General features: G+C 57.9%; 53 protein-coding genes (1 of these 53 only partly in view). 25 read left to right on the forward strand and 28 right to left on the reverse strand.

The genetic code is table 11. From position 1 onward, the window contains the following. Positions 1-218: 218 nt before the first annotated feature. Together H4J77_RS13500 and znuA are read right to left on the reverse strand one after the other, a co-directional pair. On the reverse strand, positions 219-554 hold the full coding sequence (locus H4J77_RS13500) for a hypothetical protein (RefSeq protein ID WP_123888802.1): 336 nt from the start codon (positions 552-554) through the stop codon (positions 219-221). Between the two features lie 471 nt (positions 555-1,025). Further along, positions 1,026-1,973: a zinc ABC transporter substrate-binding protein ZnuA gene (znuA, locus tag H4J77_RS13505; RefSeq protein ID WP_182248861.1), complete on the reverse strand. Its 948-nt coding sequence runs from the start codon at positions 1,971-1,973 to the stop codon at positions 1,026-1,028. A gap of 98 nt (positions 1,974-2,071) precedes the next feature. On the opposite strand from znuA, the gene H4J77_RS13510 reads away from it, so the two are divergent. The 5 genes from H4J77_RS13510 (at position 2,072) to H4J77_RS13530 (ending at position 6,397) form a co-directional block, all read left to right on the forward strand. After that, the gene (locus tag H4J77_RS13510; RefSeq protein WP_182248863.1) at positions 2,072-2,566 is read left to right on the forward strand and encodes a Fur family transcriptional regulator; all 495 of its coding nucleotides are present in this window, start codon (positions 2,072-2,074) and stop codon (positions 2,564-2,566) included. Continuing rightward, a complete protein-coding gene (gene znuC, locus H4J77_RS13515; RefSeq protein WP_182248865.1) occupies positions 2,563-3,333 on the forward strand; it encodes a zinc ABC transporter ATP-binding protein ZnuC in 771 nt (256 codons plus the stop codon). The genes H4J77_RS13510 and znuC overlap by 4 nt, the downstream gene beginning before the upstream one ends. After that, positions 3,326-4,111 (forward strand): zinc ABC transporter permease subunit ZnuB, encoded by a 786-nt coding sequence (gene znuB, locus H4J77_RS13520; protein WP_182248867.1) that lies wholly within the window; start codon positions 3,326-3,328, stop codon positions 4,109-4,111. The genes znuC and znuB overlap by 8 nt, the downstream gene beginning before the upstream one ends. Before the next feature lie 199 nt (positions 4,112-4,310). Further along, positions 4,311-5,525 carry a putative DNA modification/repair radical SAM protein gene (locus H4J77_RS13525; RefSeq protein WP_123888798.1) on the forward strand — a complete coding sequence of 405 codons (1,215 nt, stop codon included), beginning with the start codon at positions 4,311-4,313 and terminating at the stop codon, positions 5,523-5,525. Positions 5,526-5,533: 8 nt separating this feature from the next. Continuing rightward, positions 5,534-6,397 (forward strand): TIGR03915 family putative DNA repair protein, encoded by an 864-nt coding sequence (locus H4J77_RS13530; protein WP_182248870.1) that lies wholly within the window; start codon positions 5,534-5,536, stop codon positions 6,395-6,397. A gap of 30 nt (positions 6,398-6,427) precedes the next feature. Here the strand turns inward: H4J77_RS13530 and H4J77_RS13535 are convergent, their stop codons facing one another. From H4J77_RS13535 to H4J77_RS13555, 5 genes are all read right to left on the reverse strand, one after another. Further along, positions 6,428-7,054 carry an SCO family protein gene (locus H4J77_RS13535; protein ID WP_182248935.1) on the reverse strand — a complete coding sequence of 209 codons (627 nt, stop codon included), beginning with the start codon at positions 7,052-7,054 and terminating at the stop codon, positions 6,428-6,430. Beyond that, positions 7,051-7,956: a heme o synthase gene (gene cyoE, locus H4J77_RS13540; protein ID WP_123888796.1), complete on the reverse strand. Its 906-nt coding sequence runs from the start codon at positions 7,954-7,956 to the stop codon at positions 7,051-7,053. The genes H4J77_RS13535 and cyoE overlap by 4 nt, the downstream gene beginning before the upstream one ends. Before the next feature lie 61 nt (positions 7,957-8,017). Then, positions 8,018-9,067, reverse strand: coding sequence for a heme A synthase (locus tag H4J77_RS13545; RefSeq protein WP_182248872.1), 1,050 nt, complete (start codon positions 9,065-9,067; stop codon positions 8,018-8,020). Between the two features lie 3 nt (positions 9,068-9,070). Further along, the gene (locus tag H4J77_RS13550) at positions 9,071-9,670 is read right to left on the reverse strand and encodes a hypothetical protein (protein ID WP_182248874.1); all 600 of its coding nucleotides are present in this window, start codon (positions 9,668-9,670) and stop codon (positions 9,071-9,073) included. Next, complete coding sequence (locus tag H4J77_RS13555; protein ID WP_182248876.1) at positions 9,651-10,409, reverse strand: SURF1 family protein; 759 nt, start codon at positions 10,407-10,409, stop codon at positions 9,651-9,653. Before H4J77_RS13555 ends, H4J77_RS13550 begins: the two co-directional genes overlap by 20 nt. On the opposite strand from H4J77_RS13555, the gene H4J77_RS13560 reads away from it, so the two are divergent. Continuing rightward, the gene (locus H4J77_RS13560; protein WP_372237854.1) at positions 10,408-10,689 is read left to right on the forward strand and encodes a twin transmembrane helix small protein; all 282 of its coding nucleotides are present in this window, start codon (positions 10,408-10,410) and stop codon (positions 10,687-10,689) included. The two genes, H4J77_RS13555 and H4J77_RS13560, sit on opposite strands and share 2 nt — an antisense overlap. Positions 10,690-10,720: 31 nt before the next feature. Here the strand turns inward: H4J77_RS13560 and H4J77_RS13565 are convergent, their stop codons facing one another. From H4J77_RS13565 to coxB, 4 genes are read right to left on the reverse strand one after another with little or no spacing between them, the layout of a single operon-like run. After that, a complete protein-coding gene (locus tag H4J77_RS13565) occupies positions 10,721-11,608 on the reverse strand; it encodes a cytochrome c oxidase subunit 3 (protein ID WP_123888792.1) in 888 nt (295 codons plus the stop codon). Positions 11,609-11,638: 30 nt separating this feature from the next. Then, on the reverse strand, positions 11,639-12,205 hold the full coding sequence (locus H4J77_RS13570; protein ID WP_182248878.1) for a cytochrome c oxidase assembly protein: 567 nt from the start codon (positions 12,203-12,205) through the stop codon (positions 11,639-11,641). 12 nt (positions 12,206-12,217) lie between these two features. Continuing rightward, the gene (gene ctaD, locus H4J77_RS13575) at positions 12,218-13,801 is read right to left on the reverse strand and encodes a cytochrome c oxidase subunit I (protein ID WP_182248880.1); all 1,584 of its coding nucleotides are present in this window, start codon (positions 13,799-13,801) and stop codon (positions 12,218-12,220) included. Between the two features lie 10 nt (positions 13,802-13,811). Then, complete coding sequence (gene coxB, locus H4J77_RS13580; protein WP_182248882.1) at positions 13,812-14,936, reverse strand: cytochrome c oxidase subunit II; 1,125 nt, start codon at positions 14,934-14,936, stop codon at positions 13,812-13,814. Positions 14,937-15,376: 440 nt separating this feature from the next. On the opposite strand from coxB, the gene H4J77_RS13585 reads away from it, so the two are divergent. Further along, entirely contained in the window at positions 15,377-16,018 is a 642-nt protein-coding gene (locus tag H4J77_RS13585; RefSeq protein WP_182248884.1) for a hypothetical protein, read from the forward strand. 16 nt (positions 16,019-16,034) lie between these two features. Here H4J77_RS13585 and H4J77_RS13590 read toward each other — a convergent pair whose 3' ends face one another. Continuing rightward, positions 16,035-16,301: a YheV family putative zinc ribbon protein gene (locus H4J77_RS13590; RefSeq protein WP_123888787.1), complete on the reverse strand. Its 267-nt coding sequence runs from the start codon at positions 16,299-16,301 to the stop codon at positions 16,035-16,037. After that, positions 16,298-18,343, reverse strand: a complete 2,046-nt coding sequence (prlC, locus tag H4J77_RS13595; protein ID WP_182248886.1) for an oligopeptidase A — start codon at positions 18,341-18,343, stop codon at positions 16,298-16,300. The genes H4J77_RS13590 and prlC overlap by 4 nt, the downstream gene beginning before the upstream one ends. Positions 18,344-18,517: 174 nt before the next feature. Between prlC and H4J77_RS13600 the strand changes: the two genes are divergently transcribed. The 4 genes from H4J77_RS13600 (at position 18,518) to amt (ending at position 25,044) form a co-directional block, all read left to right on the forward strand. Next, on the forward strand, positions 18,518-19,060 hold the full coding sequence (locus H4J77_RS13600) for a gamma carbonic anhydrase family protein (protein WP_123888785.1): 543 nt from the start codon (positions 18,518-18,520) through the stop codon (positions 19,058-19,060). 52 nt (positions 19,061-19,112) lie between these two features. Then, positions 19,113-20,198 (forward strand): GGDEF domain-containing protein, encoded by a 1,086-nt coding sequence (locus H4J77_RS13605; RefSeq protein WP_182248888.1) that lies wholly within the window; start codon positions 19,113-19,115, stop codon positions 20,196-20,198. A 142-nt stretch (positions 20,199-20,340) separates the two neighbouring features. Further along, a complete protein-coding gene (locus tag H4J77_RS13610) occupies positions 20,341-21,363 on the forward strand; it encodes an NADP-dependent oxidoreductase (RefSeq protein WP_123888783.1) in 1,023 nt (340 codons plus the stop codon). 291 nt (positions 21,364-21,654) lie between these two features. Then, positions 21,655-25,044, forward strand: a complete 3,390-nt coding sequence (gene amt, locus H4J77_RS13615; protein ID WP_182248890.1) for an ammonium transporter — start codon at positions 21,655-21,657, stop codon at positions 25,042-25,044. 361 nt (positions 25,045-25,405) lie between these two features. On the opposite strand, the gene H4J77_RS13620 is transcribed toward amt, so the two are convergent. From H4J77_RS13620 to H4J77_RS13630, 3 genes are all read right to left on the reverse strand, one after another. Next, on the reverse strand, positions 25,406-26,116 hold the full coding sequence (locus tag H4J77_RS13620; protein ID WP_182248892.1) for a sensor histidine kinase KdpD: 711 nt from the start codon (positions 26,114-26,116) through the stop codon (positions 25,406-25,408). Continuing rightward, the gene (locus H4J77_RS13625) at positions 26,113-27,717 is read right to left on the reverse strand and encodes a tetratricopeptide repeat-containing response regulator (RefSeq protein WP_182248894.1); all 1,605 of its coding nucleotides are present in this window, start codon (positions 27,715-27,717) and stop codon (positions 26,113-26,115) included. The genes H4J77_RS13620 and H4J77_RS13625 overlap by 4 nt, the downstream gene beginning before the upstream one ends. A 286-nt stretch (positions 27,718-28,003) precedes the next feature. Further along, positions 28,004-28,675 carry an NAD-dependent dehydratase gene (locus H4J77_RS13630; protein ID WP_123888779.1) on the reverse strand — a complete coding sequence of 224 codons (672 nt, stop codon included), beginning with the start codon at positions 28,673-28,675 and terminating at the stop codon, positions 28,004-28,006. A gap of 162 nt (positions 28,676-28,837) precedes the next feature. Between H4J77_RS13630 and H4J77_RS13635 the strand changes: the two genes are divergently transcribed. After that, positions 28,838-29,533: a tellurite resistance TerB family protein gene (locus tag H4J77_RS13635; protein WP_182248896.1), complete on the forward strand. Its 696-nt coding sequence runs from the start codon at positions 28,838-28,840 to the stop codon at positions 29,531-29,533. 2 nt (positions 29,534-29,535) lie between these two features. On the opposite strand, the gene cadR is transcribed toward H4J77_RS13635, so the two are convergent. After that, a complete protein-coding gene (cadR, locus tag H4J77_RS13640) occupies positions 29,536-29,982 on the reverse strand; it encodes a Cd(II)/Pb(II)-responsive transcriptional regulator (RefSeq protein ID WP_123888777.1) in 447 nt (148 codons plus the stop codon). A 392-nt stretch (positions 29,983-30,374) separates the two neighbouring features. Between cadR and H4J77_RS13645 the strand changes: the two genes are divergently transcribed. The 6 genes from H4J77_RS13645 to H4J77_RS13670 all read left to right on the forward strand — a co-directional run bounded on the left by H4J77_RS13645 (position 30,375) and on the right by H4J77_RS13670 (position 37,387). After that, positions 30,375-30,530 carry a hypothetical protein gene (locus tag H4J77_RS13645; RefSeq protein ID WP_158611243.1) on the forward strand — a complete coding sequence of 52 codons (156 nt, stop codon included), beginning with the start codon at positions 30,375-30,377 and terminating at the stop codon, positions 30,528-30,530. Between the two features lie 62 nt (positions 30,531-30,592). Further along, positions 30,593-31,405: an alpha/beta fold hydrolase gene (locus tag H4J77_RS13650; protein ID WP_182248898.1), complete on the forward strand. Its 813-nt coding sequence runs from the start codon at positions 30,593-30,595 to the stop codon at positions 31,403-31,405. A 94-nt stretch (positions 31,406-31,499) separates the two neighbouring features. Next, the gene (locus H4J77_RS13655; RefSeq protein ID WP_182248900.1) at positions 31,500-31,880 is read left to right on the forward strand and encodes a DUF2946 domain-containing protein; all 381 of its coding nucleotides are present in this window, start codon (positions 31,500-31,502) and stop codon (positions 31,878-31,880) included. Positions 31,881-31,979: 99 nt separating this feature from the next. Beyond that, a complete protein-coding gene (locus H4J77_RS13660) occupies positions 31,980-34,145 on the forward strand; it encodes a TonB-dependent siderophore receptor (RefSeq protein WP_182248902.1) in 2,166 nt (721 codons plus the stop codon). A gap of 51 nt (positions 34,146-34,196) precedes the next feature. Further along, the gene (locus H4J77_RS13665; RefSeq protein WP_182248904.1) at positions 34,197-35,681 is read left to right on the forward strand and encodes a PepSY domain-containing protein; all 1,485 of its coding nucleotides are present in this window, start codon (positions 34,197-34,199) and stop codon (positions 35,679-35,681) included. A 350-nt stretch (positions 35,682-36,031) separates the two neighbouring features. Beyond that, on the forward strand, positions 36,032-37,387 hold the full coding sequence (locus H4J77_RS13670; RefSeq protein WP_123888772.1) for a nucleobase:cation symporter-2 family protein: 1,356 nt from the start codon (positions 36,032-36,034) through the stop codon (positions 37,385-37,387). An 83-nt stretch (positions 37,388-37,470) separates the two neighbouring features. On the opposite strand, the gene H4J77_RS13675 is transcribed toward H4J77_RS13670, so the two are convergent. The 6 genes from H4J77_RS13675 to H4J77_RS13700 all read right to left on the reverse strand — a co-directional run bounded on the left by H4J77_RS13675 (position 37,471) and on the right by H4J77_RS13700 (position 43,505). Continuing rightward, positions 37,471-39,567 carry an LTA synthase family protein gene (locus H4J77_RS13675; RefSeq protein WP_182248906.1) on the reverse strand — a complete coding sequence of 699 codons (2,097 nt, stop codon included), beginning with the start codon at positions 39,565-39,567 and terminating at the stop codon, positions 37,471-37,473. A 45-nt stretch (positions 39,568-39,612) separates the two neighbouring features. Beyond that, positions 39,613-40,005 (reverse strand): diacylglycerol kinase, encoded by a 393-nt coding sequence (locus tag H4J77_RS13680; RefSeq protein ID WP_182248908.1) that lies wholly within the window; start codon positions 40,003-40,005, stop codon positions 39,613-39,615. Then, the gene (locus tag H4J77_RS13685; protein ID WP_182248910.1) at positions 39,995-40,717 is read right to left on the reverse strand and encodes a lipopolysaccharide kinase InaA family protein; all 723 of its coding nucleotides are present in this window, start codon (positions 40,715-40,717) and stop codon (positions 39,995-39,997) included. The genes H4J77_RS13680 and H4J77_RS13685 overlap by 11 nt, the downstream gene beginning before the upstream one ends. Then, entirely contained in the window at positions 40,714-41,406 is a 693-nt protein-coding gene (locus tag H4J77_RS13690) for a class I SAM-dependent methyltransferase (protein WP_123888768.1), read from the reverse strand. Before H4J77_RS13690 ends, H4J77_RS13685 begins: the two co-directional genes overlap by 4 nt. Positions 41,407-41,566: 160 nt before the next feature. Continuing rightward, positions 41,567-42,829: a HAMP domain-containing sensor histidine kinase gene (locus H4J77_RS13695; RefSeq protein ID WP_182248912.1), complete on the reverse strand. Its 1,263-nt coding sequence runs from the start codon at positions 42,827-42,829 to the stop codon at positions 41,567-41,569. Next, a complete protein-coding gene (locus H4J77_RS13700; protein ID WP_123888766.1) occupies positions 42,819-43,505 on the reverse strand; it encodes a response regulator transcription factor in 687 nt (228 codons plus the stop codon). Before H4J77_RS13700 ends, H4J77_RS13695 begins: the two co-directional genes overlap by 11 nt. A gap of 115 nt (positions 43,506-43,620) precedes the next feature. Here H4J77_RS13700 and H4J77_RS13705 point away from each other — a divergent pair, with 115 nt between their 5' ends. From H4J77_RS13705 to H4J77_RS13720, 4 genes are all read left to right on the forward strand, one after another. After that, positions 43,621-45,579: an LTA synthase family protein gene (locus tag H4J77_RS13705; protein ID WP_123888765.1), complete on the forward strand. Its 1,959-nt coding sequence runs from the start codon at positions 43,621-43,623 to the stop codon at positions 45,577-45,579. Beyond that, entirely contained in the window at positions 45,576-46,322 is a 747-nt protein-coding gene (locus tag H4J77_RS13710) for a phosphatase PAP2 family protein (RefSeq protein WP_182248914.1), read from the forward strand. Before H4J77_RS13705 ends, H4J77_RS13710 begins: the two co-directional genes overlap by 4 nt. Further along, positions 46,309-47,025: a dual specificity protein phosphatase family protein gene (locus H4J77_RS13715; RefSeq protein WP_182248916.1), complete on the forward strand. Its 717-nt coding sequence runs from the start codon at positions 46,309-46,311 to the stop codon at positions 47,023-47,025. Before H4J77_RS13710 ends, H4J77_RS13715 begins: the two co-directional genes overlap by 14 nt. 299 nt (positions 47,026-47,324) lie before the next feature. Then, complete coding sequence (locus H4J77_RS13720) at positions 47,325-48,092, forward strand: EAL domain-containing protein (RefSeq protein WP_123888762.1); 768 nt, start codon at positions 47,325-47,327, stop codon at positions 48,090-48,092. A gap of 37 nt (positions 48,093-48,129) precedes the next feature. On the opposite strand, the gene H4J77_RS13725 is transcribed toward H4J77_RS13720, so the two are convergent. Beyond that, positions 48,130-49,308: an MFS transporter gene (locus tag H4J77_RS13725; RefSeq protein ID WP_182248918.1), complete on the reverse strand. Its 1,179-nt coding sequence runs from the start codon at positions 49,306-49,308 to the stop codon at positions 48,130-48,132. Positions 49,309-49,493: 185 nt separating this feature from the next. After that, entirely contained in the window at positions 49,494-50,426 is a 933-nt protein-coding gene (locus tag H4J77_RS13730; protein WP_182248920.1) for a LysR family transcriptional regulator, read from the reverse strand. Positions 50,427-50,510: 84 nt separating this feature from the next. Here H4J77_RS13730 and H4J77_RS13735 point away from each other — a divergent pair, with 84 nt between their 5' ends. Both H4J77_RS13735 and H4J77_RS13740 read left to right on the forward strand, forming a co-directional pair. Next, positions 50,511-50,939 carry a DMT family transporter gene (locus H4J77_RS13735; protein ID WP_182248922.1) on the forward strand — a complete coding sequence of 143 codons (429 nt, stop codon included), beginning with the start codon at positions 50,511-50,513 and terminating at the stop codon, positions 50,937-50,939. Positions 50,940-50,954: 15 nt separating this feature from the next. Beyond that, positions 50,955-51,428, forward strand: coding sequence for a DMT family transporter (locus H4J77_RS13740; protein WP_182248924.1), 474 nt, complete (start codon positions 50,955-50,957; stop codon positions 51,426-51,428). 52 nt (positions 51,429-51,480) lie between these two features. Here H4J77_RS13740 and H4J77_RS13745 read toward each other — a convergent pair whose 3' ends face one another. The 3 genes from H4J77_RS13745 to H4J77_RS13755 all read right to left on the reverse strand — a co-directional run bounded on the left by H4J77_RS13745 (position 51,481) and on the right by H4J77_RS13755 (position 55,196). Further along, complete coding sequence (locus H4J77_RS13745) at positions 51,481-52,290, reverse strand: alpha/beta fold hydrolase (protein WP_182248926.1); 810 nt, start codon at positions 52,288-52,290, stop codon at positions 51,481-51,483. 184 nt (positions 52,291-52,474) lie between these two features. Next, on the reverse strand, positions 52,475-53,797 hold the full coding sequence (locus H4J77_RS13750; RefSeq protein WP_220469365.1) for a substrate-binding domain-containing protein: 1,323 nt from the start codon (positions 53,795-53,797) through the stop codon (positions 52,475-52,477). A 505-nt stretch (positions 53,798-54,302) separates the two neighbouring features. Beyond that, positions 54,303-55,196, reverse strand: a complete 894-nt coding sequence (locus H4J77_RS13755) for a LysR family transcriptional regulator (RefSeq protein WP_182248928.1) — start codon at positions 55,194-55,196, stop codon at positions 54,303-54,305. A gap of 268 nt (positions 55,197-55,464) precedes the next feature. Between H4J77_RS13755 and H4J77_RS13760 the strand changes: the two genes are divergently transcribed. Then, a protein-coding gene (locus tag H4J77_RS13760) for an MFS transporter (protein WP_220469367.1) crosses the window boundary here: on the forward strand, positions 55,465-56,325 show its 5' portion. It continues 270 nt past the right edge of the window; the window shows 861 of its 1,131 coding nt (coding positions 1-861); the start codon lies at positions 55,465-55,467; the stop codon falls past the right edge of the window.

Raw genomic sequence — 56,325 nt, forward strand, 5'->3', positions numbered from 1 at the left:
CTCGGCCACGACAGACTTTAGGCTGGAAATTCCCGGTGGAGGTGCTTGTTGAATACCTTCAGCTCTCGCAGAGCAATAACCTTCAGACCATCAACTGAGTGTTGCACTTAGACCCTGAGACCGCCGAGTGTTGGTGTGGATTGAGTCATCTTTAGCTTCCTTTTACTTCTGATCAGTATTGTCGCTGTTACCGCGACGGTGTTGGAATGAGCCAGGCTCTAGCGGGTGGCTGCCCAGCCTGCTTCGGTTTGCGTCAGGGTCATGCTCGAACGTGTTGTGGTGCGTCCGGCCATGGGCATTGAGAGATCCACTTCAACATCGCAGCGGTATGTGGCATCACGAATCTCGTCGCAGCCATGGAGCGTGACCTCGTGGATTTTGGCTTGCATGTCAGACGCCATGTCAGAGCCAACCATTCCCTTCAGCATGCTATTGGTTTGCGTCACCTGTGCCTCTAGAAGCGCCTGGATATCGCTTTCAGAGGGGCCGCTAGAACAGGCGATGAGTGCCAGGGCGGCAACTACGGGCAACATATTTCTGGAGTATTTATACATAGGTTCTTCTTGAGCGCTTGGGTTGGGGGAGGCGCCGTTTTAGCGCAGTGAGTGTTAGAGCAGATTTAACGCAGGGCTGGTTGCCACCGACGCAGTAATAGGCCGCCGCAGTGGCCTGGTATGCGGTGTGCTGAGAAAAAGCGGGGTATGAAGTTACGGCCGAAAGCCGCAGTGAACGGTCACGCCTCACATGATGTCCTTATCCAGTAGTAGCCCTTATAGCGGGGCCTTTCGTCGTCCAGTGTCGAGATGTGGCTTTGCTTGGTCCTGTTGTGTCAGAAACCTGAGCACTGGCACATTTGCGCAGCCTGGCAAAACCCAATGTCAGGCATATTATGGCAAAGTGCTATTAACGGTCTATGTTTTTGACGTCAAATTGCTGCCTTCTTTGCGAGAAGGGCGTTAGGCGCGAAGCGCGACCGCCGCTGCTTGTGGGCTGCAGCGGGCTGGGGCTGACGTTATGCGGTAGGGTTATAGTTGTTCCAGACAGCTCGCCCAGGTGTTGGTCAGCGCTCTTAGCTGCTGCTCGTAACCGTGCGGACCAACCTCAGTTGCTGCGCCCATTGGGTCGAGCTGTGCGCTTTGTACCGGCAAACCGGCAGTCAGGCTGTTGATCAGACGCGGGGTGAATTGCGGTTCGCTGAATACGCAGGCTGGCGCTGCTGCGCTCAGGGTGTTGCGTAATTCGTTTACGTGGCGTGCCCCCGGTTGAATCTCATGGGCGAGGCTGAACACGCCGCTGTGCTGCAGTCCCAGATAGCTCTCCAAGTAACCGTAGCCATCATGAAATACAAAGTAGGGTTTATCTTTTAGCGGCGCAAAGCGCTCGGTGAGTTGCTGCTCCAGCGCCTGCATGCGTTGCTCGAAGGTGGCGAGGTTGGCCTCGAGTAGGCTCTGCTGTTGCGGATAAAGGGGAGCGAGATCGTCCTTCATCCAGCGCGCGATAACGACCGCGTTTTCCGGTGACAGCCAGATATGCGGATCAATACTGCCGGGGCCGTGGTCATGGCCGTCGTGCTCCGCGCTTGCGTCATGCTCGTCGGCGTGCTCATTGGCGTTGTGGTCATGTGCCGGTGCGTCTTCGTCAAAGTGACGCAGGCGCAGGCCGGGTATCTCGGCCAGTTCGCGAGCGCTGGGTAGTTCATGCAGGGTGCTTTGCAGAAAGAGTTCCAGCGAAGGGCCGACCCAGTAGATGCGCTCGGCACTGGCCAGTGCGCGGCGGTCCGAGGGGCGCAGTGCAAAGGAGTGTGGTGATGCACCTGCGGGCAGGAGTGCGGCGGGCGTATCGATGCCATCGAGTACGGCAGCAGCGATTTGCTGTACTGGTTTGATTGAGGCGAGCACGCGTACTGGGTCGGCGTGGGCGTTGAGGGTGAGCAGCAGCCCGCACAAGGCAGCAAGCAGGCGAAAGGATGACATGGTAGGGCGTACCTCTGAACAGTAAAGTGTTATATGATAACAGCTCAAATGCGAGCGCACAGATTCCATTTTGTAGTGCTACCCGACAGGACGATCCCATGACCGAGTTTCTCTCCGCGCAAGACCCGCAGCAGCCGCACGATCACACTCGCTGTGTCAGCCACGCCCTGGGCGCTGCCGAAGAGGTCTGCGCGCGCGAGGGCGTTCGCTTTACCACTCTGCGCAAACGCGTGCTGGAGTTGGTTTGGCAAAGCCACAAGCCGCTAGGTGCCTACGATATTCTGGAAACCCTGTCGCGCGATGACGGTCGTCGTGCCGCGCCGCCCACTGTGTATCGGGCGCTGGATTTTCTGCAGGAGCAGGGCCTGGTGCACCGCATCGCCTCGCTCAACGCCTTCATTGGCTGCGCCAGCCCGGAGCACCGGCATGAAGGCCACTTTCTGATCTGCCTCAGCTGCCATATCGCGATTGAGCTGGATGCCACTGGCATCAGTAAGGCGATAGCCGACGCGGCCAAGAGCCATGGCTTTGCGGTACAGGGCGAAACGGTTGAGATCAGCGGTCTGTGTTCGCAGTGCCGGGAGGCGGCGTGAGTAAAGCGCTGTTATCGCTGGAGGACGTCAGCCTGCGCTTGCATGGCACGGATGTGCTTGAGCATGTGAATCTGCAGGTCAAGCGCGGTGAGATTGTCACCCTGATCGGGCCCAATGGCGCTGGTAAAACCAGCCTGGTGCGTATTGTGTTGGGCCTTCTTAAGGCCTCCTCCGGGCAGGTGAACCGGCAGGCAAAATTGCGTATCGGCTACATGCCGCAGAAGCTGCAGATTGATGCGTCCTTGCCACTCACGGTGCAGCGTTTTCTATTGCTGTCACCCGGGGCGAAGAAGGCGGCGGCACTGGCGGCATTGACCGAGGTAGGCGCTGAGCATCTATTGCAGCGCCCACTGCAGCAGGTATCGGGCGGTGAGTTGCAGCGCATTTTGCTGGCGCGCGCACTGCTGCGCGAGCCTGATTTGCTGGTGCTGGACGAGCCGGTGCAGGGCGTCGACGTGAACGGCCAGATTGAGCTGTATCAGTTGATTACCCGCTTGCGTGATCGCTACGGCTGCGGCGTGCTCATAGTGTCGCATGATCTGCATCTGGTGATGGCGACGACCAATACCGTGGTCTGTCTTAATCGGCATGTTTGCTGTTCCGGGCATCCGGAGCAGGTCAGCCTGGACCCGGCCTTTGTCGCCATGTTTGGTGAGCAGGCCAGCGCCTTGGCGGTTTACAGCCATCACCACGACCATGCCCACGATATGCACGGCGAAGTCGTGCCCCACGAACACCGCCACGGACCTGACTGCAACCATGCCTGATTTTCTGCTGTACGCCTTATTGGCCGGGCTTGGGCTGGCACTGGTGGCCGGTCCGCTGGGCTCTTTTGTGGTCTGGCGGCGCATGGCCTATTTTGGCGACACCCTGTCGCATTCGGCGCTGCTGGGTATTGCGCTGGGCATGCTGCTGGATATCAACCTGACATTGGCGGTAACGGTTGGCTGTGTGCTGATTGCCGTGCTGCTGGTCGCCCTGCAGCACAAGGAATGGCTGGCCAGCGATACGCTGTTGGGCATTCTTGCGCACAGCACCTTGTCGCTTGGTCTGGTCGTGCTGGCGCTGACCGAGAACGTGCGCGTCGATCTGATGGCCTATCTGTTTGGCGACTTGCTGGCGATCACCGCATCCGATCTGGGCTGGATGCTGGGTGGTCTGTTGGTCGTGCTGGTGTTGATGAGTCTGCTCTGGCGCAACCTGTTGTCGATTACCGTGCATGAAGAGTTGGCGCGAGTCGAAGGGCTGCCGGTCACGGCGATACGTTTGGCGCTGATGCTGCTGATTGCGATCGTGATTGCGGTGGCGATGAAGGTCGTGGGGGTGTTGCTGATTACATCGCTGCTGATCATTCCACCGGCAGCGGCTCAGCGGCATGCGCGGACACCCGAGCAGATGGCGCTGGGCGCTAGCGTACTGGGGGTTTTGGCCGTGCTTGGTGGTCTGACCATGTCATGGCATCTGGATACGCCGGCCGGGCCTTCCATTGTGGTCTGCGCGGCGGCTCTGTTCATGCTGGCGCTGAGTGTGCCGCGGCGCAGTTAGGTCGCGGCTATAAAGCTGCTCAACGCCTGCGTGCGACGCCAACTCGTCGCTACTGACCGACGCGCATAGTCGCACCCAGCCGCTGGACTTATGCCTGCTCTTCCTGGGGGCTAGCTGGGTGATGCTCGCGCGCAAGAGTATATTGAGTGTCTTCAGTGCATCGATTATGCTGTATTTATATACAGTAAAAAGGTGCAGCATGGAGCTGATCGAGAAACTCACCGTACTGGCCGACGCGGCGAAGTACGACGCCTCCTGTGCCAGCAGCGGCGCGCCCAAACGCAGCTCAAAGGGCAAGGATGGCATAGGCTCGACCAACGGTATGGGCATTTGCCATAGCTATACGCCCGATGGTCGCTGCGTGTCGCTGTTGAAGATCCTGTTGACCAACTTTTGCCTCTACGATTGCCAGTATTGCATCAACCGCCGTTCCAGTGATGTGCCTCGCGCACGCTTCACGCCGGAAGAGGTAGTGACGCTGACGCTGGATTTCTATCAGCGCAACTATGTCAGCGGCCTGTTTCTGAGTTCGGGCATTATTCAGTCGCCCGATTACACCATGGAGCAGTTGATACGCGTGGCCAAGGTGCTACGCGAAGAACATCAGTTTCGCGGTTATATTCATCTCAAAACCATTCCCGAGGCCGATCCGGCGCTGATTGCCGAGGCTGGGCGCTACGCTGACCGGCTCAGTGTAAATATTGAGCTGCCCAGCGCAGAGAGTCTCGTCCGGCTGGCGCCGGAGAAAGAGTTGATCAGTATCACGGGGGCGATGGGGACCATTGATTCGGCGTCGCAGGAGTCGCGTTTTGATAAGCGTGCGCCAGCGTTTGCTCCGGGTGGGCAGAGTACCCAAATGATCGTGGGCGCCGATGCCAGTGACGATAGCCGAATTTTGCGTACCGCCGAGACGTTGTATGGGCAGTACCGGCTGCGGCGTGTCTACTATTCGGCTTTCAGCCCGATACCCAACAGTCCCTCGTCCGTACCCTTCCAGGCACCGCCGCTGATGCGCGAGCATCGCCTTTATCAGGCGGATTTTTTGCTGCGTGGCTATGGCTTCAAGGTGAACGAACTGATCGGCGCGCAGGGCAATTTACCGCTGGATATCGACCCTAAGCTGGCGTGGGCCCTGGCCAATCGTGATCTGTTTCCGGTTGACTTGAACTTGGCTGAACCGCAGGTCATCGCGCGTATTCCGGGCATTGGTGTGCGCTCGGCGCAGCGCATTGTTGATCTGCGTCGGCTCAAGCGGATTCGCTTCGACGATGTGGTGCGTTTGCGCTGTGTCATCGAGAAAGCCAAGCCCTTCATGATTACCAGCGACTATCACCCGCAGCAGGCGAGCCTGGAGTCCAGCGTATTGCGTCGGCAATTGAGTGATCAACCAGCGCAAATGGCGCTTTGGGGCTAGGGGCGTTTATGCAGGTGCTGTGCTGTGACGACGATTTTGAACGCTGGCGCGCTCAGGCCCGGCACTTGCTGATGCAGCAGGTGGCGCCACATGCGGTGGTATGGGCAGATCAGGTGCAGCCTCAGTTGTTCGCTAATGCGCCCAACGCTGATGAACAGCCTGCTATGGCGCCTGCGCTGCCGCCGCCGCGTGTTTCAGCGCAGCTCTTGGGTGAGCTTGAAACGGCGGCGCAGTACCGCACTCCTGGCCGCTGGAACCTGCTTTATCGCGTGCTCTGGAGGGTGGTCGAAGGTGAGCGTCATGCAGGGCTGGCGGGCGACGCGGACGGTAGTGAGTTGCAGCGCCGTATCAAGGCCGTGCGTCGTGAGGCGCATCACTTGCATGCCTTTGTGCGCTTTCATCCGCTAACGGATCACCCCTGGCTGGACTACGTGGCCTGGCACGAGTGCGCACATGATGTGTTGGCCAGCGCCAGTATGCATTTTGCCGAGCGGTTGGGGCGCCAACGGTGGCTGATCGTTTCTTCTCGCGATGCGGTCTGGTACGACGGTCATGAACTGCATTACCGCAGAACCTGCCCTGGTGAGTGGGCATCGCTGGCAGCGCGCACGCGCGATAGCGGCGACCCGCTATGGGAGACCTATTACAGCAGTATTTTTAATCCTGCGCGCCTGAACCCGGAGGTGATGCAGGGGCATATGCCATTGCGGTTCTGGGCAGGCTTGCCAGAAGGACATCTGATTGCCGGATTGATTAGCCTTGCGCGCACCGGGGCGCAGAAGCACGGCCAGACCGAGGCGCTGGCGGGCAAGTCAGGCAAGGTTATACGGGCGATGCAACAGCACAGCGCCGCGAATCGCAAAGCCCCTTAGCCAGCCTGTCTTGTTGGTGTTAACGCGCGCTTAGCGCGCCATGATCCGCGGCAGCCAACTGGCCAACTGATCGTTTTTCAGTGGTGGGCGAATGAAGCCCACATACTCGCCCTGCGGATTGACCAGCACCACCTGACCGCTGTGGTCGACCAGATAATTTTCCTTGCTGGTGTCTGGCTCGATATAGGCAATCGAGAGCGACTTGGCGAGCTTGGCCAGTTCGCTGGCGTCACCGGTGGCGCCGGCAAAGTCGGGGTTGAAGAAATCAAGGTAGGTTTTCAGCCGCTGCGGTGTATCCCGGTTGGGGTCCACGCTGATCAGCGTTACCTGTAATTGCGCACGGGCGTCAGCGGGCAACTTTTCGTGTAGTTGGCGCAGGTCGGCGAGGGTAGTCGGGCAGATGTCGGGGCAAAAGGTGTAGCCAAAAAACAGCATATCCCACTGGCCTTGCAGATCGGCTTTGCTCCATGGCTCGCCTGAGGCTGCCTGCAGGCTGACGTCGGGGATCGGCCGTGGGTTATCAAATAGAAAAACCCCGGCGTCTTGTAGCGCGTTGCGGTCGAACGGCACGGGGCGTGTGACCTTGTGGACGATGGCACCCAACACCAGGGCCACACTAGCCGTACAGATCAGTACGGTCTTTTGCACACCACTCAAAGCCATCCAGCTACTCCTGCGTAGTGGTCTGCCAGCAGGGCCACAAACAGCCACAGCAGATACCACAATGAAAATTTGAAGGTCTTGATCGCTGCATGTGGCCGGCTATCTCGCCACAATGCCCAGGCCCAATCGATAAAACGCAGTCCCAGCCCGGTTGCCACCACCAGATAGAGCACGCCACTCATGTGAATGACAAAGGGCAGCATGCTGACGGCCAACAGGATAAAGGTATACAGCAGAATATGCAGCTTGGTGTAGCGCTCACCATGCGTTACCGGCAGCATGGGGATGTCTACCTTGGCGTATTCAGCCTTGCGGTGAATTGCCAGCGCCCAGAAGTGGGGTGGCGTCCAGGCGAAGATGATCAGCACCAGCAGCAGGCCTTCGGCTTGGACTTGCCCGGTGACAGCGGTCCAGCCGAGTAGCGGCGGTGCTGCACCGGCGAGGCCGCCGATGACGATATTCTGCGGCGTCGCACGCTTGAGAAAGGAGGTATAGATCACGGCATAGCCGAGTAATGAGCCGAGCGTAAGCCAGGCCGTAATGGCGTTGATCCATTGCAGCAGTATGGCCATACCAATGCTGCCGAGGAGAACGGCAAACAGCAGTGCATTCAACGGGTTGACCCGGCCTTGCGCGAGCGGACGCCGCTGCGTGCGGGCCATGAGAATATCAATACGCCGATCAACTACGTGATTGACCGTGGCGGCTGAACCAGCGCACAGGGCTATGCCCAGATTACCTAGCAGTAGCGTTTGCCAGGGTACGGCGGCGTCGCTGGCCAGCAACATGCCGATCGCCGAGGTAATGATCATCAAGGCGACGACCTTGGGCTTGGTCAGTTCGAGATAGTCGCGCCAGCCGGCACGCGTCGATAGCGTGTGGGTCAAGGTTGTCATGGTCATTTCCCCTTCAGCGGCTCTGCGCCGCCGTTATTGTTGTGCTGTGAGTATGGGTCAGTCAGACCGAGCCCGCCAGCGTTCGGCGGCTGCTATTGGATTGCATTGGCCTTCGCACGCTGGTCGGGGCGCGCAGGCGATAATTCACGCTGATGACACTCAGTAGCAAGAGTGCCGCTACGCCGTTATGCGCGACCGCAACCGGTAGCGGCAAATGCGCCAGTACGTTGGTAACGCCCAGGGCTATTTGTATTGTCAGCATCAGCGTCACCAGGCTGGCCAATAACGGGTAGCGGCTGCGCCAGAGTTGCCAAGCCAGGGTGAGCGCCATGAGCGTGGTAATCACCGCACCGATACGATGGGTGAAATGGATCGCGGTGCGCCCCGGTCCTTCCAGCATGCCGCCCAGATAATTCGGCCCTACCTCCTGATGCAACAGATTGAAGCCGGTGGCGAAGTCCATCTCCGGCCACCATTCGCCGTGGCAGGTGGGTAGGTCGATACAGGCGACGGCGGCGTAATTGGTGCTGGTCCAGCCGCCGAGCATGATTTGTCCGATCACGACCAGCAGGGTCAGGCGCGCCAGGTTGCGCAGGCGCGCAATGCCTGGGCTGGCGGGTAATGCCCGTAGACGACCGGACAGGCGCAGGCTGAGCAGTAACAGCAGGCTTAGCGTGGTAAAGCCGCCGAGCAGGTGCGCGGTGACGACTTGCGGCCAGAGTTTCAATGTCACTGTCCACATGCCAAAGAGTGCCTGGCAGATCACCAGCCCGAGCAGACCAAAGCATAGTGCGACCGGATAGTCCGGCTGGTGGCGTTGCTTCAGGCTGTACAGCGCCAGCCCCAGAATCAGCAGGCCCAGCAAGCCAGCGGCGTAGCGATGGATCATCTCGGCCCAGGCCTTGAACGCCTCTACCGGATCATCCGGGAAGCGCATTTGCGCGGTTTCCAGCGCGCCGTCACTCTGCGGTACGCTGATAAAGCCATAGCAGCCCGGCCAATCCGGGCAGCCCAGCCCGGCATGCACCAGCCGGGTGTAGGCACCGAGAATGACCACCACAAAGCATAGGACCAGGCCGATCACCGCCCATCTGTATCCGGGTTTGTGCATGGCTCACCCCACTTTGGACATTTTCAACAGGCGTTTGAGGTCATCCAGTAGCTGCTTGCCGGGTTCGGCAACACTCTGATGCAACACGACACGCCCCAGCGGATCGACCAGCCACAGCTGCGGCCCCTGTTGCCATTCAGCCGGCAGCTGTTGCAGGCTCGCGCTATAGGCCGTTGCCGAGATAGTGGTCTGCTGCAGACGCGGGAAACGCGTTTCCAGACGCTGTTGCTCACTGGCGGTGAGCTGATTACCGGTGGCGAGCATGTGCTCTACGCGATCTGCTTCGCGGCCTACTGCCACGTTAATCTGGCGCGCTTCATGGACCAGTTGCTGGCACGCCTCGGCGCAGGCCTCAGCGCTGGTGACCAGCAATCGCCAGGGCGCACCGTAGCCAACCGGCTCAACGCTCAATTGCCAGTCGCTAAGCTGTATGGGCGTCTCGACCAGATCGGACTTGTTCGATTGCGTCTGCGGAATACCGATCTCAAAATGGGCCATTAAACCGGCGACCAGAATCGGACCAAATACCACAGCACAAATGGCCAGCAGCTTGAGCTGACCACGTGGGCGGGTGGCTGACGGGTTATCTGTCATGCTCATCATTATTGTTATTCCCCCGAGATTCGGGCCGCAGGCCGGCCCACACAAATAAGACAAAGAGTGCGCCAGCCAGACAAAACCATTGCACGGCGTAACCGGTGTGGCGGCTGGAGCTCATCGGTAGATCAGGCCAGTCGAGCCGAAGGGCGGCCGATGCACTGGGTTCGATCAGTCGCGCGCGCCAGCTGGCCAGCGGCAAACCGGCCTGTTGGCTTAATTCGGCGAGATTGATTTGGGTAATCAGACGCGGCCAATCGGCTGAAGCGGCTGCGGCATCGCCCAAGCGAAATCCGCTGCCCGGGGCCGGTAGTGCCTCGGCCAGCAGTTGCTGACGGCCGCTGGGTGTATTGACCTGGATAACGTCGCGGCGGTCTGGCCAGGGCATCCAGCCGCGATTGATCAGTAGCCATTGGCCGCTGTCATCCTGAAACGCCTGTAATACCTCAACGCCCGCCGCGCCATCGCGGGTGCGGTTATCCAATAGCCAGATGCGCTGGCGATCAAAATGTCCGGTCAGTACCAGCCGCTGCCAGTTGGCGGGGCGGCTCTGCTCAAGCTGACTGAGACTGAGCGCGGGCGCTTGCTGGCGCTCCTGCATCTGGCGCTCCTGCTGCTGTTTTTGCGCGGCGCGATCAAACTGCCATAAACCGAGGCCGACCAGCACTGGCAGCAGGCTCAGCGTAAACAGCCATAGCCCGAGGCCTGGCGCAAAACGCCTTCTTTGGGTAATGGTCTCAGACATGATCACGGTCGGCTGCCTGCAGGACTATACTGGCGCGCAGAACAATAAAAGGGAGTGTCTGCCCATGTGGCTGAAAGTGGCGATTCTGGTTTTGCTGGCTGCGGTGGTCTGCAGTTTGTTCAGCGGTTTGTTTTTTCTCATGAAAGATACCGATAATCGCAGCGGGCGCTTGGTCAAGGCCTTGACCCTGCGCATCACCCTGACCGTGCTGCTGGTGGCGCTGATTGGCTACGGCTTTTGGTCCGGCGAGTTGCGCTGGAGCACGCCCTGGCTGCATTGAGCCAGAACGTGCGCCGCGCCGCCGGACGGCCTCAGAGAATGTAGACAAAGACAAACAAGCCTACCCAGACTACATCGACAAAGTGCCAATACCAGCTGGCCGCCTCAAATCCAAAGTGTTTGTCCGGGGTGAAATGGCCACGGGTGATGCGGATCAGCATAATCGCCAGAATCAGCGTGCCCATGGTGACGTGGGCGCCGTGGAAGCCGGTCAGCATGAAGAAGGTTGAGCCGTAGATACCGGAGTTCAGGGTGAGTCCCAGATCGTGATAGGCGTGCTGGTACTCCAGCGCCTGCAGCACCAGAAAGATCACCCCGAGCAGCACGGTCAGGCCCAGCCAGGCTTTGGTCGCGCCGCGCTTGTCGGCACGCAGGGCATGGTGCGCAAAGGTGACTGTCACACTCGAAGAAATCAGGATGATAGTGTTGAACAGTGGCAGCTGCCAGGGGCTGATGGTTTCTCTGGGGCCAGGAAAGGTTGTGGCGTCCGGGTTGACCATCAATGGCCAGGCGAACTGGAAATCCGGCCACAGCATATTGGCTACACCCTTGTCGCCGTCGCCGCCCAACCAGGGTCCGGCAAAGGTGCGGGCATAGAAGAGTGCACCGAAGAACGCCGCGAAGAACATGACCTCGGAAAAAATGAACCAGCCCATGCCCATGCGGAAAGAACGGTCCATCTGCTGGCTGTACAGCCCCTGGTCACTTTCTTTCACCACGCTGCTGAACCAGCCAAACATCATGTAGGCAATGGTCAATGCACCGGCAAAGAAGATCCACTTGCCGGCAGCGCTGCCGGTGCCGCTGCTCATACCGTTGATCATGCTGCCGCCGCCAAACACGGTCAGCAGCAGGCCGACCGAAGCGATGATCGGCCATTTGCTTTGCGCCGGTACGTAGTAGGTTTCGTGACTCGCCATCTGTTGTTCTCCTTATCTGGCAGTCTTTACTCAGTTAGCCTGTGGCGCTGACATTGCCAGCTTCTCAGGCATCCGATCCGATACATCAAACAGCGTGTAGGCCAGCGTCAGGTGTTTCACGTCCTTGGGCAACGCCGGGTCGACGATGAAGCGCACTGGCATCATCACGCTCTCGCCCGGTTGCAGCACCTGCTGGGTGAAGCAGAAACACTCGGTCTTGTGAAAATAGGCGGCGGCCTTGGATGGCGCGACGCTGGGAATCGCCTGCGCCACCATGGGATGGTCGGTTGGGTTGCTGGCATGAAACAGCACCTCGCGGGTTTCGCCGGGATGCAGCGATAATTCATCGGCCTGCGGCCCAAACGACCAGCTCATACCTTCGGCATTGGTGGCGAGAAACTGCACGCGTACCGTGCGGTTCTCATCGATGTACTCAGTTTCCTGCTGATAGGCGGTACCGCTGGTCTTACCGTTAATGCCTAGCGCATCACACATCACGTCGTACAGCGGGACCATGGCAAAGCCAAAGGCAAACATCGCCACCACCGTAAACAACAGGCGCTTTACCAGACGTGCATTCGACAGCTGCTCGCTCATGGCGGCCTCCGACTACTTCACTTCGGGTGGTGTGGTGAAGGTGTGATAAGGCGCTGGCGAGGGTACTGTCCACTCCAGGCCTTCTGCCCCTTCCCACGGATTGGCTGCTGCCTTGGGTCCGCCCTTGATGCACTTGATGACGATGAACAGAAATAGCAGCTGGGTTGCCCCGAACATGAACGCGCCAATCGACGACACCATGTTGAAGTTGGCAAACATGATGTTGTAGTCCGGAATCCGCCTTGGCATGCCGGCCAGCCCGACAAAGTGCATCGGGAAGAACGCCAGATTCATGCCGATGAAGCTCATCCAGAAGTGCGTCTTGCCCAGGGTCTCGTCGTACATGTGCCCGGTCCACTTGGGCAGCCAGTAGTAGGCCGACGCGAAGATGCCGAAGATGGCGCCGGGCACCAGTACGTAGTGAAAATGCGCCACTACAAAGTAGGTGTCGTGGTACTGAAAGTCCGCCGGGGCGATAGCCAGCATCAGCCCGGAGAAACCGCCAATGGTGAATAGAATCACGAAGGCGATGGCAAACAGCATCGGCGTTTCAAAGGTCAGCGCACCGCGAAACATGGTGCTCACCCAGTTGAACACCTTCACCCCGGTGGGCACGGCAATCAGCATGGTGGCGTACATGAAAAACAGCTCGCCGGTGATCGGAATGCCGACGGTGAACATGTGATGCGCCCAGACAATGAACGACAGGAAGGCAATTGCTGCGGTGGCATAGACCATGGAGGTATAACCAAACAGCGGCTTGCGGCTGAAGGTGGGGATGATCTGGCTGACCGCGCCAAAGGCCGGGAGGATCATGATGTACACCTCGGGGTGCCCGAAGAACCAGAAGATGTGCTGGAACATCACCGGGTCACCGCCACCGGCAGCGTTAAAGAAGCTGGTGCCAAAATGAATATCCATCAACATCATGGTCACCACCCCGGCCAGTACCGGCATCACCGCAATCAGCAGGAAGGCGGTGATCAGCCAGGTCCAGACAAACAGCGGCATTTTCATCAGCGTCATGCCCGGCGCGCGCAGGTTGAGAATGGTGGCGATGATGTTGATCGCGCCCATGATCGAGCTGATGCCGGCCAGGTGAATGGCAAAGATGAAGAAGGTCACGCTGGGTGGTGCGTAGGTGGTCGATAGCGGTGCGTAGAAAGTCCAGCCAAAGTTCGGCCCGCCACCCTCCATAAACAGCGTCGAGACCAGTAGGCCGAAGGCCATCGGTAGCAACCAAAAGCTGAAGTTGTTCATACGCGGCAGGGCCATGTCCGGCGCACCTACCATAAGTGGAATCATCCAGTTAGCGAGACCCACGAAGGCGGGCATGACCGCGCCAAACACCATGATCAAACCATGGGTGGTGGTCATCTGGTTGAAAAACTCGGGCTGTACCAGCTGCAGGCCCGGCTGGAAAAGCTCCGCCCGGATGACCATGGCCATACTGCCGCCGAGCAGGAACATGGCAAAACTGAACCACAGATACATGGTGCCGATATCTTTGTGGTTGGTGGTCAGTACCCACCGCATCATGCCCTTGGCTGGACCATGGGCATGGTCGGCGTGATGGTGATCGATCACTGCGCTCATGACAGGTCTCCTATTGGGCTTCTTTGAAGTTGAGAATATCCAGCGGACTGACTAGTTCGCCGGTGTCGTTGCCCCATGCGTTACGTTCATAGGTAATGACCGCTGCTGCATCGACTTCAGAGAGTTGCTTGCCGAAGGCCGCCATCGCAGTGCCGGGACGGCCATTGATGACAGTGTTGATATGTTCCTGGATGTCAGTCAGCACAATGCTGCTGCCTTTGAGCGCCGGGAACATAGGAGGTATACCTTCCCCCGTCGCTTGGTGACAGGACGCGCAAGCTGAGCCGTAAACCTTCTCGCCGCGGGCGACCAGTTCTTCCAGTGACCAGTCCTTGTCGCGTAGTTCGGCCTCCTTGGCGGCGGCTTCTTTCTGCTCGGCGAGCCAGGTGTCGTAGTCTTCCTGGGTTTTGGCTTCGACTACGATGGGCATGAAGCCGTGGTCCTTGCCGCAGAGTTCGGTGCATTGCCCGCGATAGATGCCGGGCTCGTCGATACGGGTCCAGGACTCGTTGACGAAACCGGGAATAGCGTCTTTTTTGACCGCAAAGGCGGGTACCCACCAGGAGTGGATAACGTCAGCCGAGGTAATCAGGAAACGAATTTTCTTGCCGATCGGTACCACCAGCGGATTATCTACTTCGAGCAGATAATTGGGGTTTTTGGGCGAGACGTTGGTGATCTCTTCGCGCGGCGTGGAGAGCGAGCTGAAGTAGGTGACGCCTTCGCCCACGTACTTGTACTGCCAACGCCACTGATAACCGGTGACCAGGATATCGACGTCAGATTCTTCGGCATCGTATATGTCGATCAGCGTCTTGGTGGCAGGCACCGCCATGACGATGAGAATGACCAGAGGGATAACCGTCCAGAGAATCTCGACCGTGAGGTTCTCGTGAAAGGTGGCCGGCTTGCTGTCTTCGGACTTGCGATGCATCAGCATCGACCAGAACATAACGCCGAACACGATGACGCCGATCACTACACAGATCCAGAAAATGGCCATGTGCAGGTCGAATACGGATTTACTGACTTCGGTGACGCCAGGCCGCATGTTGACGCCCCACTCGGCATTGGCGGCAGGGCCAACGACGGATAGGGACAAGCCAACCAGCCAGGTGATTGCTAATCGCAACATTCCCGGTTCCCCTTTTATTGTTTTTATCACTCCAGGCGCGAAGGGGCGGCTCTACAATGCGGCTTTTAGTCGCTGTATAAGCAATGGACCAGAGTCAGTAAGCGGCCGAAAATCACCGCAAGCCCTCCCTGGCCAGTACCCCAAATGGCTACCGGACAATGTCGAGTATAGACACGGCTTTGGGCTTGGCAATGTTGCAGGCGGTTATTTTTTAACCTGTGTGGGCGGCTGGCGCTTCGGGCGAAAGGCCGCTATAAATTGTCTCAGTTGATGCTTTTCTGTGGCAGCTTGAGGAGTTTTATTTCTTTATGACAGAACGTTATGGTGCCTCATTTTTGAGTCACTTTGACGGGATCGCTTCCCTCTGCTAGCTTGACTGCGACATCCAGCAAGCACTTCAATCATCTGCAGCATTTAGCTGTCGTTGTGGAGAGATATTCATGAATACACCCGCGTTGAAACGTCAGGTTGAACTGGCGCTAAGTCAGGAGGCCAAGCAACAAAGATTGCATGCCTGGTTGGCTGAACGATTGCCGCAGCTGCATCCGGCCATTCGTCTGGAAGATGACGGGGTTGAGACACTTTTCAACTTTGTTCAGGCTTATGTCGAGCAGGTTCCCAATGTTTTGGATGCGGCTGCTGCCGTAGCTGATTTGGCGAGTATGCGCAGCCGTTTGCTGCCGGTGCTCAAAGTGGCAGAAGCCTTTTTTCTGCAGCCGCCGGACTTGCCGGCAGAGCATCAAGGGCTGTTGGCACTGCTGGATGAAGCTTATCTGGCCCATCGCCTGGTCGAGGAGGTTAATGATCGTTACCTGGCGCACGGCGGCGAAGCGTTGATTCCGATGGACACCACCAAGGCCAATTTGATCGTGCATCAATTGTTGGGAGATGACTTTGCCAACCAGCTGGATGCCGCAGTTGATGCGGCGGTAGCAGGCCTGTTTCCGGAGGACGCCTTCAGCTCTGAGAGCTTCCAGGCTTACCTTGCGCAACAAGAAGGGGCCAATAGTGCAATCTGGCACCAGTGGCCCTGCATGAGCGAGCAATTGGGGGTGGATATAGCCTGGCGCGGTGCCGCCTAGGCGGCACCGTTGAGGACTATTCGGGCTTCTTCTTCAGCCTGGGGTTGGGGAAGAACTGCACGGTCTGAGTGGTCGGTTTAGCGGGCTTGGGTTTGGCTGCGTTGACCCTTGTTGTCAGCTCGCTTGGCACTGCATTGCCACGCTCATCGAGCGTATCGGCGTAGCCGCACTCAACGCAGTCTCGGTGCGGCACGCCGTCCACGTCAAACATCCGAATCGTATCCATGGTGCTACAGGCCGGGCACACTGCCCCGGCGATGAAGCGTTTTACCGGCTGGTTCATGCTGCTTCCCCGGATAAGCCAAGGTGACGCAGCAGTGGGTCAATCGAGGGCTCACGACCACGGAAGGCCACAAAGAGCGCCATCGGCTCTTCGCTGCCGCCACGCGCAAGAATACTGTCGCGGAAGGCACGCCCGGTTTTCTCATTCAGCACACCTTCCTCTTCAAAGCGTGAGAAGGCATCAGAGGAAAGTACTTCAGCCCACTTGTAGCTGTAGTACCCGGCGGCGTAGCCACCCGCAAAAATATGACTGAAGCCATTCTGGAAGCGATTGAATGCAGGTGCACGCAGCACCGAGGTTTCGTCACGCACTTTATCCAGTACTTGCTGAGCGCTGAGTTCGGGGTTTTCGCGCACGTGCAGCTCAAAGTCAAAGAGTGAGAGCTCCACCTGGCGCAGCATACCCATGCCGGACTGGAAGTTCTTGGCAGCCAGCATCTTGTCGAGCAGCTCTTGTGGTAGTGGTTCGCCCGTCTGGAAGTGCCCGGAGATAAGTGCCAGACCTTCCGGCTCCCAGCACCAGTTTTCCATGAACTGACTGGGCAATTCTACGGCATCCCAGGCGACGCCATTGATGCCACTGGCAGACGCATAGTCAACCCGAGTCAGCAAGTGATGCAGGCCATGGCCGAATTCGTGGAACAGGGTGGTGACCTCGTCGTGGGTCAATAGAGCGGGCTTGCCGCCGCTGCCGGGCGGTGTGAAGTTGCACACCAGATAGGCGATGGGGCGTTGCAGCTCGCCGCTGGGGAGTAGACGCCGGTCGCGGCACCCGTCCATCCAGGCACCGCCGCGCTTGTGCGAGCGGGCGTAGAGATCAAGAAAGAAGCGACCAATGACTTCGCCGTGTTCGGTAACTTCAAACAGACGCGCATCAGCGTGCCAGCGCTCGAACTGTTCGACCTCGCGCAGTTCAATGCCGTACAGCTTTTGTACTATGCCAAACATGCCCTTGATCACGGTGTTGACCGGGAAATAGGGACGCAGTACTTCCTGCGAAATGGCATAGCGGTGTTGCAGCAGCTTTTCGCTGTAGTGGCCTAGATCCCAGGGCTGGAGATCGCTGCAGCCTTGCTCCGCGGCAAAGGCACGCAGGGCTGACAGGTCTTCTTCTGCGTGGCTTTTGCTGCGTTGCCCCAGGTCGCGCAGAAAGCCCAGTACCTGGTCGGTGCTGTCGGCCATCTTGGTTGCCAGCGAGAGCTCAGCGTAATTGGCAAACCCCAGTAGCTCGGCCAGCTCCTGGCGCAAGGTCAGTATTTCGTCGATGATAGGGCCGTTATCCAGTTTTCCGGCGTTCGGGCCTTGATCCGATGCACGGGTGCAAAACGCGGTATAGACCTCTTCGCGCAGGGCACGATCGGTTGCGTAGGTCATTACCGCGTAAAAGCTGGGAAAGTCGAGCGTGATCAACCAGCCCTCCAGTTCCCGTGCTTCGGCCGCCTGCTTGGCCTGCTCTAGAGCGGAATCGGGTAGACCATCTAGTTGCGCCGCGTCGCTTATCTGCTTGGTCCAGGCTTGGGTGGCGTCCAGAACCTGGTTGGAGAAGGTGCTTTGCAATTCGGACAGGCGCATCTGTAGCTCGCCGTAGCGCTTTTGCTGCTCAGGCGGCAGTGCGATGCCGGATAGGCGGAAGTCGCGCAGCGCGTGCTCGATGATGGTTTGCTGGGCTTTGTCCAGGGTGGCGAATTGAGCACTGTTGGCGAGTTGCTGATATGCCTCGAACAGCGCCTGATTTTGTCCCAGCTCGGTGTAGTACTGACTGAGCAGCGGCAGGCAGCTTTCATAGGCTTCACGCAGCTCCGGGCTGTTCATTACCGCGTTCAGATGGCTGACCGGTGACCAGGCGCGCGAGAGTTTTTCGCCCATGTCGTCCAGTGGTTCAATCAGGTTGGACCAGGTCCACTGGGCCGGCGGTGTTGCCAGCAGCGCCTGCACCTGGTTGCGGCTGTCAGACAGGATCTGCTCGATAGCAGGCTTGACGTGCTCTGCGCGTATCGCGCTGAACGGCGGCAGGTCATAAGGTTGCAGTAGCGGGTTGGACATGGATAGCTTCCTGAATTGGACAGTGATGGCGTTCGACCGCCATCATATTGAATATCGGTGCAGGACGATGCGACTCAATGGTCGGCCGAGCCTGTCTTTACATTGATCTATGGGCTGCGTTCTTTCATTTCAAGGCAAGTGACTGAACGCAGCCCGGCAAACGAGGTAGCCAGCATGAATGTAAGACCCTTTGGCGGCAAGATTCCACAACTCGGTCAGGGCGTATTTGTCGATCCGTCGGCTGTGGTTCTGGGGGATGTGGTGCTGGGTAATGATTGCTCGGTTTGGCCGGCGACGGTGATTCGCGGCGATATGCTGCATATTCGCATTGGCTCGCGCACCAGCATTCAGGATGGCAGCGTACTGCATATTACCCACGCCGGACCTTTTAACCCGGATGGCTATCCACTGATAATAGGTGATGAGGTCACCGTTGGGCACAAGGTTCTGTTGCATGGCTGCACCATTGGCAACCGAGTGTTGATCGGTATGGGTAGCATCGTCATGGATGGGGCCATCGTGGAAGACGAAGTGATTCTTGGTGCCGGTAGCCTGGTGCCAGCCAATCGCACGCTGGCAAGTGGTTATCTGTATATGGGCAGCCCGGCGCGGCAAGTACGAGCGCTGACTGATAAGGAAAAAGCCTTCTTCAGCTATTCTGCCGACAATTATGTTCGACTCAAGGACCAGCATTTACTCGAGGTTTGGGCTGGTTAGTTGACCATCGGGCACTACACTATGTGGGTTGAATAACAAGCAGGCGAGGGAAATGCCGAACAAATTCAAGCGACAGGATAGGGATCTACCCTCATCCGCCCGTTTTGCGCTGGAAGACTCAGATCAGCGGGTGCTTTTGCGTCTGGTGTTTTTGGCCACCGGGCTCATTCTGTGTGGCTTCGCCGTATTGCAGTTGAGTAATCATAATCTGCTGCTGGCAACGGGCGAACTCGCCGCCGGGCTGTTGTTGTTCTGGGGTTGCTGGAAGCTGGCGCAAGTGCGCAATCTCACACCCTGGATATATGTTTTCCTGCTGCCGACCTTCTGCTTTCTGCTCTACATCATGGTAATGCCTAATGCGTCGCAGACGGCTTTTGTCTGGATCTACATGGTGCCGGTCTTGTCGTACCTGTTGCTGGGACGGGTCGGCGGCTTTCTCCTGGCGACCCCTTTTATTCTGCTCGCCGCGCTGCTTTATGTCTGGCGCTTTGCCGAGGTGCGCAGTGCCACCGGCTTGATTGATTTGGGTAATGCCATGCTCTGCGGCGTGGTATTGATGCTTTTTGTGCATATATACGAGTCAAGGCGGGCGGCCGCGCAGCGGGCGTTGGAGCGCGTTGCCGAGACCGATGCGTTAACCGGCGTGCTCAATCGCGGACGTTTTCAGATGTTGTTTTTAGATACTGCGCAGCGGGCCGCGCGCAGCCACCAGCCATTTTGTTTGGTATTGCTGGATGTTGACCACTTTAAACAGGTAAACGATTGCTGGGGCCATCAGGTGGGTGATAGTGCGTTGCAACACCTCTGCCGGGTGTTACAGCGGCGGCTGCGCGTAACGGATTATATTGGCCGCCTGGGTGGTGAGGAGTTTGGGCTGCTGTTGCTGAATACCGAGGTTGAGGCCGGCGCGACTTTGGTTGAGGATCTGCGTCAGCAGCTCGCAGATACGCCTCTTGAGGTGAACGGCAAGTGCATTCCTTTATCTGCTACCTTTGGTGTGGCTCAGTGGCCGGTAGATGGTACTGATCCGGAGGCGCTTTACCGCTGTGCCGACCAGCGCCTGTATCGTGGCAAAGCTTATGGCCGTGATCGTGTGATCAGTAACGGCGGAGGCTTGTCGCTCAGCGATATTGACTAGCCGGCGTTTCGGCCTGCCAATTGGCGACCAATCAGTGCGATGAATAGTGCGGCCAAGGGGCATGACTTGCCGCCTTGCTGGTTTATGATCGGCGAGTTCGCGGCAATCTGGCCGCCCATACACTTGATAGCGAGAGGCAATCATGTCTGCCCATACAAATCGTAAAGTGGTTCTCAACCAGCGCCCGCAGGGCGAAATCAAAGATGGCGATCTGGTCATTAAAGAAGAGCCGGTACGTGCGCTGAAAGACGGCGAAGTGCTGCTGCAAACCCTGTGGCTGTCGCTGGACCCCTACATGCGCCCCCGCATGAATGACAGCAAAGGCTATATGGACCCGATCGAAATCGGTGCACCTATCGTCGGTGAAAGCATTGGCCGTGTTATTGAAAGCAAGTCTGACAACTACAGCGTTGGCGATGTGGTCACCGTCTATTCAGGCTGGCAGGAGTACTGCATCATTCCTGGCGACGCTCCCATGGTCTACAAGATCAAGGATCAGGGCGCGCCGCTGCAGACGTATCTTGGCGTTGCCGGTATGCCCGGTCGTACCGGTTACTGCGGCCTGATGTACGTGGGCAAGCCCAAGGCAGGCGAGACCGTTGTAGTGGCTGCGGCTTCCGGCCCAGTGGGTACCGTGGTTGGTCAGACGGCGAAGAAACAAGGCTGCCACGTAGTGGGTATTGCCGGTGGCCCCGAGAAGTGCCGTTATGTCGTTGAAGAGCTGGGCTTTGATGCCTGCGTTGACTACAAGGCCGGTAATCTGGATGCCGATTTGGCTGCTGCCTGCCCGAAAGGCATCGATGTCTATTTTGAGAACGTCGGTGGCGACGTTGCCAAAGCGGTTGCCAAACTGATCAATCCCGGTGCTCGCGTGCCGATCTGCGGCTATGTATCTGCCTACAATGCTGAAGATCAGAGCAAGGTAGAAACACCTTTCCATATCTTTGGTGCGCTTGATCCCAAGCCTGAGCATCGCTTCTTCCTGGTCACCGAGTGGCAGGATAAGCATCAGGAAATCACCGCACTGCTGGCTGGTCAGGTAGCGTCCGGTGAGCTGAAGTACAGCGAAACCGTAGCTGAAGGTCTGGATAACGCGGTTGATGCGTTCAAAGGCATGCTCAACGGCAAGAACTTCGGCAAGCAGTTGGTACACATCGCTGACTGATCTGCCTGAGTGTTGAATTCACCGGGCGGCGTCGGGTCGCCCGGTGATTGATGACTTTATATAAGCTCTCTCCTCCGCATTATCCTTTTCCTGCTTTAATCCCTCTCTTCGTCTTGCCGCATAATGCCTGCGAGTTGCTGTTGTTTCGGCGTCTTTTGGTACAAAAACTGCATCGATTGCACTGTCCTGAGCCAAGCGCGGTTTCTTGTGCTGCGCGTGCTCGATAACAGGGCATTGCTATCACCGGCGCGCTATCAAAGTGCCAGTTTCGAAGCGGACCAGGTATCGACTATGCCCGTCTCTATGATTGATGTGTTATGGCTCGTGCTGTGTGCCGGGCTGGTATTCAACATGCAGATTGGCTTTCTCTGTCTGGAGTCAGGCCTGACCCGCAGCAAGAACGCGATTAATGTTGCGGTCAAAAACATGGCTGACCTGGGCGTAGCGGTTTTTCTCTACTGGCTGTTCGGTTTCAGTCTGATGTTTGGTGCCAGCTCCACCGGGCTATTTGGTGGTGGCTTCGTGATGCTCTCCTTCAATGATACCTGGCAGGCGGCATTCTTCCTGTTTCAAGCGATGTTCTGTACTACTGCCGCGACCATTGTCTCTGGCGCCGCAGCAGAGCGTATGCGTTTTACCGCCTATTTGCTGGTCACAGCCATCGCCGCCGGTCTGATCTATCCGTTCTTCGGCCACTGGGCCTGGGGTGGCAGCTTCAGTGCCGGTGAAGGCTGGCTGGCCGGTCGCGGCTTTGTCGATTTTGCCGGCTCTACCGTGGTGCACGGTGTTGGCGGCTGGATTGCGCTTGCGGTGATCCTGATTCTTGGTCCGCGTCATGGTCGCTACGATCAGGAGCGCGAAGGCCGCAGCATGCCGGGCTCCAATTTGCCGCTGGCAATGCTTGGCGCTCTTATGCTGATGTTCGGCTGGTTTGGTTTCAACGGCGGCAGCACGCTGGCGTTTGACGGGCGGGTGCCCGGCATTATTGCCAATACGGTGCTCGCTGCGATTTCCGGCACTTTAGGTGGCATGCTTCTGTCGTGGTGGCGCTGGCGCTTGGTCGACCCGGTCTATCCGCTGAATGGGTTGATCGCGGGCATGGTGGCAATCACTGCCGGTGCGCATGTGGTGGATGCTGGCGCCTCAGTGCTGATCGGCTTGGGCGGCGCCCTGGTAATGTATCTGGCCGACCGCGTGCTCAATCGTTTGCGTATTGATGACGCCGTGGGTGCCGTTCCTGTGCATCTTGCCAGCGGGGTCTGGGGTACGCTGGCTGTAGCGCTATTTGGCGATCTGTCATTGATCGGCACGGGTTTGAGCCGCTGGGAGCAATTTGTAGCACAACTGGAGGGCGTGCTGGTGGCCGCAGTCTGGGCCTTTGGTGTGACCTGGATTCTGTTGCGCAGCATCAACCGGTTCTGGCCCATGCGAGTGACCGCTGAGGCCGAGCGCAAGGGGCTGAATATCGCTGAGCATGGCGCGCGCACCGAGCTGATTGAGCTGCTGGAAGCGATGGCCGCACATCAGCAGGCAGGCGATCTGCAACGCGATGTGCCGGTTGAGCCTTTTACCGAGGTAGGGCAGATTGCTGCGCAGTACAACAAGGTGATTCATGCACTGCGCCGCGCGGTAGGTATGACGCAGAGCATCATCCGAGACATCCGCGATGGAGTGATTACCTGCACCAGCGACGGGGTTCTGGCGAGCTGTAATCCAGGCGCAGAGCGGCTGTTTGGCATGCCAGCGGGCGCCTTGATTGGGCAGCCTCTGGGGCGCCTGGTGGCAGATCGCAGCTGGCAGGGCATGCCGCAGCCGGCAGCGGGCAGTGAGCTGATGAGCGAGGTGCTGTTCAGCCGTAATGAGCATGATCAGTTTGTCGCTGAGCTGACCGTCAGTCGCGGAGCTTTTGATGAGGATGTGTATACCTGCATGATCCGCGACATCACCGAGCGGCGTCGCATTGAGCAGCAGCTATTTCAGGAAAAGATGCTGGCGCAAGTGACGCTGGCCTCAATCGGCGATGGCGTGATCACGACCGGGCCGGAGGGTCGAGTGCGCTACTTGAATCCGGTGGCGCAGACATTGACTGGCTGGAGTGAGGCAGACGCTGCCGGTCGCGCTCTGGATGAGGTTTATTGTCTGTACGATGAATTCAATGATGAGCGTCTGGGTAATCCAGTGACGGCGTTGCTGCGGCGCTACCGGCAGGCGCTGACCAGAAAGGAAGGCACCATGTGCCAGCTACGCCGCCGTGACGGTAGCGAAGTGACAATTCAAGACTCTGTCGCGCCGATTCGTGATGCCGAAGGGCACATCATCGGCGCCGTACTGACCTTCCGAGATGTCACCGCCAATCGTCAGCTGGCGCGCGAGCTGTCGCATCAGGCGGCGCACGATACGCTGACCGGACTGACCAACCGCAAGGAGTTTGAGCGCCGGGTTGCCCTGGCCCTGGCAAAGCCACCCGTTGAGCGCGGCGAGCAAGTACTCTGCTACATGGATCTGGATCAGTTCAAGATCGTCAATGACACCTGTGGCCATGCCGCCGGCGACGAGCTGCTGCGCCAGTTGGCCAAGCTGTTTCAATCCCATGTGCGCAACAGCGACGTGCTGGCCCGCTTGGGCGGTGATGAGTTTGGCCTGTTGCTTTCGGGCTGTTCGTTGGAGCAGGCGATCCCGATTGTGGACGGCATGCGCGCCCTGGTTGAGGAGTTTCGTTTTAGCTGGCAGGACAAAACCTTCGCCGTTGGCGTCAGTATTGGGCTAGTGCCGATTGAAGAACAGATGGCGACCATCGATGTGTTGCTCAGTGCAGCAGATAGCGCCTGCTACGCCGCCAAGGAGGCGGGGCGTAATCGTATTCATTTGTACCAGGCCGACGACGCGCAACTGCTGGAGCGTCGTGGTGAGATGCTCTGGGTCAATCGCCTGCGTCAGGCACTGGATGCCGACTTGCTGCGGCTCTATGTGCAGCCCATCCATGCGATCAGCCGGCAACAGAACAAGCCGAGCTATGAAGTGCTGGTGCGCATGCTCGGTGAGGATGGCCGCGTTATTCCGCCAGGGGCATTCATGCCCGCGGCCGAGCGCTATGATTTGTCATCAGCGATTGATCGTTGGGTTGTAGGTAACTTTCTGGCCTGGATGGGCGACTTCAACCGTCGGCACAACGGCGATATTGGCAACTACTCGATTAACCTGTCGGCGGCGTCGCTGGTTGAAGTGAGCTTTCTTGATTTTGTTTTGGAGGCGATTGAGCGCCATGCGGTACCGCCGCAGAACCTCTGTTTTGAAATCACTGAAACCAGTGCCATTGCCAACCTGGGTAAAGCTATTAGTTTCATGCAGCAGCTCAAGGCCATCGGTTGCATGTTTGCGCTGGATGACTTTGGTTCGGGTTTATCTTCCTTTGCCTATCTCAAGACCTTGCCGGTGGACTACCTGAAAATAGATGGCGTGTTTATCAAGGATATCGCCAGTGATCCGATCGCTCGCGCCATGGTCGCCTCAATCAATACCATAGGCCATGAAATGGGCTTGGAAACGGTCGCGGAGTTTGTCGAGAGCGAAGCGATCATGCAGCAGTTGCGCGAGCTGGGAGTGGATTATGCGCAGGGCTATCATCTTGGTCGGCCGCAACCGCTCATTGAACTCGATGGGGTGAGGATGATGCCGCGTTGAGCGGGTTTTGGTGTATGACTACGAATAGCGCCTGAGGCGCAACTACGCGGTTGCACGGACCAGAAAGCCCCATCTGAGCGGGCGAGTAGCGCAGAGCTGCCGGGGAAAAGGCGCTCGCGGTGTCTGAGGTGCGTAGCGCCGAGTTTGCGAGTGTCCCCGGCAGGTCGAGCAACGCAGCGAACCCGCAGGGCCGCACAGCTGGGTGCCTAGGGGGATTGCCAAGGGGGAATGGGCAAGCATTCCCCCTTGGCTCGCCTAGAGGCGAAAAGCGACAGGGAGCTAGCCAGCGCAGGTGACAGCAATTGGAGAAAGCCGCCGGTCTCCGGGCTTTACGGTTTGGCTCAGGCAGCCAAGCATCCCGTCATGGCAGATAAATCCGAAACTCCCCACCGCCCAGTGCACTGTTATTGCTGATGGTGATGTGTCCGTAAACGCCATTACGTTGATGCTGCTCTGCGATCCGCGCGCCAAAATACAGGCCCAGACCGGTGCTGCCGCTGCTCATGTTGATGCCCAGAATATAATCGGACTGCGCTTCGAGCATGCTCTTGGGGTAGCCATCGCCGTCATCGCTGATGGCGAGTACCAGTTGTTCCTGCTCTAACCAGGCGCGCAGATGAATAGCGCTTTTGGCGTAGCGAATCGAATTGTTGATAACGTTGCCGATAACCGAATCGACCAGTTCCGGGTCAAAAAAGCCCAGCATTCCCTCGGTGGCCACGTCGTAGCTGCTGTCTATATGGTGCGAGATGAGAATGTCATGATGTCGCGCCAGGGCGGCCTCAAAGAAATCTTCTATCTCGACGTGCACCGGTTGCAAGGGCAGTTGGTTAACCCCGAGCTTATATAGCCCCAGCATCTGTACCAGCATGCCGTTGAGCCGCATCGACTCGTATTCGATGATGGCTTGCTCGCGGCTACTGTGTAGTTCTGCCGGGAGCTTGGCGGCGAGCGCGCTGTGCGCTTGCATCAACATGCCCAGCGAGTTCTTCATGTCATGGACGGTAGAGGCGATGACGGTAGAAAACCCCAGCGCCTGTTCCTCCTCCAGACCCTCGTCCTGGCTGCTCATAGTGACGCTACTCGCTCACACAGCTTGCGATACCGCTCATGTCGATGATCTGAGCTGGGCATGCTGCGCACCTGCTCCAGACAGGCCATGCACTCTTCGCGTAGCGCGGGTGTCGGCTCGTTGATCAGCAGACGCACCAGTGACTGGGCGGTGTTGAGCGCGAAACTGATGTTGCGCGGTTGCATTGCCTGTGCGGCGCGGAAACTCTCCAGCGCCTCGGGATACTGCTTTTGCTGATACAGGCGAATACCTTCGCGGTTGTGCGTTTGTGCATGCTCGCCCGCGGTCAGGATAGCGGGATCGCTGGTCTGTTCGGCAATGCCAGCCATTACCTTGGGATCATCGCCGTACATTTCGGCGCAGGTGCTAAGCAGCGTGTCCGCCTGATCAGCCTGTCCCAAAGCACGCAGTTGGCTGGCCACCTCGAGCGCCGTCTCTGCAGGGAAGAAGGTATCCAGCGAGCCGAGTTTTTCGCTGGCGTTGAGCGCCAACTGTTTGGCTTCGCTCTGCTTGCCAGCCTTGATCAGGCTGGTGGCCTGCGCCAGGTCAGCACGCGCGGTCAGGCCCGGATCATTCTTCCAGCTTTTGCTGACGTCCCCCAGGGTTTGCCTGATTTCCAGCAAGGCTTTGGGCGAGGGCGCCCCGTCACCGGCCTGATCCTGCAGGCTGCCGGCCAGATTCAAATGGTTTTCCGGATCACGAAACTTTGAGTGACGGCCCAGATTGACGGCTTGCCGGTAGGCTCTGATAGCACGTTCGGGGTCCTGGTTAGCGCGGGCCAGTTTGCCCAGCTCGGCCTGGCGCTGCGGGCTGTTGGGCGAAATCTTGACAGCCTGTTCGAGAAACGTCTGTGCCTTGAGCAGGTCACCTTTGGCGACTTTTACCTTCGCCAGGCAGTCATATAGCGCTGGCAACATGGGGAACTGGCTTATGCCCTGTTCCAGGCTGCTTTCTGCCTTGTCGAGTTCGCCGCGTTCCAGCCAATGATTACCCAGCATACTCAGTGCCCAGGGCATGGGGCGCTCTGCCAGCAGGCTGGTCAGCTGGGCTTCGAGTTCCTTGTGCATACCAAGGGCCTTCAGAGCATCGGCTTTGTAGCGCTGGCATAACGGGGCGTAGCGTGGCTCAGCCTTGATTACTTTTTCGCACGCTTGCAGTACTTCGCGGTGTTGCTGCTGTGCCAGTGGCGCAAGAATAGGCTGCAACGCGATTTTACGCTCGACCAGCTTGTCCAGCCGTTGTTGCAGGCTGGCGCGGGTAAAGGGCTTGGTCAGGTAGGCGTCAGGTTCGAATTCCAGTGCCGCCAGCACCATGGCCTGACTGCTCTCGGCGGTCACCATGATAAAAATACACTGCGGACTGATCAGGCCGCCTTGGTGTAATTCTTCCAGTACCTGTTGACCGTTCTTGCCTTCGCCGAGATTGTAGTCGTGCAGAATGATGTCGTATTTGCAGTTGCGGCACTGGGCGATCGCTTCTTCGCCATTGGCTGCGATATCGATATGTTTTGCCGCCATTTGGCCCAGCATGCTTTTTACCGAGGAGCGAAAGTCGGAAAAGTCATCAACGATAAGAAAGCGTTTTTGGTTGTAGCTGATCATCTGGTGTCCCGAGTGTGCGTCATGGCGAGCTGCTAATGCTAATGAGTCTAGACCTTATTGACTCGTTTCTGCTGCGCCGCATTGAGATCATTGTGCCATTATTTGAATTGATAGACTTCATCTGGTGCTGCTTAGCGCAGCGTTGGTGAGTCCCGAAATTGATTGTAAGCCCCCCATCCTGATCTATCGCAACACTTAAGGGTGCCATGCCAGCCCACCATGCCGGTTTAGCCCTGCGCGTTGATGTGATGACATTGGCACCTAAAGCCGGTTTGGCTGTCTGGATTCAGCGCTGCCGGGTGATGGCGTTGGATTCGATTACCTGCTGACCCACCGGTGCGGTCAACGCTGCCTGCAGCATGGCTGCTGCTACATCGCTGGTTTTAACCGCTCGCAGGCGCTTGGGTATTAGAGGTTTGAAGGTTCGCGAAATCAGCAGCCCCATAACTTCGCCCGGGCGGTCATCCGGTCGCGGGCCGCCATCGAGAATCGACGGCCGTACCAGTGTTAAGGAACGAAAGTCCATGGCGCCCAGATCATGCTCTACCTCGCCCTTTACCCGCAGGTAGAAAGAGCCGGAGCGTGCACTGGCTCCGACGGCCGAGTTGAGCACGAAGGTGCGGGTTCCCGCGCGCAGCGATAGCCGCGCCGCCGCACAGACATACTCTCGATCCACCAAACGGAAAGCCGCTTTTGAACCGGCCTGTTTCAGGGTCGTACCAAGTGCGCATAGCGCGGCGTCGGCTCGCCACCATGGGGCGTCATCGGGTAGCTCGCTGAAGTCGACCTGCGGATTCTCTAAATGCGCATAGTGCGTGACCGAAACAGGCAAAGGCCGCCTGGTGGGCGCTACTACTTTAGTAACGGCCGGATTGGCTAGCGCCTGCCGCAGAATGTCCATGCCCACCAGTCCGCTGCCGCCGAATACCAGCAGTGTCTTGCCCTTGGTCTCTACCATGGGTATTTCCTCAATCAGATTGTAAGCTCCAGTTAAGTTCAGTGTGGTTCATTCTGCGTCGTAGTGACGGAAAAATGTGGCAACAACTTGGCTTTTCTTGTCGGGAGCCTTGTTGTCGGTAGCAGGTCCAAATTCGAGTAGTGACTATTTCAGGAGAACGGAATGAACACAGGTGGATTGCTCGATCAGTTGTTGAAGGCGGGTAGCGGTATGCTGGGCGGACAGAGCGGTTCCTCGCCGCAAGCCAGCCAGAACAGCGGTGGCGGTAACAGTCAGCTGGGTAGCCTGCTCAGCGGTGCTGGCGGTGGAGCTCTGGCGGCAGGCGCGATCGGCATGCTGCTGGGTAACAAAAAGGCCCGCAAGTTTGGTGGCAAGGCGATCAAGTATGGTGGCCTGGCTGCACTGGGCGTGGTGGCCTACAAAGCTTTCAGCAATTGGCAGCAGCAGAACCAATCTGCGCCCCAAGGGCAACCGCAAACCGTGGATCGCTTGCCGGCACCGCAGGCAGAGCAGCACAGCCATGCCATTCTGCGCGCGGTGATTGGCGCGGCGAAGGCAGATGGTCATGTAGATGATCGCGAGCGTGAGTTAATCGACGCGGAAATCGGCAAGCTGACCAGCGATGCGTCAATGCAACAGTGGTTTGATCGCGAGCTGAACAAACCATTGGACCCGAGTGAGATTGCCAGTGCTGCCAGCACGCCGGAAATGGCGGCAGAGATGTATTTGGCCAGCGTGCTGATCGTGGATGAAGAGAACTTTATGGAGCGCAGCTATCTGCAGGAGCTGGCTAGCCAGTTGCAGCTCGATCCGGCACTCAAGGCCGAGCTGGAGAAAGAAGTCCGCCAGGCCAGCTAAGGTCAGTGGCCATGGCTGCGGCCAACATGTGAATCAGCGTCGCCGCACTCTACGGCGCCGCTGGTTTCCAGCTGCTGAATAATGCCGCAATGATCTACGTCGCTGGCGCTATGGCAGCGATGGCGCAGCTCAATCAGTTGTTCGCGCAGTTGGCTCAGGCTGAGTAAGCGGTCGCTGACGTGACCAATATGCTCGTCAATCAGACCGTTGACGTCGCCACAGCTGGCTTCAGGTTGCTCGCGCAAACGCAGTAGCTCACGGATTTCATTCAGCGTCATATCAAGCGCACGACAGTTGCGGATGAACACCAGTTGCTCCAGGTGATGATCCTGATACTGGCGATAGTTACCCTCGCTGCGCGCTGCTTCGGGTAGCAGACCTTCGCGTTCATAGTAACGAATGGTTTCCACCGCGGTGCCGGTGAGGTCGGCCAGTTTGCCAATTTTCATCTTGCCATTCTCTCGCGTGACTCTGTGGTAACTACAGGGTTTCTACTCTGCCTCACCTTTCTCCGCAGAGTCCAGCTTGGCTGGCTAGCATCATTTGAATTCGAGTTAGCGGGATTGTTGTCATTCAAACACAACACTGACTGATACTTACCTTGGTCTAAAGGTCGCTGTATAGCCTGGTTGAACGCTTTACGGCCGATACGACATTCAGTCTCACGATAAGTCGCAGTATTTTCCAATGGTGTGTCATATCCGCGGCGAATATGGCGCGCATTGTCAGTTAACTGGCGCTTTAACAGTGGACGATCTACGTTTTATGCAACAAACTGTTGCTTCAATACAAAAATAATATTTCTGCATTCCGCCACAGGCTGGATGAAGGAGAAATTAGCATGATCAAGTCAGGTTCTTCGTGGTTCGTTCCTCTGGCGCTCGCTTTGATGTTTGGCGCAGCCGCTGTTTTTGCTTCATCCCAATCGCCATTGCCAACCGGCGACCTGTTCGGCTCGCCCATCGCTGTGGTGAGCGATATCTTTAATCGCTTCTGACCAGACCGCCGCTTCCACTTCGCCCCACGGAAAGGGGGGCATGACTCAGGTTATGGATAGCCATGAAGGTTCAGGTAAACGGCGTAGCCAATGAAGTCTATGTGCGCGGAGCTGGGCAACCGCTTCTGCTGCTGCATGGCAATCCCGACAGCCACCTGATGTGGTTGCCGCTGATTGCGAAACTACGTGGCAACTACCACCTGATAGTGCCTGACCTACCCGGATTCGGCGCCAGTGAAGCGCGCGCGGATCACAGTGAAACCACCTTGAAAGGTATGGCCGAATGGGTCGCCCACTTACTCGATGCTCTTGATGTGGAGCGTCCTGTTGACCTGCTGATGCATGACTTTGGTGGTGTCTATGGTCTCGCCTTCGCGACCACCTACCCTGAACGTGTGCGCCGCCTGATTATTACCAATAGCGTGTTTCAGCAGGACTATCGCTGGCACTTCTGGGCGCGTGTCTGGCGTCAGCCGCGATTAGGTGAGTTGGCCATGCTGCTGATGGGGGTACCCTGGCTGGGCAAGGCCATGTTCAGTGCTGCACTGCGCAGCGGTGGTCCGGGTCTGAGTCAGCGGCAGATCACTGACGCCTACCGACGTTTCACACCCTCGGTTCGCCAACAGGCACTGCAACTTTATCGCGCGACCGATCCTGGCAACTTCGCTGGCTGGGAGACCCGTATGCTGGTCGTTACCGCAGAGCATCCTACGCTGGTGCTTTGGGGGCAGCGTGACCCCTTTATTGCCACGCGATACGCTGACCGTTTTGGTGCCAGCAAGGTTGAGCGCTTCAATGAGGCTGGTCATTGGGTGGTGGTCGAGGCCGCCGATAGGGTGGCGCCTTTGATTGATGCCCACTTGTGCGATAGCTAATAGGTTTTTATTGAGCCGCTGGCTTAAGTCTTGCGACATTCTGTAGCTATAGATTACGTTCCGCTCTTGCTGGCGCGTTGCTAGACTTGCCGCCATGACGCTTACGCCCTCCCAACGCTCCCTTTTTGCCTGGCTGCTGTATTTCAGCATCCTGTTCAATGTGCCGACCTGTGGTCTGCTGCATGGGCAGACGGCGGGCATGCAGCTGAGCGGCGTGGGCATTGTGTTTTGCTCGCTGGGCTACGGTAGCAGTGTGGATTTAAGCGCTGATGATGGCAGCTCGGCAACCAACCTGATGGCGTTCAAGTGCCCGGTTTGCGGGAGCATTACGCTTTCCATCGCATTGCTGTTTGCGCTTGCCTGGTTATTGACGATACGGCGCGATCAGCCGCCCGCCCTGCGCCGTCTGGTGCCGCGCGGGTACCCACGCTATGCCTGGCCGCCGGCCAACCCCAGGGCGTCGCCACTGTTCTGACCTTTCCACCGCCACCGTGGCGGTATTGATGCTCTCGACCCGCTTGCCCTGCCTTGCAGTGCGCCTGATCGAGCCAATGGATTTGTCAGGAATTACCCAATGAAATCGTTTTTTCTTCGCTCTACTGGCGCGTTGCTGCTGTGCGCGCCTGTTACATATGCCTTGGCCGAGGATGCGCTTGAGCTGCCCGCGCTGGAAGTGCTTGGCAACAGGCAAAGCCCCGTCGGCCTGCAGCTTGATGTACCTGCCGAAACGGGCTCGCGGTTGGACATCACGCCGCGGCAAACTCCGGCCTCGGTGTCGGTGGTCAACCGTGAGCAGATCAGCGCACGCGGCGCCGAGAATACTCAGGATATTCTCGCCGGTATTCCCGGTGTGACAGCTGCTGCGCCGCCCGGCTCTGCGGGCTTCGTTTCCTGGCGCGGCTTTACCAGCTCGCAGGTAACCCAGATGTTTAACGGCATCACGCTGCAGTACGATGCCATTGCCGCCCGCCCGGTAGATAGTTGGATTTACGACCGGGTTGAGGCGATTGGCGGGGCATCGAGCTTTCTCAACGGGTCTGGCGGTGTAGGCGGTTCAATCAACTACATTAGCAAGCTGGCCGACCCCAGCCACTCGTTCAGCGAAGGGCGCATCAAGTACGGCAGCTATGACAGCCGCGAACTCGCATTAGGCCTGAACCAGGTGCTCAATGACGGCCCGGTGCGCAATACTCTGCGCCTGGATATCAGCCAGACGGACAGCAACGGCTATGTGGATCGCGAGGAGCGCAGCGCCTTTACCTCAGCCCTGTCGCTGCGCACCGACTTCAGCGAGCAGCTATCACATACCCTGGCGCTGGAATACCAGAACGAGCAGGTCGATAGCCCCTATTGGGGCACGCCGGTACTGCAACCGATTAGCGGCGAAATGACGATCGACGAAAGCCGTCGCTTTGAAAACTATAACGTAGAAGATGGTCGCTACGAGCAGCGGGTGCGTTGGCTGCGCTCGATCACCGAGTATTGGGTCGGCGATCAGACACGGTTGCGCAATACCTTCTATCACTACAATACCGAGCGTAATTACCGCAATCTGGAGCGCTACACCTATACGGCGGACAACAGCCAGATCAGCCGCTCGGCAGCCCTACTGCAGCGCCACGATCAGGAGGTCAACGGCGACCGCGTAGAGCTACTGCATAATCGCTTCCTGTTTCACCGCAAGAGCGACTGGTCGCTCGGGCTGGATTACAGCCACAACGTACAAACGCGCTATCCGCGCTCTATCTCGGCGGTGTTTGACGTAGTCGACCCGGACAACTTTACCCCCGGCCACTTCTACGACATACCAGGCATGACACCGGGTCATGAGCCACAGCGCAGCAACGAGCTGAATACCTGGGCGCTGTATCTGGAGAACCGTACCGAGCTGACCGACCGGCTGGCGCTGTTAACCGGCCTGCGGCACGACTGGATCGATCTGCAGGTAACCAACCACCAAACGCCGTCCGCCAGCAATCCTGCCGAGTTCGGCCAGACCTATGAGCCGACCACTGGACGTATTGGACTGGTCTACGAGCTAACGCCAACAGCCAACGTTTACGTGCAATACAGCACCGCCGCTGATCCGCCGGCTGGCGTGCTGACGACGGCAAGCTTCGGGCAGTTGCAGGACTTTGACCTGACCACCGGAGAGCAGTGGGAAGTCGGCAGCAAGTTCGACTTTCTCGACGGGCGCGGCAGCGCCACAGCGGCAATCTACCAAATCACCCGCAAGGATCTGGTCACCAACGACCCCAATAATCCGGGCGAAACACTGCCGGTGGGGCAGCAGACGTCTACCGGCATCGAAGTGGCCGGTTCCTTATTGGTAACGCCAAAATTGTTGGCCGAGGGTAACGTCGCCTGGGTGGATGCCGAGTACGACGAATTCAACGAAACCATCGGCGGCGCCAGCGTCTCACGCGCGGGCAACAGCCCGAGCAATGTGCCGGACAAGGTAGGCAACCTGTGGCTGACCTATGATGTCGCGCCGCGCTGGCAGTTGGGACTGGACGCGCGTTATGTGGCCTCGGTGTACGCCGACGCGGCTAATACGCTGTCGACGCCGTCCTACACACTATTCGGCGGCTTTGTGGGCTATGAACTGGCCGCCGATACCCAGCTAACGTTGCGTGGTCGCAACCTGACGGACGAGATCTACGCCCGTCAGGCCGGCTCGACCATGCTCTATCTTGGCGCACCACGTACCTTCGAGGTCGCGTTGCAAACCCGCTTCTGATAACCAAGAGCCGCCAGCGGGTGCCTTGCACCTGTTGGCCGGGAGAGGGTGATGAAACGTTACCTGTATTTATGGCACCGCTGGCTTGGCATCGTGCTTTGCCTGTTCATGGCGATGTGGTTTATCTCGGGCGTGGTGATGATGTATGTGGGTTACCCCAAGCTGACGCCGCGTGAGCATCTGGCACACTTGCCGCCACTATCGGTGGATGAGTGCTGCATTAGCCTGGCACGGGCCCTGACGAGCGCCGATTACCGTCAGCCGCCGGACAGCATGCGTCTGACCAGCCTGCGTGGACAGCCGCATTACGTGCTGGGCTATCGCGGCGCCAGAGACGTGGCGATCAATGCCCGTACCGGCGAGCGGGTAAGCTCGATTAGCGCGTCGCAGGCCCTGCAGGCAGCGCGGCAGTTTGCGCCTGATGCGGTAACGCAGGCGAGTGGGCTGATTGATGAAGATGTCTGGACCCATTCGCGTGCGCTGGATGCGGACCGTCCGCTTTACCGCGTGCAGCTGCTGGATAGCAATCAGCGTTTGCTCTACATCTCCAGCCATACCGGCGCGGTGGTGCGTGATGCGACCGCTAACGAGCGGCTGTGGAATTGGGCGGGCGCCTGGATTCACTGGCTTTACCCGCTGCGCGGCAATTGGTTGCAGCCTGCATGGCACAACACAGTCGTATATCTGTCCTTGGCCGCAACAGTCATGGCGTTGTTGGGTATGGTGCTGGGCTTACTGCGCTGGCGTGGCAAGCGGCGTTATCGCAACGGCTCACATTCGCCCTATAAAGGGATGGCGCGCTGGCACCATCTGGTTGGCCTGGTCGCGGGCGGTTTGCTGGTCTGCTGGATTTTTAGCGGCCTTATGTCGATGAATCCCTGGTCGATGTTTACCCGCACGCCTGCGCTGGATACCTCGGCCTATAGCGGAGGAACTCTGTCTCCTGAGATCTTTGCGCAGACACCAACGCAAACGCTGCAGCGCTTTCAGGCCAGCGGTATGACACCGGTAGAGCTGAGCTGGCGGCGAGTGGCTGGTGAGCCGGTCGTGGTGGCCAGAGATGCGGCTGGCAGCAGCCGCGTGCTGTTGGCTACCGGTCCGGTGGCGCAGCGTCTACCCGAGCCTTTGTTGGCGCGTGCGGTAGAGCGAGTCTGGCCGCAGGGCAGGGTGCAGCAGGAGTGGCTCAGTCATTACGACTTTTACTACTACGCGCGCAGTGAGCACAGCATGCTGGGGCACTTGGCAAAGCCGCTGCCGGTATTGCGCGTACGCTTTGATGACCCGGCGCAGACCTGGCTGCATATCGACCCGCGCAGCGGGGTGATACTGAGCCAGACCGGCAGGGCGGGGCGACTGTCGCGTGTGTTGTTTTCGCTGTTACACAGTTGGGATTGGTTGCCGTTGTTGCAGAACAGGCCACTGTGGGATGGGCTTATGATCGCGTTCAGCATAGCTGGTTTGCTGATTAGCCTGACCGGCACAGTTATGGCCTGGCGACGGCTGCGACGCAATAAAGGTTGGCGCGTCAGGCGGTAGAAGATGACTTGGTGCAGGAATCCGCGGCTCTCATTGCGCGCACCTTGTAACTGCTGTTACCTGAGCGAGTGGTTCTTGGTGGGGGCGCGAGCGTTGAGTTTTTACTGCGGTTTCGAGCCCCGTTTTTTGTCATTTAAAGAGTTCATGCAGGGTTGGCGCAAAAATCGCAGTGACGCTAGCAACGGGGTTAGACCGCGGCTTAAGTGTACTTTTTAGTGGTATTGCCTGATTTTAGTGCGGTGCACATCGGGTAATCCAAGGTCATGCCTCGTTAATGAACATTTGCGTTTTTGCTTTTTACACCCAGGGGGGTGTGATAAAAAACGTAATAACACAGGGAAGAATGACCAATGAGCAAAACTTCAACCGCGTTGGTGTACGGCTTGAATGACGTGCCACCTCCGGCAAAAGCCGCCTTGGCCGCGGTGCAACATGTGCTGGCGTCGATTGTTGGCGTGGCGACGCCTTCGTTGATTATTGGTGGCGCCTTGGGACTAGGTGCTTATACCCCCTACCTGATTGCCATGGCGTTTTTTGTCTCGGGCATCGCGACCTTCATTCAGTGTAAAAAAATCGGGCCTGTTGGTTCTGGCATGCTCAGCATGCAAGGTACCAGCTTTGCGTTTTTGGGTGCTGTGCTAGCCGCCGGTTTTGCCGTTAAAGGCAAAGGTGGCACGCCGGAAGATATTCTGGCGATGATCTTTGGGCTGTGTCTGGTCGGCTCTCTTGTCGAAATTGTGCTGTCGCAGTTTCTGGACAAATTGAAGCGGGTTATCACACCGACAGTAACGGGCATCGTTATTACCATCATTGGTTTAAGCCTGATTAAATCGGGCTTCACTGATTTTGCCGGCGGCGCGCGGGCCGGGGAGGATTTGGGTAAACCTATTTACCTGTTGTTGGGCGGTTTTGTGGTTGCTGTTATTTTGGTGATGACCTTTATTGGCAAACCGATGTTACGTATTTCAGCGATCATGATCGGTTTGATCCTGGGTACCGTGGTCGCTAGCTTTCTCGGACTGGTTAACTGGTCTTCTCTGGGCTCGGCTCAGTTTTTTGCCCTGCCGATCCCCTTTAAGTACGGTATCGATTTTGATTTCGTACTGTTCGTACCCATCGCCTTTTTGTATCTGGTGACGGCGATTGAAACCTCCGGCGATTTAACCGCCAACTCGGTTGTCTCAGGGGAGCCGGTGGAAGGTGACCTCTATATGCAGCGCATCAAGGGCGGTGTCTTGGGTGATGGCATTAACTCGGCGATCGCGGCTATTTTCAATACGTTTCCGAATACCACGTTTTCACAAAACAATGGTGTCATCCAAATGACCGGTGTGGCCAGTCGTCATGTCGGCTTGTGGGCAGGCGTTTTTTTGCTGCTATTGGGGTTGTTCCCGGTGATAGGTTCGTTCTTTCTGATCATCCCAAAACCGGTTCTCGGTGGTGCGACCCTGGTACTGTTCTCAACCATTGCTGTGGCAGGTGTGCGTATTCTGGCTGCTCAGGAAATGACTCTGCGTCGCGTATACATCATGGCGGTGTCTTTTGGTTTGGCTCTGGGGGTCACCCTGGTGCCTGATGCGACTCAGCATTTGCCTGGGCTGATGAAGCAGGTCTTTGCAACGCCGATCACGCTGGCAGGTTTGAGTGCGATCTTTTTATCGCTGGTGATTCCCGAAGACGCAGCGCCCGAAGTGGACGTTGCTTAACGTTCTTTTTCCGCTTGCGGCGCGTGGTTGGTGGTCTGCCAGCCTGCGCGCACAGCTAACGCGCAGGCTGAGTTGACTGACGGCTACGGGGTGGCAGGGTCCAAACCGGTGCGTTGCGTGGACTCCGCAACGCCCACCTTGTCATCCAGCAGCGCCTGGGTTGCAGTCTGTACATAGGCTTCAAGCTGCTGTTGCCAGTCTTGTAGTTGCGGCGCAGCCGTCTCTGGTATGGCCTTGGGCTCGGCACCCAATTGATAGCGGTAGAGTTTGGGTTCCTCGTCACGTGGCTGAATCAGCACCTCGTCACCACGGATAATGCCGACCGTTTGGCCACCGCCAGACGGCTTGATTATGCCAACGCCCTGGTCGTCAGTGGGCAGACTGAGCAGGTCACGCCCCCAGCATTGATGTCGTACTTCGCCGCCCAGTCGACCCATGATGGTGGGAACGATATCGACCTGAGTGCCAACGATGTCGTTATTTTCACCGAAGCGTTCGGTCATGCCAGGTGCGATGAGCAGCAGCGGTACATGAAAGCGCAATAGGTCCAGATCGGTCAGCTGTTGTGGTGTACCAAAACCGTGATCACCGACGATCACAAACAGCGTCTGATCGTAGTAGGGCTCGTCCTTGATCTGCGCAAAGAAGCGACCGAGCGCCCAATCTGAGTAGCGCATCGCCGTCAGATGCTCGTCGGCGTAACTACCCTGACCGGTAACCGCGTCCACGGGCAGCGTATCGGGCAGTGCGTAGGGCGTGTGATTCGATAGCGTTTGCAGCAGCGCGTAGAACGGCTTCTCCGGGTCGAGTTGGCGTAGCTCGGTGACGGCGCGGTCAAACATGTCCTGATCGGACACGCCCCAGGTGGGATCTGACACCACGGGGTTCACGTAGTCGTTGCGGCCGATAAAGCGCGTCATGCCTTGGTTGCCGAAAAAACCACGCTGGTTGTCCCAGGCAAAGTCGCCGTTGTAGACGTACAGGTCATTAAAGTCGCGCGCGCTCAGGAGCTGCGGTAACCCGGAGAACTGATGGGTGCCCTCCGGTTCCTGCATCAGATATTCGAAGGCAGGGACGTTGGGGAAACAGGCCATGGTGGCGAACATACCCTGATGGGTGTGGGTGCCGTTCGAAAAATAACGGGTAAACAACAGACCCTGCTCGCTCAGTTTGTCGAACTCGGGCGTAATCTGCAGCGGTGAGCCGAGCGCGCCGGTGTAGTAGCCGGCAAAGCTCTCCATCAGGATGACCACTACATTGCGGATGGGTAGTGTGCCGTCTGCGGGCGGTTGGTAGTCGCGGCGGATCGGTGCCAGTTCTGGCTCGACCAGTTGGTCATGTGCGCCAAGCAACATCTCTCGCGTTATCTGGGTTGCCTGTTCTGCCGGCATCAGGTCTACCCAGGCGTTGCTTCTGTGATCCGAGTATTGCGCCTTGGCGGCGGCGTAGAGTGTGAGTGCCGGATTCAGTCCTAGCTGATTAGCGAACATCGAGTCGGTAGTATAGGCATCCCCCCAGCGCAGCGGTGGGCCTTGTCGTAGGGTGCCGCGAGCCAATACGGTGGAGCTGATGAGTAATAGCAGCAAGATACCCAGTCTGGCCGCGAGCGCGCCGCGTTGAGTGAGCAGAGTGCTGTTATGGCCGGGCGCGCTCCGCGTGTGTCGATCGAGCCAGCGAAACACGCTGAACATCAGCACGGATAAAATGGCTAGTGCCAGCAGCAGACGCACGACCGGAAAGCCATACCAGAGCATCCGCAGTACGGTGGCTGGATCTTCCTGCAGGTATTGAAATACCAGTGCGTTCAGGCGTTGATGAAATTCGCGATAGAAATTCAGCTCAACGACGCCGAGGAGACTGATCAGCAAAGCCGCAAACGTTAGCCAAAGGCACTGCAGCTTGCGCAATTGCATCAATCTGATACTGAAGAATGACAGGATCAGCGGTGCGCCGGCCAGGACCACAATCCGCATGTCAAAGCGCAGCCCGTTATAGAAGGCTTCGCCCAAGTCGCGCCAGGAGGCAGTGGATGCCAGTTCCCAGTTGTAGCTCAGCAACGCTGCGCGTAGCAGAGTGAGCAGTGCGGTGATGGCAAACAGCGAAGCGACAACGAACAGCAGTTGACCGCGCAGGCCAACGATCGGCTGACGTGTATCAGTCGAATTACGGGAAGCACGCATGGATAGGCAGTTTCCAGTCAGGTAGAGGCCGGGGCGGGCAGGGGATTAGAGCAAGATCACCAGCCAGACGGTGAGTATCATCAACAGCGAGATCAGTTGTGCGGCGCTGCCCATGTCCTTGGCTTGTTTGGACAGTGGGTGCAGTTCCAGCGAAATGCGATCTACCACGGCCTCTATAGCCGAGTTGAGCAGCTCAACGATCAGCGCTACAAAGACCACCAGTAGTAGCACGGTACGCTCCAGCGAGCTGACCTCAAGCAGGCAGGCCAGTGGGATCAATACAGCGCTCAAGGCCAGTAGCTGACGGAACGCCGCTTCACCCACTATGGCTGCGCGCAGGCCCGCCAATGAGTAACCGGTCGCCTTGAAGACCCGGCCAAAGCCGCCACGGCTTTTAAAGGCCAGTGCTTCTTCGCGAGGCGCAGGATTAGGACGCATTATTGGCTCCTGTTAATTCGACGTTGGATGTGTTGTAGCATTTTAGCAAATACTGCCAGTCGGACTCGGGCATCGCACCACGGCGGCGTTCCAGCTGTGACAGGTCATGTTGAGCGGCTTCGCTGCGCAGCAGTCGGCGGCGGCTTTTTTCCAGGTCCAGCAGTGCTACCTCGGGCTCTTTTGTGTTGAGGCTGATGTAGATGTGTTTGCTATACAGGCAACCATGTTGCCGGCGGCTCTGATGCAGCCGACGTAACACCTGCGCCAAGCGTTGCAGGATCGCCTGCCGGCTGCTGGCGTGCAGCGTGGGTGCGTGCTCGGCATACCAGTCATCAAGACTGACGAAGCCACTAAGCTCTTCGGTTATCAGCAGCGCTTGCCACTGCCCCTGCTGTTTGCGCGCGGCGCAGAACACCCGCTTGGGCACCTTGATCCCGAGCTGTTCACAGGCCATCAATGCGTGCTGCTCGCGCAGCACGGTTGGCAAGCCCAGCGGGTGGCGCAATGAGCGAAATACGTGCCCCACCTGGCGCTTGCTGTACAGCGGCGGCTGACCGCCTTTCAGCGGCGGCAGCAACTTGACGCCGCTTTCACCGCCACGGCGTTGGTTCCTTTCTTCGACCCATTCACCCGGCATGCTCCACCAGCGGTCAAAAGCGCTTTGCTGAAAGCGCTCAATTACCCCGGCTGGCTGCCAGAACCCCGCGTTCATGGGCGAACCTTGCGCAGGACGTAAACGCGCCACATGGCGTAGCCGGGTAGGAAGTCGTGATGATTGAGGATGCTGAAACCGGCTGCCCGAAACTCACTCTCGATGGTTTCGCGGCGCACCAGAAAGCGATTTTGATTGTCTGAGCGCTTTCCGCGTGCGGCGCGCTTCGCTTCAAGACGCTTACGCTTCCAGGCTTTGAAATTGCCGTCGACCCAGAGTGAAATGATGACGGTGTCGCGGGTTACCCGGCGCAGCTCACGTAACATGGCGAGGCGATGTTCAGACTCGGCGACGTGATGGATCAGGCGCATGCAAAAGATGCTGTCGACAGCGTTGTCACTCAAGTCGATATCGAAGGCTGAAGTCTGGAAGGTCTTGACCCGTGCCACCACATCGGCTGGCTGACCAGCCACTGCGGTTTTCAGCATGTCTTCTGAGTTATCGGCAGCGAGAATGACTCGGTTGGGTGACTCGGCCAGTAGCGGCCAAAAGCGGCCCGCGCCGCAGGGCAGATCAAGAACCAGTTGTGGCGCACCGGCATCGCTCAGCGCATGACGCGCCAGCTGCATATCACGCCAGTTCGACAGTCGGCGAAACAGGCCGGTCTGGTGCTTGTGCAGATACTGGTGGGCGTGCTGCTGATCATACTTTTCAGAAAACTCGAGCTTGATGGCGGCGGGCTTGGTCATGGTTAGGCTCTCAGAATGATATTTCTGGGCCAGACTAAGCATCCGCCGGTCAAGCGCGTGTCAAAAGCATGTCAAAATTTCGTGAAACGTCATCTATTACCGCGATGGCGCCTATGCCGTGGGCCAACCAAGGCTCTTTTCCCTGATGCGGCTGCTGTGCTCAGGTCAAGTTCACCTCAAAGCAGCTACCGCCCGCGGGCAAGGAATACATACGCACTTGCCAGCGCTGATGGGCGCAGATGCGTTTGACCAGTGACAGCCCAAGGCCAAGGCCTTCCCCCCGTGCCTCGGAGCCACGTACAAAGGGCTTGAAAATATCCTCCTGTTGCGCGCGGGGTACGCCCTGGCCGGTATCTTCCACACGAAAGCCGCGGGCGCTCAGCAGCAGGCGAACCTCGCCGTGCTCGGTGTAATGCAACGCATTGCGCATCAGGTTGGACATGACGGTGCTGAGAAAGCTGCCATGCAGTAACTGCGGGTTATGTTCTTCAATAACAAGGTTAAACGCGAGCCCCTTTTCGGCGAAGCGGGGAGCCCAGCGTTCGGCTAGCTCGCGTGCAACCTGTTCGAGGGTCAAGCTGCCGCCTGTTGGATTTGGATGGGTTGTGGCGCGCGCTAATAATAGAAAGGTCTCGACCAGGTCGCTTATTTCAGCGGTGGCGCGTTGGATGCGATCAACCTGGTTACGGCCTCGCTCGTCCAGCACGCTAGCTTCCAGCAGCTCGGCAGAAGAGGCTATGACCATTAGCGGCGTACGCAATTCGTGACTGACATCACTGGTAAACAGGCGTTCGCGTTCAAGCGAGCTACGCAGTTGCCCCAGGGTTTCATCGAACGCGGCAGCCAGGTGGCCGACTTCATCCTCCGGATATTCCGGCGCCAGATTGGGGGCGATGGTCAGCAGCTGATCGCGGTGGCGAGCTTGCTGAGCCAGGCGTGCCAACGGCGCAATAATGGTCTGCGCCATCAACCAGCCGAGCAGCCAGGCGGCCAGGCCGGTGAGTATGAAGCCGGCAAAGACGACAGCGAACAGGGCGTTTTCCCGCGCCTCGAACTCGGCTTGCTCCTGCACCAGAACGTAGCGCTGCTGCGGTGTATCGCGGATAAAGACGTAATAGGCTTCTGTGTCGCCCACCACCTCGTTAAAGCCTTCATCCAGACCAATAAAGTTTTTGGGTATTTCATAGCCAGGCATGTGCGAGGCAAACAGCTGGGTCTTGAGGTCCAGCCGCGGCGGTATGCCCTTGGCCAGATCCTTTTGCAGAATGCTATCGAGCTCCTCGCTCATTTCCTTGGTGACCAGATGCTCTTCAATAAAGTGCACTATGGCCACAATGCCCAGGGAGAAGCCGCCACTGACAACCAGGGTCATCAGGGTAAAAGCAATGATGATGCGGCGAACCAGTGGTTGTTTAGAGGTCATCGCTACGCTCGGCAAGGCAGTAGCCCAGTCCGTGCATGGTATGCAGCAGCGGCTGGGCAAAAGGTTTATCAATGACCTGGCGCAACTGGTGTACATGGCTGCGCAGGCTGTCGCTATCCGGGAGTTCCTCGCCCCAAAGTGCTTCCTCAAGGACCGCACGACGCACTACCGCCGGACTCTTGCGCATCAATACTTCCAGTAACTTCAGCCCAACCGGGTTGAGTTTAAGCGCTCGGCCCTGACGGCTCACCTGCAGGGTATCCAGATCGTAACTGAGGTCGGCTACCTGCAGCTTATGTTTGGCGCCTCCGCCCTGGCTCCTTCGTAATATAGCCTCGATACGGGCGACCAGCTCGGACAGGGCAAAAGGTTTGACCAGGTAGTCATCGGCGCCGCTATTAAGTCCCTTGAGCCGATCTTCCAATTGGTCGCGTGCGGTCAGCATGATGATCGGCGTATCGCGCTGGGCGTCGTCGCGCAGGCGTTGGCAGAGCTGATAGCCGTCGATGCCAGGCAGCATGATATCCAGCACGATCAGGTCATAGTGTTCGCTTACCGCCAGGTGCAGGCCGGACAGCCCATCCTGCGCGCAATCTACCGTGTAGCCCTTGAGCTGCAGGTAGTCCAGCACATTGGCCAGAATGTCGCGGTTATCTTCAATTACCAGAATTCGCATCCAGCTGCCTCACCCTTGAGTCGATGTTGATTAACGTTTTTTTCACACCGCGTTGACGAGCTGCTGACAGCCGTATGGCCACACTGGCGCCAGTCTCATCAATACGGATCATACAATGCACCTGTTCAAATATGCGCAAACACGTTTTATTGCTCTGATCGCGCTGATCTGGCTGGCCCTTTTCGTAATGACGCGCAGCTTATTGCTGTTTACGCATTTACCTGAGGCGCAGCTGGACCTTGGCAGCACCCTGTCGCTCTACAGCGAAGGCTTTGTCTACGACCTGGTTTTTCTGCTCTATGCACTGGCGCCATTGGCGCTCTATCTGCTGCTTTGCCCTACGCGGCTGTGGCAGAGTCGCTGGAATCGGCTGCTGCTGCAAGCAGTGCTGACCCTGAGCATCTTCATCATGCTGTTCACTGCGGTCTCGGAATGGCTGTTCTGGGATGAGTTCAGTGTGCGCTTCAACTTTATCGCAGTGGACTATCTGGTTTACTCCGATGAGGTGCTCAATAATATTCTTGAGTCTTATCCGGTGTATCCGCTGCTTGCGGTCCTGGCGTTAATCGCTGTGGGTATGACAGTGGCGCTGCGTGGTCAGATGCGCCGCGTTGCTACCGCGCCCGTGCTTGCGTGGCGCCAGCGTGGCCTGGTGCTCACAGGTTGGGCGTTGCTCTTTGGTCTGGGTATTTTCGTGGTAGGACAGGACTTTCCTCGTGCTAGCGGTGGTAACGCCTACCAGCACGAGCTGTCTGCGAACGGCCCCTATCAGTTCTTTGCGGCTTTCCGTAACAACGAGCTGGACTATGAGCAGTTCTATCCGGTGCTACCGTTGCAGCAGGTTGCCTCGCAACTGCGTGATGAAGTGAAAGAACCCAACGCGCTCTTTGTCGATGCGGACCCGTTGAGCATTCGCCGGACCATCGATAATCCCGGTCAACCCAAGCGCATGAACGTCATTCTGGTGACCATCGAGAGTTTGAGCGCCAAGTATCTGGGCAGTGAGGGCGATACTCGCGGCCTCAGCCCCGAGTTGGATGCCCTGCGTCAGCAGAGCCTGTACTTCAGCAATCTTTACGCTACTGGCACTCGCACTACCCGCGGGTTAGAAGCCATTACCCTGTCAATTCCGCCCACGCCTGGCCGCTCTATCGTCAAGCGGGTGGGTCGCGAAAGCGGCTTTGCCAGCCTGGGTCAGCAGTTCAGTGCGCAAGGCTATGACAGCGTGTTCATGTATGGCGGGCGCGGCTACTTCGACAACATGAATGCCTTTTTCGAGGGCAATGGTTATCGCATCGTCGATCAGGGCAGTGTGCCAGATGATGAAGTTACCTTTACCAACGCCTGGGGCATGAGCGATGAGGACCTTTATCAGCAGACCCTGAAAGTGGCAGATGCCGACTTTGCTCAAGGCAGCCCGTTCTTTCTGCAGCTGATGACCACCTCCAACCACCGCCCATACAGCTATCCTGAGGGGCGTATTGATATTCCCTCAGGCAGTGGTCGTGAGGGCGCGGTGAAGTACACCGATTATGCTATTGGCGAGTTCCTGCGCGCCGCACGCCAGAAACCCTGGTTTGCTAACACGGTGTTTATCTTTGTCGCTGACCATACAGCGGGTAGCGCCGGTATGGAGGACTTGCCGGTCAGTAACTATCACATCCCACTGTTCATTTATGCGCCCAGCCTGATTACGCCAGCTGATGTCAGCACCCTGACCAGTCAGATCGATATCGCGCCTACGCTGCTCGGCTTGTTGAACATGGATTACACCTCGACCTTCTTCGGCCGCAATGTGCTGCGCAAGGATGCTGCCCCTGGCCGCGCGCTGATTGGCAACTACCAGCATCTGGGCCTGTTCGACGGTACCAACCTGGCGATTCTCAGCCCGCGGCAGATGATGCGTCGGCACGACGATGCCCTGGGCGAAAGCCTGGAAAGCAGCGCGCAGCAGAGTGACCCGCTGGTGGCGCGCAGTATTGCCTATTACGAGGGCGCCAGTTACGACTTTACCCACGAGTTGCTGGCCTGGCATCCATTGGTTCAACCCTCCGTGCGGGTTGGCCAAAAATGAGGTCGCTTAACCAGACGTCCAGAGACTTCAACTTTCGTCTCTGGTTTACCCTGCCCCTGACTGTCATGGCGTTGTTGCTGGTGCTGGACCCGACCCCGGTGGATGTGGCGATCTCAAACCTTTTCTATGAGCCGGGTGTCGGCTTTATCGGGCGGCACAGCTTCTTTCTGGAAGACATATTGCACGACCGCGCGAAACAGGCGGTGATCGTCATAGGTGTGCTGGCCATTGTCGGCTTTCTGATTAGCCTGCTGCCAACGCGTTTTCGGCAGTATCGCCGCTCGCTGGGCTACCTGGTGCTGGCGATGGCGCTGTGCACCAGTCTGGTAACACCACTAAAGCGCCTGACCAATGTGCAGTGTCCGTGGAGTTTGCAACAATACGGCGGTGATCAGGTGCATACGCCGCTGCTGAGCGCGCGACCACCATCTGACAAACCTGGTCGGTGCTGGCCCGGTGGGCACGCTTCTTCCGGGTTTTCGCTGCTGGCGCTGTTTTTCATGTTGCGCGATCGTCGCCCGCGCGCGGCTCGTGCTGCCTTGATTGTGGCGTTGAGCCTGGGGACGATTTTCTCTATCGGGCGGACCATGCAGGGGGCGCATTTCATGTCGCACAACCTGTGGACGCTATTATTTGACTGGTGCATCAGCCTGATGTGCTATCGCCTGATACTTTACCGTCAGCCAGTTCTTGCTGCGCGTGCGGTCACGGTTGGCGAGGAGGTTCGCCATGAGCCGGTTTAAGCGCCTGGGCCGGCTCGCCGCCTGGTTATTGCTGCCGGTTTGCATTCTGGCCATTGTTGCGCTCTGGCGGCCGGACGTATTGCGCAGTGGTGATGTGACTATCCCGCCGCCGACCTTGGGCGCAGAAGATTCTCGGCCGTCAGGTTGGGCTGCCCCGCTAAACCCGCGTTTTCGTTTTTACACACTCAGCCCCACGCTTTACCGCAGTGCTTTGCCGGATACCCGGGACCTTGTCGAGTTGCACGAGCGTGGTATCCGCACCGTGATCAATCTGTATCAGCAGAGTGATGAATCATGGTTGGCCGGTAGCGATATCCGGGGTATCCATATGCCGCTGCGAGCTGATCGCGTGACGGATACTCAGGTGATTGCTGTGCTGCGGGCCATACGCGCAGGCGAGCAGCGCGGCGGTGTGCTGATGCATTGCAAGCACGGGCAAAACCGCACCGGCTTGATCAGCGCCATGTACCGCATCGTATATGACGGCTGGAGCCGTGAAGAAGCTATCGCGGAAATGCTCGAGGGTGGCTTTGGTACGGCCGAGCGGATGGATGACGCGCTGGGTTATCTGAACCGGGTAGATGTTAACGCGTTCAGGCAGGCGATTGCTGCGGGTGAGTGCAGCACCAACCCGCTGGCCTGGTGCCGGTTAAATGCCTTTATGCTTGATAAGTTTGACTCGCTGGCTGATCTACTCGGTTAGCTTTTGGCAATGTAATCCCTGACCGCGGCTGCCTGCAGGCCTGCCTTGCAGGTGGTCGTAGATCTTAATTCTTGGTCATATTTCCTTCCCCCCGCTATTTTGCATGCTGGACAACCCGCTGGGTAAGCCTTCAGTATTGACCGGGCATGCTTCAGCTATAGTGCTAATGTATTTTGTCTGGTTAGTTACTGAGTGCTGCGTCGTTGGTCGCATGATCATGCTCGGTAATTTCCGTGGCTATATAAGCGCTATTTACGCCACGATTAATACGATAAACAAGGTGCAGCGGGGCTCGGGTGATGGGAAGCGAATCAAGTAATGTTGAAAGAGTGATGTGTGATCGGTGCGTCGACGGCAACGATCTGGAGTTTGATTTCACCATGGCCTTTCAGCCTATCGTGAGCAGCAAGGATCAGCGTGTCTACGGTTACGAAGCTCTGGTGCGCGGTCTGAATAATGAGTCGGCCTACTCAATTATTTCCCGCGTAAATGAAGATAATCGCTACCCATTCGATCAGCTTTGTCGCATCAAGGCTATCGCCTTGGCATCAAAGCTGGGTATCGACTCGATGCTGAGTATCAATTTTCTTCCCAACGCCATCTATAAGCCGGAGCTGTGTATTCGCACGACGCTGGAAGCTGCCAAGCAATTCAGTTTTCCGACTGAACGTATCATGTTCGAGTTCACCGAGGTCGAGCGCTTTGAAGATAGTGCTCACATTAAGCGGATCGTGGAGTATTACCAGGCGCTGGGCTTTAAAACGGCTACGGATGACTTTGGCTCCGGGCATTCCGGGCTAAATCTGCTGGCCGATTTTCAAACCGATATCGTCAAGCTCGATATGGGGCTGATCCGCAATATCGATACCGACAAGACGCGGCAGGTTATCGTTAGTAATACGCTGGCCATGCTCCACGATCTTAACATCACTGCCTTGGCTGAAGGCATCGAGACAGTTGAAGAGTATCGCTGGCTGCGAGCTGCGGGTGTCGATCTGATGCAGGGCTATCTTCTCGCCAAACCGGGTTTTGAGTGCCTGCCGGACGTGAATTATATAGCTGACTGAGAGCCTTGCCGCTGGTGTATTATCTTCTCTATATGGCTCAAATGCAGGCCTCTACCTTCGGCCTGAACACCGCAGGCCGCCAGAGACTGAGCAAGCCCACAACTGCGATGGCCGCGCCCACCCATAACGGCGCGCGCAGGCCGTAACCCAGCTCGATCACCGCGCCACCCGCCCAACTGCCGAAGGCGAGACCCGCGGTGATGACCGAGGTGTGCAGTGCATTGACCAGCGCGCTGGGTTCCGCCGCTTTCATCACGCGGGCGACCATGGCGGGGTTGAGCGCGACGCCGGTCAGACCGAGCAAAACGAAACAGCCGAGGTTAAGCCATACCAGGTCACCCGCTAGAGCAAAGCCGCCCAAGGCTATTGCCATCAACGCCAGGCCCCAGCCGAGGGCAGGCATGGTGTGCCGGTCGGCAATGCGCCCGACAAACATGTTGCCTATCAGGTTGGCTATGCCGTAGACCGCCAGCAGGGGAGCAACCTGGCTGGCTTTGACGCCGACTTCGTCAATCAGAATCGGCGTGCAATAGCTGAACGCGGCGAAGGTCGAGCCAATGATCAAGCCGCTGGTGATATAGGCGCCCCACAGCTGGGTGCTTCTGAGTGCGCTCCACTGGCTGCTTAGCGGGGGTTCGCTGCCGGGTTTTACTTTTGGCAGGCGGCTGGCCGCCAGGGCAGTGCATATCAGCGCCAGTACCACCACCAGCCAACCGCTGGCACGCCAGCCAAAGTGCTGCTCTACCCACGCGGTCATGGGAACCCCGGCGACGGGTGACAACATCAGTCCAGCCAGCACCACCGATAGCGCGCGGCCGCGTATTTCGGTCGACACCATGCCCGCGCAGATGGTCATGCATAAGCCAATGCAAGCGGCGCTGGAAATGCCCATGATGCAGCGTGCTATCGCCAGTATCAGGTAGGTGGGCGCGGCAGCTGCGAGAGCGCCAGCGAATACATAGACAGCCAGCAGCGATACCAGAGCATGCTTGTTACTCACGCGTCGGGCCAGCAGCATGACGGTAACAGGCGGCCCACCCAGTGCCATGCCCAGGGCATAAAAGGCGATGAGGTTGCCGACTTGCGCAAGGCTGACGGAAAAGGACTCGGCCAGAGCGGGCATCATGCCGGCGACCATAAATTCAGCCGTGACTAAAGAAAAGATGGTTAGACCCAAAAGGTAGACTGTTGGGGGCAGCTTGGTACGGTCGGTCATGAAGGCCTCGGCGGAAATTTCGATCGCCACCCTAGGCAGTGACAGCCATGCGGTCAAGCGACTATTGGGCCTATTTTTATTTACGATCCGGGGTTTGGGCACCTGACAGATAGTGCGCAGAATTATTGTGCATCCGACAGATAGAGCGGCTCGGGCGGTCAGGTATGGGCTCACCCCATAACGGGTTAGTCATCCCAGTAGGGGCGCTCGTGTATTTGCTCGAAAAGATGCTGCAGAAAAGCAGCGACCTTTGATGAGCGCAGACGATTTTCCGGATAGATCACATGAATGCCCTCCAGTGTTGGCTCCCCGGATGCTTCAAATTCACTCAGGATGGGTAGCAGCGCGTGTTCGCGCAGTGCCTCGTAAAGCAGCCAGGTGGGGAACAGCACAATACCCTGCCCCTGCCGGGCTGCCTCAACCAGGCTCTCGGCGTTGTTGCCGTAGAGGTTGCCTTTAACGTCGTATCGCTGAAACAGCTCAGGCGCTTCCTGCTGGCGAAAGTACCAAGGCTGAATGCCGCGTGTTCCCTTGTATACCAGGCAGTTGTGGTGCGCCAATTCGTCAGGTTGCGTGGGCGTTCCGTGCTGCTCGATATAGGCTGGCGCCGCGCAGGCAACAAAGCGCTGCGGCGCCAGCTTACGCGCCACAAGACTGGAGTCGCGCAGTGCGCCGACCCGTATAACCACATCGGCTCCCTCCTGCACCGGATCGATAAAGGCATCGCTTAAGGTTAACTCGATATTCAGCAACGGGTACTGCGATTGCAGTGCTGCCAGCTGTGGGGCGATATGCCGTCGCCCAAAGGCCACAGGCGCATTGACGCGCAATAATCCGCGCGGTCCGCTGGCGCCGCCGCTGATCTGCTCGTTAGCCAGCTCGAGGTTGTCGAGTATCTGTTTCACATCTTGATAATAGCGTTCTCCCGCGTCGGTCAGACGGACTGCACGGGTATGCCGAAACAGTAGGCGTTGGCCTAGTTGTTTTTCCAGAGCTGCGATATGCCGCGATACCGAGGAGGCGGGCAAACTGAAAAAGCGGGCGGCCTCGATAAAGCTGCCGGTCATGGCCACGCGCACAAACAGGCGAAGCGCGAGCAAGCTGGGGGAGTTGTCCAAAATGCAATAGTCCTTTGTCGGTTGCACTGATTGTAGCAATGCGAAGCGCAGATTACGCTTGCCGGCTTGATTAAAGGAGGCGGTATGCAACAGGCAATGATTTTGCTGATGGTACTGGTAGCAGGCATGGGGCTGTCGGTAGAAGCGGGGCTATTGGGTCCGCTGGGCGAGCAGGTTGGCCATCTTTCCGCCACGCTATCGATCTTTCTGGTTGGCGCGCTATTGCTGTCACTCATCTTGCTGTTTTCCCGCAAACGTCAACTGGGACCACTGTTTGCGCAGCCGCGCTGGCTACTGACCGGGGGGATTCTTGGGCCGATCTACGTCGTTGTCCTGACCATCGCTACGCCCTTGGTCGGGGTCGGGATGACCATGGTCGGTATTCTTTGCGGGCAAGTTGCCGCCAGTATGCTCATTGATCACTTTGGCCTGTTAGGCAGCGAAAAGCGCTCGGTCGATGGTTACCGGGTGTTGGCACTAGCGATGATCTTTGCCGCACTTTGGCTGATGTAAGAGGAGAGTGACCCGATGTTACCCATCATTTTTGCGATCTTATTACTCGGCGGTGCGGTATTGGCTGCGCAGTCTTCCATCAACGGCAAGCTGGGCGCCCAGACGGGCGTAGTCGAAAGCGCTTGGCTAACCTTCGCGCTGGGCGCAGTTATCACCTTCTTGTTGATGTTCTTTTTTGAGTCGCCAAGTGAGGCGACCTTGTTCAGCGTACCCAAATGGCAATTGATTGGTGCGCTGTTCGGTGTGGTGTACATGCTGGCTATCGTATTTGCTGTGCCGCGAGTTGGCACGGCAGCGGCGACGGTCGCCGTCATTTCCGGTCAACTGCTGATGAGCCTGCTGATTGATCATTTTGGTTGGCTGGGTAATAGCCGCTTGCCGCTGGACCCAGCACGCTATCTGTCGATGGCCTTGCTGATGGGGGCGCTGGCGCTGATCTACCTGAGCCACCGCAAGCGAGCATTACGACTGACTGCAGTCGAGCATTAAGGAAATAGCGCAGAACTTTGGTTAACAACGGGCGCTGCGCTCAATCGCTAACTCAACTCGTCGCTTCAGCGCGCCTGAAGTGCTCTGCCAGCGCCTCGTTAACCGGCCCGGGCGCCTCCAGACTGGCGGAGTGTCCAGCGGCCTTGATGACAATGCAGCGTCCGTCATCGACTCCTTTTGCGATTTGCTCCGACAGATCGATGCCATAGGCGTGGTCCTCTTCGCCGGCAATCGCCAGCACCGGGACCTTGATCAGCGCCAATTCATCGACCACGCTCTCACGTTCAACGACCGCTTCGGCGGCGGAGCCGGTTTCGCGGGTCAGTGCCGCCATACGATTGCGCCAGGTTGAACGCAGGCTCGCCTGTGATTGTGCGGCGAGGGTGGTGTCGCCAAACATGGTGTACATCAGCTGCTCAATCACCGGCGCGGCGCCGTGTTCCTTCATGGCCTGCACCAGCGGTCGGTACTGTTCGATGTTGTGTTCCTTATCGGCAGATGAACCGACGGTGGTGACTGAGCGCACCAGCGCTGGGTAACGGGCACCGAGGCGCAGTGCCACGAAACCACCCATCGAGTTGCCAACGATATGGACGGGGCCTAGCTCGAGGCGCTGGATCAAAGCGGCGGCATCCTCGGTCAGGGCGTCCATGCCGTACTCGCCGTTCTTGGGATGCGGGGTGAAGCCATGACCACGCTGGTCGTAAGCGATCACCCGGTAGTCTTCAGCAAAGCGCGCGACCTGATGCTCAAACATGCGGTGGTCAAAGAACAGCGAGTGCGCCAGCACTATGGCTGGCGCGTCGCGCGGGCCGGTGTCTTCGTAAGCGATCTCTACGCCATTTATCTCGATCATGGGCATTGCATAGACTCCCTGAAGCAGAACAGGAAAGCGGGCTGCGCTCGCCGAACTAACGACTCCCTGATGCGCACGCCTTGCTCATTGGCACTAATACTAGGACAACATGATTAGCCTGTTCGTTTCGCGGTCGCTGCAGCTCAGTGAGAGTGCGGTTGTCAGTTGTTGGTCAGTGAGGTGCAATGGCTCAACGCTGTACCCAGACTTCGACCCTGCCGTTGCGTTGTGCGCCGGTCTCGCCACCCGCAGATCCTACCTGCATGTAGTGACCGTAGCCGACGTAGCCTTGCACTACGGTACCGAGTTCGCGTAGCGCCTTACTGGCTGTCTGAGCGCGTAGTTCGGAAATCATTTGAGCGCGTAGCTCGTTGCTTTGCTGGTCGGCAAAGCCAATCAGCATAATGTCTGAGCCGGTTTTGCCGGTGTCGGCAAGGTAGGTCTGAATGCGCAGTAGGTCGCGATGCGCCTTGTTGTCCAGCGTGGTGTTGCCTTCGGCAAAGCGGATGTTCACTGATAAACGCTGGTAGCGTGCAGTCAGGCGCTTGAATGTCTCCGGCACGCTGTCGTCAAGCACGGGGTCAACCGCGAAGGGTGTCTGAGAAAAGAACCCCGATTGAGCGACGATCTCTTGTCCCGCATGGCTTTGGGTAAAGTCGATAAAGCTCTGCGCCAGTGGCTCGCCCGTTTGCGCGGGAGTGTAAAGATAAAGCCGACGCGACAGTGGGTAGTCCTCGGTCGCCACCGAGAGTTTGCTGGGCTTAAGCGCTGGCGCATTGCCGTCAGCGATGGCGAGCAGTTTGCTGTTACCGACGGAGGCAAACCCGGCGAATCCTATGCCGGCAGGATCTCGGCTTACATCCGCTGACAGCTGGTCGTTTGACTCGTAACGCCGGGCGCCGTCGGTCATCGCGTATTGGCCGCGCAACACCAGATCCTTGAAGGTGTCCCAGGTGCCGGATTGCTCATCGCGGGCGTATACCTGGATCGCCCGATCAGGCCCACCAACGGCCGACCAGTTAGTGATCTCACCGGCAAAAATCTGCGCCAGGGTTTCTATGCTGAGCTGGTCTACCGGGTTGGCGGGGTGTACCAGAATCGCCAGACCATCAATGGCAATCACATGCTCGCTATCGGCACTGGTCATATCTGCGCGCGCCGCCATAGCCGCTATTTCAGCGGGTTTGACGCGACGTGAGGCCGCCCAGATATCGGCCTGGTTGGCCTGCATTGCGGTAAAGCCGGTACTGGAGCCGTGCGCGGCTACCAACACGGTTAGCGGTTTGCCGTCTTTGCTCGTGCTGAGCAGGGTTTCGTTCTCGGTGCTGCTGGCACTACTGATAACGGGCTGGCCGCTTAGTTGTTCCAAAAAACGCGTCATCAACATGGGTGCCAGGGTAGCGCCAATGGTGTTGGAACCATGGATTTCCAGCGCATGGGCAGACACCAGCCCCGGTAAAAAAACCATAGCAAAGCACAGGTGGTGCAGCAGTCGGCGACAAACTGATTGCATCGTAAGCCTCATTAGCATCTGACGTTAGGGTGTTGGACGCTACAGAGTGCGACAGCAAGATGACATTTGGATTACGGTGCTGTGACTGCCCGGAGCCTTGATGGTCTTATCGATTGTTGCGTCGCGCAGGGTTCCTTGTCAGTGATGACACACAGATGAGCCCAGCTTGGTGTTGAGTAAGTCTCACCTTGGCACTTGGTTGAATCAGCTGGATGTTCTACTAAGGTGCCTACAAAGGTGCTGCCAGCGTTCAGCACGCTTCAGGTTCGCGTGAACTCTTTCTGCAACTTGAAAGCGAGGCAAATTTAACAGCAAAGACGCTATCAAGTTTGACTGACCAATTGGCAACGGATGTTCGCTTTCTAGCCAGGACGACGAGACAAAGGCACCAGCGCGGCCGTGGGTGTCTCGGTTTTATCATCAGATGATTGCTTGAGTGTAGGCGGGTAAGGCTCTTATATTCTGCGCTTTTGGCAGTAGCGGATGCGAATAGCAGTTGTAGTATTTATCTCGTCACGCGTAACGCATCCAACACCAGAGAGAACGCGTGTGATGGCTGCCTGCGGCTCGGGTAGTACAGGTAGTAGCCCGGAAACGGAGGGCAGTAGGCTTCCAGTACGCGCAACAATCGACCTTCCTCAAGATGTGGCGCGAACTCGTCTTCAGGCAAGAAGGCGATGCCCACTCCGGCCAAAGCTGCGTCAACCATAGCGGGTGAGGTATTGAAAATGAGCTGCCCATCCACTCGCACGTCCAGGGGGTGGCCACGATGCTCGAACTCCCACGCGTAGAGCCCACCGGCACTCTGCAAGCGCATGTTGATGCAATTGTGGTTTACCAAATCGCTTGGCTGGCGGGGCGCCGGGTGCGTTGCGAAATAAGCCGGAGAAGCGGCGACGGCCATGCGCAGCTGCGGCCCGATCGGCGTCGCGATCATATCCTTGTCGATCGTGTCGCCCAGGCGCACGCCAGCATCGAAACGATCAGCCACGATATCCCGAAAGCCATAGTTAATATCGAATTCGATATTGATGTCAGGATACTCGAGTAAAAGTGGAGTCAGCTTTGGCAGCAGCGTAGTCCGCAGAACATGTTCCCCCGTGGTGATCCGAACCGTGCCTGCCGGCTTATCGCGCAGGGCCGTCAACTCGTCCAGCTCCGCGTCGATTTCGTCAATGCGATGGCCGATGGAATTCAGCAGACGTTCACCCGCGGCGGTGAGCGACACGCTGCGTGTGGTGCGCGTCAGCAGTCGAATCTCAAGTCGCGCTTCCAGGCCGCTGACAGCCTGGCTGAGCGCCGATTGCGTGACGCCCATCAGCGAGGCCGCGCGCGTAAAGCTGCCTTCGCGCGCAACAGTGACGAAATACAGTAAATCATTGAGGTTGCGTCTAGCCATGGATCAGTTTCCCATAAAAACCGAGCTAATATTGATTAGCTGATCTAATAAACCATATAAGAATACATTAGCTAGTCAGGCTGGCTCTTGAGGTTGATCATACAAGCACTGAAAAGCCAGTCGCCAAGCTTTGGTAGTCGTATGGCGTTTCCTACCGATAGCAGAGAACAGTGTATTTATGACGACCCACACAGGTGAGGCCCTGCCCACGGCCGCTTCTATTCAAGCTACCGCAGCGCCGCCAGCTAATTGGAGCGGCGTCTTCGCGATGTCGCTGTGCGTCTTCGCACTGATTGCTTCAGAGTTTATGCCGGTCAGCCTGCTGACGCCGATTGCGACCGATCTTCTCGCCAGTGAGGGGATGGCTGGGCAAGGCATTGCGATCTCAGGTGCGCTCGCGGTACTGACCAGTCTGTCGATCTCGATGTTGGCGGGCGGAATGAACCGCAAGACATTGCTAATCGGCCTGACTACGCTGATGGCGGTGTCTGGCGTCGTGGTTGCGCTGGCGCCAAACTATCTAATCTACATGCTAGGCCGGGCGCTCATAGGAGTGGTCATCGGTGGCTTCTGGTCCTTGTCAGCGGCTACCGCCATGCGCTTGGTGCCTGTCGCAAAGCTGCCGCGCGCACTGGCGATCTTCAACGGTGGCAACGCGCTGGCAATGGTCATCGCTGCGCCGCTTGGCGCCTACCTCGGCTCGGTCATGGGTTGGCGCGGCGCTTTCTTTTGTCTGGTGCCATTGGCGACTGTGGCCCTTGTCTGGCAGTGGATCAGCTTGCCGGACATGCCTGCCCAGGAGCACGCGCCCGGTTCAGGTAATGTTTTCAATGTACTCAAAAACCGAACCGTTGCCTTGGGTATCGGTGCCTGTGGCGCTTTCTTCATGGGGCAGTTTGTTCTCTTTACCTATGTGCGGCCGTTCCTCGAAACGGTGACGCAGGTCGGTGTGTCCACGCTTTCGCTTATCCTGCTGGCGATAGGCATAGCGGGTTTCATCGGCACCGCGCTGATTGGTTTTATGCTCAATCGCGGCCTCTACAAGGTGCTCGTTGTGACACCCTTGTTGATGGCGGTGATCGCTGTAGCACTAATTTTCTTCGGCACCTGGATGGCCGCCGTCGCGACG

Origin of the sequence: Pseudomonas sp. 5Ae-yellow, from assembly GCF_014077575.1 — a bacterium.
GTDB classification, from domain to species: Bacteria; Pseudomonadota; Gammaproteobacteria; order Pseudomonadales; family Pseudomonadaceae; genus Halopseudomonas; species Halopseudomonas neustonica.

Coding starts and splice junctions, on each gene's coding strand:
- H4J77_RS13570 (WP_182248878.1), bottom strand. CDS start 12,205: ATGAGCGAGCAGCTGTCGAATGCACGTCTGGTAAAGCGCCTGTTGTTT.
- H4J77_RS13665 (WP_182248904.1), top strand. CDS start 34,197: ATGAAACGTTACCTGTATTTATGGCACCGCTGGCTTGGCATCGTGCTT.
- H4J77_RS13545 (WP_182248872.1), bottom strand. CDS start 9,067: ATGCACAAACCCGGATACAGATGGGCGGTGATCGGCCTGGTCCTATGC.
- H4J77_RS13600 (WP_123888785.1), top strand. CDS start 18,518: ATGAATGTAAGACCCTTTGGCGGCAAGATTCCACAACTCGGTCAGGGC.
- H4J77_RS13755 (WP_182248928.1), bottom strand. CDS start 55,196: ATGGCTAGACGCAACCTCAATGATTTACTGTATTTCGTCACTGTTGCG.
- H4J77_RS13735 (WP_182248922.1), top strand. CDS start 50,511: ATGCAACAGGCAATGATTTTGCTGATGGTACTGGTAGCAGGCATGGGG.
- H4J77_RS13740 (WP_182248924.1), top strand. CDS start 50,955: ATGTTACCCATCATTTTTGCGATCTTATTACTCGGCGGTGCGGTATTG.
- H4J77_RS13675 (WP_182248906.1), bottom strand. CDS start 39,567: ATGCGTGCTTCCCGTAATTCGACTGATACACGTCAGCCGATCGTTGGC.
- H4J77_RS13715 (WP_182248916.1), top strand. CDS start 46,309: ATGAGCCGGTTTAAGCGCCTGGGCCGGCTCGCCGCCTGGTTATTGCTG.
- H4J77_RS13635 (WP_182248896.1), top strand. CDS start 28,838: ATGAACACAGGTGGATTGCTCGATCAGTTGTTGAAGGCGGGTAGCGGT.
- H4J77_RS13720 (WP_123888762.1), top strand. CDS start 47,325: ATGGGAAGCGAATCAAGTAATGTTGAAAGAGTGATGTGTGATCGGTGC.
- H4J77_RS13585 (WP_182248884.1), top strand. CDS start 15,377: ATGAATACACCCGCGTTGAAACGTCAGGTTGAACTGGCGCTAAGTCAG.
- H4J77_RS13510 (WP_182248863.1), top strand. CDS start 2,072: ATGACCGAGTTTCTCTCCGCGCAAGACCCGCAGCAGCCGCACGATCAC.
- ctaD (WP_182248880.1), bottom strand. CDS start 13,801: ATGAGCGCAGTGATCGATCACCATCACGCCGACCATGCCCATGGTCCA.
- H4J77_RS13605 (WP_182248888.1), top strand. CDS start 19,113: ATGCCGAACAAATTCAAGCGACAGGATAGGGATCTACCCTCATCCGCC.
- H4J77_RS13690 (WP_123888768.1), bottom strand. CDS start 41,406: ATGACCAAGCCCGCCGCCATCAAGCTCGAGTTTTCTGAAAAGTATGAT.
- H4J77_RS13560 (WP_372237854.1), top strand. CDS start 10,408: ATGATCACGGTCGGCTGCCTGCAGGACTATACTGGCGCGCAGAACAAT.
- H4J77_RS13620 (WP_182248892.1), bottom strand. CDS start 26,116: ATGAGCAGCCAGGACGAGGGTCTGGAGGAGGAACAGGCGCTGGGGTTT.
- H4J77_RS13565 (WP_123888792.1), bottom strand. CDS start 11,608: ATGGCGAGTCACGAAACCTACTACGTACCGGCGCAAAGCAAATGGCCG.
- H4J77_RS13710 (WP_182248914.1), top strand. CDS start 45,576: ATGAGGTCGCTTAACCAGACGTCCAGAGACTTCAACTTTCGTCTCTGG.
- H4J77_RS13745 (WP_182248926.1), bottom strand. CDS start 52,290: ATGCCCATGATCGAGATAAATGGCGTAGAGATCGCTTACGAAGACACC.
- H4J77_RS13500 (WP_123888802.1), bottom strand. CDS start 554: ATGTATAAATACTCCAGAAATATGTTGCCCGTAGTTGCCGCCCTGGCA.
- H4J77_RS13670 (WP_123888772.1), top strand. CDS start 36,032: ATGAGCAAAACTTCAACCGCGTTGGTGTACGGCTTGAATGACGTGCCA.
- H4J77_RS13700 (WP_123888766.1), bottom strand. CDS start 43,505: ATGCGAATTCTGGTAATTGAAGATAACCGCGACATTCTGGCCAATGTG.
- znuA (WP_182248861.1), bottom strand. CDS start 1,973: ATGTCATCCTTTCGCCTGCTTGCTGCCTTGTGCGGGCTGCTGCTCACC.
- H4J77_RS13530 (WP_182248870.1), top strand. CDS start 5,534: ATGCAGGTGCTGTGCTGTGACGACGATTTTGAACGCTGGCGCGCTCAG.
- H4J77_RS13555 (WP_182248876.1), bottom strand. CDS start 10,409: ATGTCTGAGACCATTACCCAAAGAAGGCGTTTTGCGCCAGGCCTCGGG.
- znuB (WP_182248867.1), top strand. CDS start 3,326: ATGCCTGATTTTCTGCTGTACGCCTTATTGGCCGGGCTTGGGCTGGCA.
- H4J77_RS13750 (WP_220469365.1), bottom strand. CDS start 53,797: ATGCAATCAGTTTGTCGCCGACTGCTGCACCACCTGTGCTTTGCTATG.
- H4J77_RS13660 (WP_182248902.1), top strand. CDS start 31,980: ATGAAATCGTTTTTTCTTCGCTCTACTGGCGCGTTGCTGCTGTGCGCG.
- prlC (WP_182248886.1), bottom strand. CDS start 18,343: ATGTCCAACCCGCTACTGCAACCTTATGACCTGCCGCCGTTCAGCGCG.
- H4J77_RS13610 (WP_123888783.1), top strand. CDS start 20,341: ATGTCTGCCCATACAAATCGTAAAGTGGTTCTCAACCAGCGCCCGCAG.
- H4J77_RS13650 (WP_182248898.1), top strand. CDS start 30,593: ATGAAGGTTCAGGTAAACGGCGTAGCCAATGAAGTCTATGTGCGCGGA.
- H4J77_RS13645 (WP_158611243.1), top strand. CDS start 30,375: ATGATCAAGTCAGGTTCTTCGTGGTTCGTTCCTCTGGCGCTCGCTTTG.
- H4J77_RS13655 (WP_182248900.1), top strand. CDS start 31,500: ATGACGCTTACGCCCTCCCAACGCTCCCTTTTTGCCTGGCTGCTGTAT.
- H4J77_RS13705 (WP_123888765.1), top strand. CDS start 43,621: ATGCACCTGTTCAAATATGCGCAAACACGTTTTATTGCTCTGATCGCG.
- H4J77_RS13685 (WP_182248910.1), bottom strand. CDS start 40,717: ATGAACGCGGGGTTCTGGCAGCCAGCCGGGGTAATTGAGCGCTTTCAG.
- cadR (WP_123888777.1), bottom strand. CDS start 29,982: ATGAAAATTGGCAAACTGGCCGACCTCACCGGCACCGCGGTGGAAACC.
- cyoE (WP_123888796.1), bottom strand. CDS start 7,956: ATGACAACCTTGACCCACACGCTATCGACGCGTGCCGGCTGGCGCGAC.
- coxB (WP_182248882.1), bottom strand. CDS start 14,936: ATGTTGCGATTAGCAATCACCTGGCTGGTTGGCTTGTCCCTATCCGTC.
- H4J77_RS13525 (WP_123888798.1), top strand. CDS start 4,311: ATGGAGCTGATCGAGAAACTCACCGTACTGGCCGACGCGGCGAAGTAC.
- H4J77_RS13680 (WP_182248908.1), bottom strand. CDS start 40,005: ATGCGTCCTAATCCTGCGCCTCGCGAAGAAGCACTGGCCTTTAAAAGC.
- H4J77_RS13590 (WP_123888787.1), bottom strand. CDS start 16,301: ATGAACCAGCCGGTAAAACGCTTCATCGCCGGGGCAGTGTGCCCGGCC.
- amt (WP_182248890.1), top strand. CDS start 21,655: ATGCCCGTCTCTATGATTGATGTGTTATGGCTCGTGCTGTGTGCCGGG.
- H4J77_RS13630 (WP_123888779.1), bottom strand. CDS start 28,675: ATGGTAGAGACCAAGGGCAAGACACTGCTGGTATTCGGCGGCAGCGGA.
- H4J77_RS13695 (WP_182248912.1), bottom strand. CDS start 42,829: ATGACCTCTAAACAACCACTGGTTCGCCGCATCATCATTGCTTTTACC.
- H4J77_RS13725 (WP_182248918.1), bottom strand. CDS start 49,308: ATGACCGACCGTACCAAGCTGCCCCCAACAGTCTACCTTTTGGGTCTA.
- H4J77_RS13625 (WP_182248894.1), bottom strand. CDS start 27,717: ATGATCAGCTACAACCAAAAACGCTTTCTTATCGTTGATGACTTTTCC.
- H4J77_RS13550 (WP_182248874.1), bottom strand. CDS start 9,670: ATGATGAGCATGACAGATAACCCGTCAGCCACCCGCCCACGTGGTCAG.